Raw genomic sequence first — 56,597 nt, forward strand, 5'->3', positions numbered from 1 at the left:
CCTGGAACTGATCTTCGCCGACCTCGACAGCTGCGAGAAGCAACTGCAAAAGGTCACGCGCAACGCCAAGGGCGGCGACAAGGACGCAGTGGTCCAGAAGGCCCTGCTGGAGCAGTTGATCGCACACTTCACCCTGGGCAAGCCGGCACGCAGCCTGATGAAGAACATGAGCGTCGACGAAAAGGCCGTGATCAAGGGCTTCCACCTGCTGACCACCAAGCCTGTGATGTACATCGCCAACGTGGCTGAAGACGGTTTCGAGAACAACCCGCTGCTCGACGTGGTCCTGGCCATTGCCGAAGAAGAAGGCGCAATGGTTGTACCGGTCTGCAACAAGATCGAAGCGGAAATCGCCGAACTTGAAGACGGCGAAGAGAAAGACATGTTCCTCGAGGCCCTGGGCCTGGAAGAGCCTGGCCTGAACCGCGTGATCCGTGCGGGCTACGAAATGCTGCACCTGCAGACCTACTTCACCGCCGGCGTCGAAGAAGTACGTGCCTGGACCGTCAAGGTCGGCGCCACCGCGCCACAGGCTGCCGGTGTGATCCACACCGACTTCGAAAAAGGCTTTATCCGCGCGGAAGTGATCGCCTACAACGACTTTATCCAGTTCAAGGGTGAAGCCGGGGCCAAGGAAGCCGGTAAATGGCGCCTGGAAGGCAAGGAATATGTCGTCAAGGATGGCGATGTGATGCACTTCCGCTTCAACGTGTAAGCTGGCTGTACGATCCAAGCGGTAGAACAAAAAGCCGATGCTCTGCATCGGCTTTTTTGTGGGCGATGATTTCTGTTACCCATCACAACGAAACAATCACTTACCTTATAAATCAAAAGATTCAAATACAAATATTCCACTCCGCAGACAAAAAATCTTCTCAACAGAAAACTCACAGCTACTTGTAGACTATTCCTGCCGAGAATAAGCATATCCACACAACCAGACACTTGACTTATATAAAACCCCAGGCCGCCAAGCCTTTCGCACAACAAAGCCGCCATTTACCATTTTTAACCACGATGACAATCCAGAAATTTTACTATCTACTTACCAACATATAACAAACTTTTAATCCCACAATAGTGAAGCGACACATTATTGGAGCAACAGCAATATGTCGACCTCCTATCAGTACGAGTTCGAGACTGACACATCGCTAACCGAGTGCCCGGATATCGAAAGCACAATCCACAATACCGCCACGCAGAACATCGATATATTGCTGTTGGGCGAAACAGGCACTGGTAAAGATACACTGGCGCAACGTGTGCACCGTTTATCTCATCGAAAAGGTAACTTTGTTGCCATCAATTGCGCAGCGATACCGGAAAGCCTTGCAGAAAGCCAACTGTTCGGAGTCAACAGTGGCGCCTATACCGGGGCCATACAATCACGTGCAGGATTTATTGAAGCCGCCCATCTGGGCACTTTATACCTGGATGAAATCGATAGCATGCCACTCACTTTGCAAGCGAAATTGCTGCGTGTGCTGGAGGCTCGGGGTGTCGAGCGGCTGGGCTCTACGCGGTTTATCCCGCTGGACATACGCATCATAGCCTCAGCCCAACATTCGCTGCACGACATGGTGGAACAAGGTGCGTTCAGACGAGACCTGTACTTTCGCCTGAATGTCGTCAACATCACCCTCCCCCCCTTACGTGAACGCCCCGAGCGGATTATCCCGTTATTTTTTAACATGATCCGGCAAGAGGCAGAGTACTTTAAGTGCCCAGTTCCACAACCGCCCAGCACCCTCATTCAACAATTGCTGTGTCACCCATGGAGCGGTAACGTCCGAGAGTTGCGCTCAACCGCCAAGCGTTTCGTGCTGGGACTGCCTCCAACTTCAGTGCCTTTAATGAGCACCGAAGACAATAATTTGAACTTAAAAGAACGCTTGCAGCAAATAGAGAAACTTCTGATTGAAGAATCCCTGCGCCGCCATGTTTATAACGTGGACAGTGTGGCGACCGAACTGAATATCGCCAAACGCACGCTATACCATCGAATGAAGCAACTGGGAATATCGCTGGAGTGAATGAAGACTGCTCAACAAGGACATATTTCGATACAGCTCCTCCCACAGGCTTTGGAACGACATGCTATTTGCAACCACATAGATAATGGCTACAGGCTTTGACTGCCCAACGTCAAGGGGCATTTGAAACACTGTCAGCAAACACCTTTTACGTTAATGATCATGGAGTAAACAAATATGGGTGTCAGTGGCGTTGGTAATAGTAATAGTGGCGGCTCTTCAAATTTGGGTTTTGGCGGCGGAGATAACGAAGACCTGAAAGCAGAACGTAGAGCCATCCAGCGTGAATCCCTGAAGGAAGGTAACGAATCCTTCAAGCTGAGTGAAAAGAAAAAAAATATTGAAGCAATTCGATAACCCACTGCGTCCCCTGCCTCCTGGCAGGGGACGCAGCCTCACTGCCTAGCTTCGGGATTTTATATGCGTACAGAAGCGCTACAGGCGTTTTCATCAACCGATGAAAAGCGCCTGAAAACCTCCACAATGGCTACATCTCCTGTGTTCCAAAGCGAGGATGTGAACTTTTTCATCTCAAGCCTGGAGCACTCAGGCCAAGCTGCAATAGCCGTAGCCCCAACGGTTACGCCGAACGCCCTCACGGACATGTCCAACCAGTTGCTCAAATCGTCAAACTATATGGGCAGAGCCCTGAAAGCGATGGGGAACGGCACGAGAGAAAACTTCTCGCTCGGCTACTCCACCCAACTGTCCACTACGGTGCTGGGAACACAGATGCTGGTCAAGGGCCTCTCAAAGGGTGCCCAGCTCATCGAAAAAATCAGCAACCTGCAGTAGGTAAACATGATTCGTCTCCTGGTCACCGGGTTGGTTTTATCTCTGACATTAGTGCTCACGGGGTGTAATGACAGTGTCGAACTCCGTCGCCAGCTTTCCGAGCAGGAAGCCAATGAGGTGATTGCGGAACTGGCAGACAAACACATACGCGCCCAGAAAATCCCCGCCAAAGATGGTGTGGTTGTACGAGTGAACAGCGCCGATATCAGTCGTGCAGTGCGTACACTTGATGCCGTCGGTTTGCCCAAGATGGCCCGCGCCACAATGGGCGATACCTTTCGCAAGGAAGGCGTCATCTCCACCCCACTGGAGGAACGTGCCCGCTACATCTACGCCTTGTCCCAGGAGTTGGAGGCGACCTTGTCAAATATCGATGGGGTGATTGTCGCCCGGGTCCACGTAGTGTTGCCAGAACGCGTTGCACCTGGAGAACCCGTGCAACCTGCATCCGCTTCGGTCTTTATCAAACACGATCCGCGACTGGAGCCTGACAGTATCCACGGACGCGTCCGGCGGATGGTCGCCAGTAGCATTCCCGGCATGGCCACGGCCGTCGATAACTCACAAAAACTGACCGTGGTATTCGTACCCGCAACGGCTTACCAGGAGCAGCAACGCCTGAGCTATTTCGGCCCGTTTCTGATACCGGGCGATGACCTTGTTTTTTGGCGCAGCACCCTCGCGTTGATAGCCGCCGTCATAGTACTTGTACCGGCTGGCGCCCTGTTCTGGCATAGGCGTGGTCAACGCCTGCGGCGTGAGACACTCACCACGGCCACCCCGGCCCATGAGTGAGCAGTTGGAGTGGGCCCGATGGTGGGCTTTCCCGTGGAAGTTTTCACACAGCGACTGGGGCAACTTCGACGAATATCATGCACAGAGCGCCCTGTGCCACCCACGGCACGTTTTCGTGAATACCCGGCTGGGTATCGAACCCTGCCTGCCGCCCACGCCCCACCCCACAATCCTTCGCTTGGCGCTGGCCCCCCAGGAGCAACTCGAGAGCATGCTGGCGCTGCTGGACAACGTTTGTCGCCCCGCCACCGATAGCCAGTTGAGCCAAGACCAATACGAGTGGTGTCAGCGCCTGTCCAAGGCACTACGCCCAGACACGCTGTTGTCCGGTAAAGAAGACCCACTGCAATTGCTACGTGCCTGGGTAACCCCAGCCATCTGGCAACGCCTTCGATTGCGGTTTGAGCGCCGTCGGACCCACCCCCCTGAAGAGCACACACCCGCACTCAATGATGCTCGAAACCGCCTGGACACGCTGTGGCAGGCCATAGTCTGGCGAGCAACCACCATGCCAAGCGAGCAATCCTTCACTTATCAAACTGAGCAGAGAACGGATGATGTTGAACATACGTAAAATCGAGTTGTGCACCGGTGCTCCAGGATTACCGCAAACCCTGATTTCCCAGGAAATGCTGGCGGATTGCCGCAGGGCCAGTCAATTGTTGAGCCGTGCCAAGGTCCAAGCCAAGGAACTGCTGCGCCAGGCAACCGAACACCGGGAAAAAGCCCTTGAAAAGCTCACACTGGAGTTCTGGCGGCGGGCCAATGCGCAACTCAAGGAATGGGAAAAACAACAGCACGTTATGTGCGACAACCTGGAGCAATATGCCACCTCTATTGCCAACCAGACCATCCTCTGCCTGCTTGAAGAAGCACCTGTGGCACAGCGCCTTAGCGCCTTGGTCAAGCAATTACTGGCGACTCAAGTTCCATCAGGCAAGGCAACACTCCTCTGTCACCCACTTGAGTGTGCCGAGGTAGAACGCTGTCTTTCCAGGCAGCACGCCACGTTTTGGACACTACGTCCTGATGACCGGGTCCGTCCTCAATCCCTGGTCTTGGAAACGGAGGAAGGGGACTTCTGTATCAACTGGGCCAGCCTGTGCGAAACAGTACTGGTCCGTGACGTGCAAACACCAGGTGCCTGACGGGTCAGGGAGCGTTGCCGAACAGATGTATCAATAAACACCGAAACAAATGGAACTGAAATTTGAGGGGAACCACATAGCTCAGACACATCAGGAGAAAAATATATGGATTTCCACCACGACGTGAAAAAGAACCTGCTCAGACAACTGCAGAGCAGCATAAACAAGGCAGCCGATATAAACGAAGATTTTGCCAACACAGATTTCGATGAGTATTTGTTCGCTGAGTTGATGAAACAGGAGCGTTACTCGTTGATCGCCTACAACGAGGCCGTTCGCGCCAGCCATACCATTCTCAAAATAGTTGCTGACGGCGTGCAGTAAGGTGGATGCGCTGATTGCCCGCTGGATGAACGACCAAACTGAACACATCAGCCTGATGGAGGGCAACGATGAGATTGTCTTACGGCGCTCTGGCCCAGTGCTGCTGTTAAGTGTGCAACTGACTCAGGAACGGCCCGACAAATCCACCCTGCAAAACTGGATGCGATTGGGACGCGCCAGCCTGAACCACTTCCAAGGAGCGCTGGCCCAATCACCGGAAAGTGGTGCGCTCTGGCTGCGTCAACAATTGATCAGTGGGTGCAGTCCAGAACTGTTGTGCAACACACTCGAAACGCTGCTCAACCAGCGCGACACCTGGCGCGCAATGATCAAGCGTCTCGCAAAGCCAAACCTGAAACACAAGCCCCTGTCACTACGCTCGCTGCCGTACTAATCAGAGAGTTCCCCCATGTATAACAAGATCGACAAGCGCAATCGCTTGCGCGCCGTCTCGCCTGCAGGCCCGCGAAAAATAGCCGATTGGCGCTGCCTGCTAGCGTTACCCTGGTTGCTTATGCCCCTGCAAAGTACGCTCGCGGCTATCCCCAGTGAATGGAAAAACACCGCGTATGCCTATGAAGCCGAACATAAGCCGGTGCAAGAAGTCCTGGAGGATTTCGCCCAGACCTTTGGCACGCAATTGCAGATCGACGGCCTGCTGGAGGGCAACGTCAATGGCAAGATCCGCGCTGATACCCCCCAGTCACTGCTCGACAGGCTGGGAGTAGAACATCGTTTCCAGTGGTACATGTACAACAACACGCTGTACATCAGCACCCTGGACCAACAGGAGTCCGCGCGCCTGGAAGTCTCCTCCGAAACCGTGGCGGACTTGAAGCAGGCCTTGACCGACATTGGCCTGCTCGATAGCCGTTTCGGCTGGGGAGAATTACCTGACGATGGTGTGGTGCTAGTGTCGGGCCCCAAGCGTTATATCGACCAGATCAAGCATTTCAGCAGCCAGCGTAAATCTCCCGATGAAAAACAGAGTGTGCTGACGTTCCCGCTGAAGTTCGCCAACGCAGCAGACCGCCCGATTGATTATCGTGGCGAAAAGTTGGCCATCCCCGGGGTTGCCAGCATGTTGCGAGGCTTATTGGAACCTCGGGACACCTCAGTGCTTTCGTCGAGGACCTCACGTCCCGCCTCGTCATCGCAGCCCTCGCCTGTCACCCCGATCCTGCCCCGCCTGAGCAACCCGATGCTGGACCAGATGCTCGGCGCGCCAGCTCCCCTCGGGCAGATGAATCCAGGCATGCCGCTCACCACCAGAGCCCCGGTTGCAAGAGGCCGGATCCGCGTTGAAGCGGATGTGCGTAACAACGCCGTATTGATCTATGACCTGCCAGAGCGCCAGGCAATGTACCGCGAGCTGATCGCCCAGCTCGATGTGGCACGCAAGCTGGTGGAGATCGACGCGATCATTCTCGATATCGAGCGCACGCAGCTGCGTGAGTTCGGGGTCAACTGGGGTTTCCAGAACAGCCGCTTTCGTGGCGGGGTGAACATGGCGCCGGGTACCTCCGCGCAGATGTCGATTGAAAACCGCGACCGCTTCTACGCCGATATCCGCGCCCTGGAGGCCAAGGGCCTGGCGACCATGGTGTCCAACCCTTCGGTGCTGACCCTGGAAAACCAGCCGGCGGTGATTGACTTCAATCGCACCCAGTACCTGACCGCTGGCGTCGAAAACGCGACCATCTTGCCCATCACCGTGGGCACCAGTTTCCAGGTGGTGCCACGGGTCATCACCTCGCGCGGCAGCCATCAGGTCCATCTGGCGGTGGATATTGAAGACGGCAACTTCGACGAAACCAACCCCGAACGCATCGGCCCCGATGTACGCCGCGGCAAGGTCAGCACCCAGGCGGTGATGGCGGAAAAACGCTCGCTGGTGGTCGGCGGCTTCCATGTCACTGAAAGCGCCGACAGACGCAATAAAGTGCCGGTGCTGGGCGATATCCCCTTGCTGGGCAAGACGCTGTTCTCCTCCACCGAGCGCAAGAACAACCGCCGTGAACGCCTGTTTATCCTGACCCCGCGGGTGATCGGCGACCAGGCGGACCCGTCGCGCTATTTGCCCCAGGACGACCAGGCGGAACTGCAGGCCGCCCTCAAGCCCTTGGCCAGGCGCTATGCCGAGCATCAGCCCGTGATCAAGCGCAGCGATATCACCAGCGCCCTTGCACACCTGGTCACCGGTCAAGTGCCCCACACGTTCAAGGCTGAGCCTATGCCGCTAGGCCTGAACACCTTGTGCAGCACCCGTGATCTGCTGGCGCTCAACACCGAACGCAGCCAGTGGTACACCGGCCCGCAGTTCAACGTGGCGGTGGTCGTGCTGCGTAACCAGTTCAAGCGCAACGTGCGCATCGATGAGAAGGAATGCAGCAACTCCCAGACCCTGGCCGTCGGTGTCTGGCCGCGGGCCTGGCTCAAGCCCGGTGAAGAGGCCGAGGTATTCATCGCCATGCGCCCGGTGGTGAAGGATGAACATATCGGTGTGACCCGCCCCTCCCTGCTCACCCCAACACGGAAAACTGCGCCATGAAACAGCGAATCGCCTGCATCACCCTCCTCGGCCTGACGCTGCTGATGGAGGGGTGTACACCGACATGTCGAGGCGACTCCTGCTCCCGCCCCCAATCGAGCGCCGACAAACTGGTGGTGTGGTGGCCGCCGCAAATGCGTGTCGAACACGGCCCCTCGGGGGAGCGCTCGGTTTACCAGACAATCTCCCTGGAGCGATGACGGTCATGCCATTACCCGACGCTGGTTCGCATGACCAGGAGTTTCTGCAGAACCTGGTGAGCGGCCGTGTCGCTTACCACTCGCTGCACCCGGGCATTGGCCTGTGCCGTTTGAATCCCGGCTCGCAACCCGGCCTGGCCTTGCAGATTGCGCCTGAGGCGTTGCAGGTCGGCCAGTTGGAACGGGTGCTGGAGCGGCGCTTTGAACACGCAACGGCGTTCGATGGGTGCTTTGTGTTCCTCGATGCCAAGGGCAGCCTGGTGATCTGGCATGCACTGCCCTCCTGTGGCCACTCGCCCGCTGACACCCTCAGCCGCATGCTTTCCCTGGCCCGGCTCGAAGCGCTGGATGTACACCGCGCGCCCTAGCGGCGCGCAAGCTCCGGCAACTCCAGGGTCTGGCGCTTGGCTTCATCATCCAGTTCACGCAAGGTGCGATAGATCAGCGCCACTGCCTGCAGGGTCTCCCGGGGAATCGGCGCGCCCAGCTTGCGCTCATACAGCATGCGCGCCAACCACACACACTGGATCACCGGCACGTCGGCGGACTTGGCCCGTTCAATCAACTTACGGGCCAGGGCATCCGTGCCTTTGTCCACCAGCATCGGCAGCGGGGTTTTGCCGGGGCGGTAGTACAACGCCACGGCATAGTGCGTGGGGTTGACCACCAGCATGTCGGACTCTTCCAGCTTGGGTAGCTTGATCTTGGGTTCTTCCTGGGCGAGCTGGTAAGCCAGGGAACGCCGCTGCCCCTTGACGTGGGGGTCGCCCTCCATGTCCTTGTACTCCTTGACCACCTCCACCTGGGTCATGCGCATGCGCTTGGCAAAGAAGTGCTTCTGCATGGCCAGGTCGATCAGCGCGAGCACCAGCAGCAGCCCCAGGCAGGCATGCAGCAAGTGACGAAACAACGCGATCAGCGCCACGATATAGCTTTGCAGATCGCTGGTGGCCAGGTTGATCAACACCTGCAAAGAGGGGGTGATAACCACATACAGAATCAGCGAGAGCAGCAATGCCTTGCCCAGCCCCATCAACAGGTTGATCACCGACTGGGCGGAAAACATCTGCTTGAGCTGGTTCAGCGGATTGAGGCGATTGAAATCCGGCTTCAGGCTTTCCGGGGCAAACAGGAAGCCGAACTGCATCCAACTGCTGATCAGTTTCGTCGCGATCGCCACCGCGCACATCAACAGGCCAAACGAGAAAAAAACGACCAGGCCATCGAGCAACACTTCTTCCAGGGCGCGAACAAACGGTTGGTCCAAGCGCGAAAACGGCAACACCATCAACTGCTGGAAGCGCTGCATGCTGGTTTCGGCGGTGAGCAACGCGATCTCGCTGATCGCGGTGAGCACCAGCAACTTGGGCACGTCCTGGCTTTGTGCAACCTGGCCTTTCTTGCGTTGGTCCTTGAGCTTCTTGGGCGTTGCCGCGTGTTTTTTCTCGCCGGAATCGCTCATTGGTTCACGCCCCGGAACATCAGGCCAAGGGCATGCTTAAGGTCGCCCAGCAGCCCCATGCGCCCTACGATCAGATCTTGCAGCAATGGAAAATACAGCAGTAAAAAGGCCAGTCCCGCCAGGCTCTTTGCCGGCATTGCCAAGGTACTGACCTGCAACTGTGGGCTGTACAACCCGAGTAAGGCGAAACCGAACTCCAGTAACAGCAGCACCGCGATAAAAGGCGCAGCGTAAAGCATCATGTGTGTGAAGGTTTCGCCAAGCAGCCCAACGAACACGCTGAAACCGTTGACGGCCACCACCGGCAGCCAATCCGTGGCGGGCCAGATCAGGTAGCTATCCCAGATAACCTGGGTCAATACGCCCAGCCCAAGGGTGGCAATCATCAGGAAAATCACCACCTGCTTGAATAAATGCCCCACGGGCGTGGCGTCCGGGCCGAGCGAGGGGTTCAGTTGCCCGCCCGCCAGGGCCCCACGCTGGTTATCCAGCAGCGCGCCTACCGACTCGAACATCCAGAATGGCATGGACAACAAGACACCCAGCAAAACCCCCAGGCCCACCTCCTTGAGCAATAGCCCACCGAGCATCAGCACCGAGTATTCGTTGCCCGCCAGCGCAGCATGGATCATCGGCGCCGGCATAAACGCCATGACCATCACAATGGTATGCCGGGGCATACCGCGTATATGTTGAAAACAGAAGGCCGGCACCAGGAACGCGCAAGGGTAGATGCGTGCCATGGCGATCACCAGGCTGACCAGGAAGTCGAGATAAGGCAGCACCGGTCGTACCTCAGTTCAAGGCCGAACGGGCGATCATGTCGAACATCAGGTTGATCAGTTGGATCAATTCCACGCCAATCCAGCGCCCCGTCAGGATCAGGGTAATGCCAACCGCCACCAGCTTGATGCCAAAGGGCAGCGTCTGGTCCTGTATCTGCATCAGGGCCTGTACCAGAGATGTAATCACGCCGACGATCACTGCCACGATCAACGGAGGTGCCGATAGCACCACCACCAGCAACATGCCCTGTTTGAAGAGTAGGATCGGTTCCATAGGCCACTCAGAGATAAGAAAAGAACAAGCTGTCGAGCAGGCGCGACCACCCGGACACCAGCACGAACAACAACAACTTGAGGGGTAAGGAAATGGTCATGGGTGAGACCATCTGCATGCCCAGCGCCAGTAACAGGTTGGAAACAATCAGATCGATGACGATAAAAGGCACATAGATCAGGAAGCCGATCTCGAACCCTGCCTGCAACTGCGAAAGCACAAAAGCCGGGATCAGCAGCAACAGGTCATCGCGATGGGCGTTTTGCGCCATCTCCGGCGGCCACATGCGCGCGGTGTTTTCCACCAAATGGGTCAGGACGTCCGGGTCGGTGTTGCGGCTCATAAAGGTGCGCAGCGGCTTTATCGCCTCTAGCCCCGTTTCTTGCAGGCGCTGCACGCTGCTCATGTCCACGGGGAATTGCTTGGCATTCTGTGCCATTTCATATCCCACGGGCGCCATGACAAACAGGGTTGCCGCCAGCGCTATGCCGTTCAACGCCATGCTGGGCGGCACCTGCTGCACGCCAATCGCGTTGCGGGTGATCATCAGCACAATGACGATTTTCAGAAAGGCCGTGCAGACAATCAACAACATAGGCATCAACGACAATGCCGCGAGAAACAACGCCAGGACAATGGGGTCGATCCCCTGAAAAGTCATCGCGCGAAAATCACACGGGACAACTGCAAGCCGAGGCGTCCATCCACCTCCACCAACTGGCCCTGACCAATCGGTCGATCGCCGTAGTAAAGCCCTGCCATGCCCGGGGCGTAGCCCGCGATGCTCAACACCGCGCCGGGGGCCAGATTGCGCAGCTCCCCGAGGGTCAGGTTCAGGGTCCCACAGCGCACATTCAAGGCCATGCTCAACTCATCGAAAGGCTCATGGCCAAAAACATCTACCACGGGTTCATCAAGATCATGCTCGTCATACCCTGAGTAATGTTGTGCTGAAAGATCCTCGTCCACAGACGTCTCCTCGATAGATATAAGTGTCAGGCACACAGACCCCGATTCATCATCAAGGCGCCCATGCACGCGATGCCTTCCCATCCGCAACCGACCATTGCCGTGCACATCAAAAAAGGCCTGCTCCAGCATCACCACATCACCGACACGCAGGCTGCGAACCTGGGTCAGGGGTAGCTGCAAGCGCCCCAGCGTCACGGCAATCGCCAGTTGAAACGAGGCCGGTAATGGCTGGGCCGTCGGCTGCCAGTGCCCCGCCTCGCACAGCGCCAACAGACTTTCAGGGGTCAGCAACAGATACCCCACCACCCTGGAGGGCCCCAGCGTCACCGTAAGCCGGCAACCGAAATTCAGTTTTCCAGGAGGCGTGCGAAGGCGCAGGTAACCGAACAGCGCTCGCACCTGAGGGCTCAAGTGGTGCTGGAACAGCTCCCAGAACCAGGAATCCGGATCATTGCCAGCCTCTGCCAGCGTCACCGGGCACTCCCCCAGCAGGCTGAACATCGGCCCCGGCTCGCTGAAGGCCAGCAGGCCGCAAGCACTGTCGAAATACAGGGGGGCAGCGCTTCTGGGCGCGCGCCCGGGTTCCAGCAGCAACTCTCCCTGCTGGTCCTGGACCGTAAACCCCATGCGCAAGCCGCGCCCCAAACGAAGCCTCGCCGCCACCGTGCCGCTTTTGACCGATGGAATGACCAAGGTCGGCAAGATCATGCCGTCCCCACATGCACCAGATGCACATTGACCGGCTGGCCCAACCCTTCGGCCAAACGCTCCTCGCAGCACTGGCGCACGCCCCCCAGCCAACGGGCGGTCAGCTCCTGTTCTGCCGCCAACTCGATGCTCCAGGCCCCCTGTTCACGACGCACACTGGCATTGATCCGGCCCAGGCGCGGCAGATACAGCAACGCCTGCAGGGGCCACTGCACTCCCCCACGGATCTGGGGGAGCAACTGGCCGGTAATGGCTTCAATCATCAAGATATCGGCGGGCGCCGCAGCGCCCGTGCCCGATGGGCCGTAGCCGGCGCCCTCTTCGTTATCGCCAAGCAGATGAGTAAACAACTGCCCCAGCTCCCTGGCCATGCCGCCCACCATCACCGGCTCCCTGTCGTCCCGAGGCTCACACAGACGCGGGCGTTCGGGTTTGCTTGCTGGAACTTGCGTCATATTTCTTCCTGTATTGCTTCCTGAGCCAACAAAACGGACAACTCCTGAAGTTTCTCGACCTCTTTAAGGCATTGGCTCACCTGTTGCTGCGCACTGGCGACCTGCACCACCTGCTCCTCACGCCGGCCATGCAGCTCATGCAACTGCCCTTCTTCGCGCCGGGTTCCGGCGGACAAAGTGCGCTCCTGGGTCCCCCAGGACTTGAGCTGGGACAGCGAGAGCACCTGCCCCTGGTGCTTCTCCAACAGCTCTGCGGTTTTCTGGATTTCCTCCAGGCGGGTCTGCTCAAGGGCGTCCTGGGCCTGCTGGATTTGCGCCAACAAGGCCTGCTGGTGCCGCTTGGCCTCACGCAACGCGCGCTCGGCGCGGTCGGCGCGATGCCTGCGCAGACGCCGCAAGGTGTCGAGTTCAGAAAGGGACATGGGTGGTCAGGCTCATCAATTGATCGAGGGTCATCGGCATCGGTGCCGGCTCGCGCAAGTCCTGACGCAGGAAGCCATCCACCGCCTGGCGGCTGTCCACGGCCAGGTCCGTCAGGGCATCGTTGCCGGGCTGGTATTCCCCCAGCTTGAGCATCAGCTCGATCTGTTGGTACGCCGATAACAAGCGACGCAGTGCCGTCCCGGCCTGGATATGCGCGGGCTCGGCGACGTTGCTCAAAATCCGTGACAGGCTGGCCAGCACATCCACCGCCGGGTAGTGGCCGCGCTCGGCCAATTTGCGCGACAAGACGATATGGCCATCGAGCAGCGAGCGCACTTCATCGGCCACCGGATCGCTCATGGAGTCCTGCTCGATCAGCACCGTATAGATCGCCGTGATCACCCCCTCGCGGGTCAGCCCTGCGCGCTCTACCAGACGCGGCAGCAAGCTGTACACCGACGGCGGCAGGCCGCCACGCCCCAGCGGTTCGCCGGCAGCCAGGCCGATTTCGCGCTGGGCCCGGGCAAAACGGGTCAGGGAGTCGATCAGCAACAGAACCCGCTTGCCCTTGCGTCGGTAGCCTTCGGCCAGTGCCGTGGCGGTGAAGGCAGCCCGGGCGCGCTCCATGCTTGAACGGTCGGACGTCGCACACACCAGCACCGCCTTGGCCCGCAGTTGCTCATCCAGTTCATGATCGAGAAACTCGCGCAACTCGCGGCCCCGCTCGCCAATCAGGCCGAACACAATCACATCACAGTCGACGTTACGGGCGATCTCCGCGAGCAAGGTGGTCTTGCCACAGCCGGCCCCCGCGAACAGGCCAACGCGCTGGCCTTCACCCAGGGTCAGCAGGCCGTCGATCGAACGCACCCCGGTGGACAATGCGCGGTGGATCCGCGGCCGCTCGGTGGGCAACGGCGCCTCGCACAACACCAGGCTGGTATCGTGGGCGTGCGCCTCGACAAAGGCGCTGGCCCCCTCCCCCGTAATCGGGCGGCCAAAGCCGTCCAACACCTGGCCCAACAGGTCATCGCCGACCCGCACCCGATGCGCAACCCCCAACTGCTCGACACTGGCCCCCACGCGCACGCCTTCCAGGTTACCCAGGGCACTGAGCACCGCATCCTGCTGATCGAAACCGATAATTTCGGCCAGCATGTAGTCGCCCGTGGACTTTTCCACCTGGCACAAATCGCCAATACGCGCGTCGGGCAAGCGGCATTGCAGCAACATGCCGTTGACCCGCTGAATACGCCCACGTACCGAGACCGGCGCAAAATTGGCCAGGGCCTGTGATCGGTCCTGCTGCCAGGCCTCCAGGCGTGCCTGCAGCTCGCCACTCACCAGCGCACCTCATAGCGCTGCACGCCGTCGAACACCACCTTGCTGTTATCAATCAGGACCAGCCGCAAGCCATCCACTTCATCCCCGACAAACAGCCGGCTGCCTTCATCCAGGACCACATGCCCGTTGGGCCCGCCGACGATCTGCAGGATCTTGAAAGGGAACACGGCGCTGCGCTCTTTGACCCGGCTGATCACCGGCACGGAGGTCTCGAACTGCTCGCCAAAACGACTGAGCATGCGCGACACCACTCCCACCTCGTCCAGGGAAACGTCACCGTCCAGAGCCACCTGGCCATTGATCACCTGCAGGCGGATCCGATTACCCAGCTCACGCTCGTTGAGCATTTTCAGCAGTTGCTGGCGGACTTCGTAGGGTGAGTCCAGCTCGTTTTTTTGACTTTTCACCGGCATCAACGATGCCTGTGCCTCGTGGTCGCCCGTGGTGGCCAGGCCCACCGCCGTAATGATGACGGCAATCACCAGCACCAGGCTGAGCATGCGCTTCTGTTGCGGCCCGGAAATCGAGGACAACGTTAATGCCGGCACCGCCTGGCCGGCCGGCCTGGACGCAGGCGCATCGGCAGCAGGCATCGCTGCTTGCGGCCAAGGCTGGTCGGCCAGGGTGACACACAGGCGAACATTGCCAATCGTAAAAGGACTACCCAGTGCCAGGTCGGCAATCTGCGCCAGAAGCCGACCGTCGCCGGCCCGCACCAGCCCTTCTTCGGCCTGCACCGACCAGCGCTGCTCGATACAACGCAACAGCACATGCCGCTCGGCAATACCTTCGTCATACAGCGAAAGATCAGCATCCGGGTGGGCCCCAATCAGCCATTGCCCGCCAAACAGCGGCAGCGCAGCCCCCTGGTGCAGACCATCAAGCACGCGCAATTCAAACATCATCGAGCCTCATCACCGCTGGAACGACATTGGCCCGCGCAAGACTCACCAACGCCCTCATGCCACCTCCTCGCGCATCAGATCGTCCCGGGCCAGATCAAAACGCCCCAGCACCTTGACCTTGGATGAAGCACTCAGCTCGGCGAACGACAGGACCGGCACATGGTTGAACTCTTCCAACAGCAGGGTGCGCAAGGGGCTGCGCAAGTCCTGCGCCACCAGCAGCACGCTCTTGCTCTTGGGGCGCACGGCAAAGGCTTGCTTGAGCAGGCTGACCAGCGCCGCACTGCTTTCGTGATCCAGGGAAAAGAACACCCCCGTCTGGGTCTGGCGCAGGGCATCGCGCAATACGTTTTCGGTGTGGGGCGACAGCAGCCAGGCATGCAGGCCGTCGACTTCGCTGTATTGGTGGAGAATCTGCGACTTGAGGGCTATGCGTGCATAGTCAGCCAGGGCATCCGGCTCACGCTCATGCTGACCGTGTTCGATCAGCGCCTCGACAATCAGCCGCACCGCCCGTAGGGGTACGCCCTCACCGGCCAGGCGCTGCAACACCGATGAAAACCGCGACAGCGGCATGATCCGCTGCAGCTCCTGCACCAGCTCCGGCTGGTTGAACTCCAGCCAACTGAGAATCGCCTTGCTCTCCTGAATCCCGAGAAACTGCGGGCCGCTGAGCAACATCGCCCGGGTCATCCGCTCCTGGAGCAAGCTGTACGCCGTCGAGCGCGCCAGGTGTTCGTCCGCCAGCACCGGGTCATCGGGGGTGAACCAGACCCAGTCCTGTTCATCACGCTCCACCAGGCCCCTGCTGCCGCTTTCAGGCTCGGCCGACAGTGCCGCCAGCTCCACGCCGACCCAGTGACCTAGGGTGGCCTTCAATATGGGCACTTCATGCACGCAGAAGCGAAACTCATCGTCGGCCAGCGTAGGCGCAAACTCGACTTCAAACGGCGGCAGCGTCAAGCCGATCTGGGTCACCAGGCTATTGCGGCTCTGGCGCACCCCGTGGATCACTTCAGTGACCAGCGGGCTATCCTGCAGGGCCGGCGGAAACTGCAACAGGTAAGGCCGCGACGGATCGAAACCACGCAAGTCCTCCAGCCCGTTCTGCTCCGGCGGGAGGGTATCGGCGACCGGTTCCTGCGCCTGCTGCTCACGCTGACGCTGGCGCGTAAGGTAATAACCCAGGCTGCCGGTCATCAGCGAAATAAGGATAAACACCACCGTGGGCATCCCCGGCAGCGTCGCGAACGCGAGCATGCCCACCGAGGCGATCATCCAGCTCTTGGGCTCACTGGTCATTTGCCGGGCAATCTCGGCGCCCATGTTGTTGCTGCCTTTGTTGCGACCGGACGGCGCCACACGGGTGATGATCATGCCGGCCGTCAGCGAGATCAGCAGGGCCGGGATCTGCGCGATCAAGCCGTCACCAATGGTCAGTACCGAGTACAACGCCATGGAGTCGCCGGCGCTCATGCCATGCTGGAACATGCCGGTGGCAAAACCGCCCAGCAAGTTGATCACCACAATGATCAGCCCGGCGATAGCGTCCCCCTTGACGAACTTCATCGCCCCGTCCATGGCCCCGAACAACTGGCTTTCACGGGACAGTTGCTCACGCTTGTCCCGGGCCTGGTTGCCATCAATCAGGCCGGCACGCAGGTCACTGTCAATGGACATTTGCTTGCCGGGCATGGCATCGAGGCTGAAACGCGCGGCCACTTCCGCAACCCGTTCCGAGCCCTTGGTGATCACCAGGAAGTTCACCAGGGTCAGGATCATAAAGATCACCAACCCCACCGCCAGGTTGCCGCCCACCACAAAGTTGCCGAACGCCTCGACAATGTCACCGGCGTCCTGCTCCAGCAGGATCAGACGCGTGGTGGCAATCGACAACGCCAGGCGAAACATCGTGGTCAGCAGCAGGATCGACGGAAACGAGGAAAAGGCCAGCGGCCCCGGCAGGTACAACGCCAACACGATCAGCAGGCACGAAATACAGATATTGACCGCAATCAGGATATCCACCAGCCAGGTGGGCAACGGCACGATAAAGATAAACACAATGGCCATGACGACCACCGCGCCCAGCACCTCGGCACGCTGTGCAACCTTCAACAGCACCCCGTTGATTGCCCGCAACGCACTCATGCCTTGAGCCCTGGCCACGTGTGGGTATGTCGCGCGCCTCGCTCCTGCATGGCGTATTCAAGCAGCACCTGCTTGTAGCTGTTCACGGCCTCTTCGCGCCGTCTTGCATCGCACCACCAGGCCAGGGGCAAGGCTTTGAGCTCGGGAAAAAAGGCGCCGAGGGAACTCAACTGGTGAGACAGCTCACTCCCCCCCAGGTCCCTGGCCAGGTGCTTGATTTCGTGGGGCGTAAGACCATTGGCCGCATACCCCAGCAAGCGCTGCAACAGACCCAGCGGATCCAGATGCAGTTCGGGGTACAACAGCAGGGAGCGCCCGATCAGCTCCTTGCAGCGCGCGAGCACACCGCTCAGCCGGCTGCAGTCGTTCAGGCCCAACAGCAAAGTGCGCAACTGGCCCCGATCGACCGACGAGGTCTGCGCGGCAATATCATCGGCCAGGGCCCGGCGGATCAGCTTCAGCCCCGTCTCGAAGTCACCTTCACCATACAGCCCCAGCAGCGACTGCATCAGGGTCGCCAGCGATTGGGTCGTGACCACGCTGGTGTAATACAGGCTGCGCACCGCCTGGCGCATCTGTGGGTCATCGCTGCCGGCCTGCAGCGCCATCGCCGTGTTCAGGCCCGCCTGGATCTGCGGCTGGTAGTGGTTCTCCAGATCAGTCAGGGAACTGCGTGCCAGGCTAGCCTCCGCAGTACGCCCCTCAGCATCCGCCTGGAGCGCCACGTGCTTGAGCACCACATAGGCCCGCGCCGGGTCGTTGCCGGTGATCTGCATGATTTTGCCGACGCCGGCGCGGAACAGCAATTGCCCCCTGACATTACGGGCAATGGTCGCCATTTTCGCCTGGGCCGGATGACCCAGTTGCTCATAGAGCTGGACCAACTGCTCGGCCGGAGGCGTACGCAAGCCCAGTTGACGCTCGCTCAGGGACGTGGCGTTGCGTGCGACCTCCTGGCTGAACATCTCACTGAAATCGTCAGCGATGGGGGCGTTTATCTGCGACGACGGCCCACTCTCGAACCGTGTAGATGCCGGCTGATTCAACTGCGGGTGATTTTGCACATCAAGGTTGGGATCGACTTTCATGGGAGTGCCAGGACAAGAGATTCGTATCCTTGTGTGGCTACAGCACCCGATACAGTTCCATCTTCGCCGTCATTTCCCAGGGCAATGAAAATACCTGCACAAACTCATGATGCTTTGTGCAAGGCCTTGCATGAAAAACACCTAAAACAAGATATTTCCTTATATTTATCAACCAGATAGAGACTTTCCGCGCTTGGCACAAGCGGTGCTAACAGGGTTCTCGTCGAAACCATTTCGACTGCTTCTACCCTGAGGAAAAATCATGGATATCCCTATCAGTGTTTTAGTTAATTTACCCCGTGACCCTAGCCAATCCATCCAAGATCTGTCCGACGACCACCACAAGCGCCTGCGCCGGTTCATTCATAAACGCGTACTGAACCCAGAGGATGCGGACGACATCCTGCAACTGACGTATCTGGAGGCCTGGCGCAACCGCCATCACTTCAGCGCGCAGGCGTCACTGAGCACCTGGATGTGCGGGATCGCGCTGAACTTGATCCGCAATCACTTCCGCCGCCTCTATGCCAAGCCGGTGCATTGCGAGTTCGACGAAGCGCTCTCCCATGGGCAGAACGAAGAACAGGATCTGGCGCGCCAATTTGAGATCAGCCGCCGCCTGGAAAATACTCTGAGTGCCATCCAGCACCTGCCCCTGGAAATGCGCAATACCTTGTATGCCTCATTGGAAACCGACGGCAGCTACCAGGACACCGCCGACGCCCTGGCGATCCCGATTGGTACCGTCCGCTCCCGACTGTCCCGGGCGCGGGAACAGCTCAAACGCGCGACAAAGTCTCACCCCTACCAGTAGGAAAGGTGTTGCCCAGGGATAGGGCAAACCTTACGGCTTTACGCTTTTTTCGTGCGAGGCAACAGAATCGCCAGCACCCCGAGCAATGGCAGGAACGAGCACAACGTGTACACGTACTCGATGCCATGAATATCCGCCAGATGCCCCAGCAACGCCGCGCCTATCCCGCCAAACCCAAACATCAGGCCAAAGAACACCCCGGCGATCATCCCTACGTTGCCCGGTACCAATTCCTGCGCGTACACCACAATCGCCGAGAACGCCGAGGCCAGGATAAAACCGATCACCACACTGAGCACGCTGGTCCAGAACAGGTCGACATGGGGCAACAGCAAGGTGAACGGCGCCACACCGAGGATCGAGAACCAGATCACCGCCTTACGGCCGATCTTGTCGCCAATCGGCCCGCCAAAGAACGTACCCGCCGCCACCGCGCCGAGGAACAGGAACAGATGCAACTGGGAACTGGCCACCGACAGGTCGAACTTCTCGATCAGGTAAAAGGTGAAGTAGCTGGTGAAACTGGCCATGTAGAAGTACTTGGAGAACACCAACAGCCCCAGCACCACCAGCGCGCCGAGCACACGGTTTTTCGACAGGCCATGGGTGGCGGCCTGGCCTTGCTTGAGCTTGAACAGGTTCAAATGGTTGCGGTACCAGCGGCTGATCGCATACAGCACGCCCAGGGCAAACACCGCGAACAAGCCGAACCAGGCGACATTGCCCTGGCCGAACGGAATGATGATCGCCGCCGCCAGCAACGGGCCAAACGCCGAACCCACGTTACCGCCCACCTGGAAGGTCGACTGCGCCAGGCCATAACGCCCACCCGAGGCCAGGCGCGCCACGCGGGACGCCTCCGGGTGGAAGGTCGAGGAGCCAATACCGATCAACGCCGCCGCCAGCAGAATCAGCGGGAAACTGCCGACCTGGGACATCATCAAAATCCCCACCAGCGTACAGATCATCCCGCAGGGCAACAGGAACGGCTTGGGATGACGGTCGGTGTAATACCCCACCCACGGCTGCAGCAGCGAGGCCGTGAGCTGGAACGTCAGGGTAATCAGGCCGACCTGGGTAAAGGTCAGGCCATAGCTTTGCTTGAGCATCGGGTAGATCGACGGCAACACCGCCTGAATCAAGTCATTGATCAAGTGCGCCAGCGCCACGGCGCCGATGATACGCATGACCAACGGGCTGGATTGCGCCGCGGCCGGCGCCGTAGCCACTGAAGGCTGGGAATTGGTAAGGGCCATGAGGAACGTTTCCGTACAGCAGATGGATGCACAGGTGCAGGTGTGACAATGTGCCACTTAATGGGGCAGGAAGGCTATCCCGTTAGCAGGCTAACGAGTAGGTGAATCGTTGCAGCGAACACCAGCCAGGCGCCGAACGCGCCACAAATCAAATGTGTGCGGGCTTGTGTGGGAGCCGGGCTTGCCCGCGATGCAGGCAACTCGGTGTATCAGATGCCATCGCAGGCAAGCCCCACACTCAGATGTTCGCGGCCTGGTGAAGTGCACAAATCCCCAGCCACTGGTCGCCTCACCCGGTGTTTTTCCTTAAACAGTTGATAGCGTAGATAAATTTTCAAAAAAAGCGCTTGACGCATTCCCGTTCTACGCGAATAATGCGCGCCACTTGGCTACATAGCTCAGTTGGTTAGAGCATAGCATTCATAATGCTGGGGTCCGGGGTTCAAGTCCCTGTGTAGCCACCAAGTACCGGTTTACAGATGTCTACATGAGTCTCTAAACCACCTCAAGAAGCCCGCCTCGTGCGGGCTTTCTTGTTTCTGGCTATCTCTCCTTGTATCCCCCTATACCTTCCCCCGTGTATCCCCCTGTGTATCCTCGACAAATAATTGAACCGAGGGGATACAAGCCCAAATGAAGCGATCCGAGATAAAACGCCGCCCCCTTTCCGATACCGCATTGGCCGGCCTGGAGCCAGATGCCAACGAGTATCGCGAACTAGACGGGAGCGGCCTTTATTTCCGCGTGAAGCCTGATGGCCAAAAGTCCTGGCAGCTTCGCTACAAGAAGCCCGACGGCAAATGGTCATGGCTTGGGCTTGGCGGTTAGGGGATGAGGATCACGCGTCTTACCTCGTTGACATGAACCGCTACAGCGAGGGTGGCGACGAGGGGCGCCGCTGGATTGAGTCGCATGTCACCCCACCAACTCAGTTCCTCCAGTTCGCGCAAGGGCAGGTGAACGTCCGGACTTCGCACAGTGGCGGAACCATTACTCGTACCGAGTATATTTCGCCTAGCTCGTTAGAGCAGATGTTAGGACTGGCGCGCTGTGCAGAGTGGGTGGAACGGCTCGATTCAATCGAACTGAACGAAACCGAATCCCAAACTTTGGCAATGGTCAGGGATGCACTCGCTCGACATGCGCAAGGTGGTACTACAGATGGAGAGGATTGATTAGCTCGGCCAGGCGCTTGGTGGCCGCCCCTCCCCGCGCCGCCCCAATATCAAGTTTTGCCAAGTGGCCGGCGTGAACCTGATGGGGCGGTATCCAATCTGGTATCCACCGTTTGATGATGCCGTAACCACTCTGGTAACCACCAAGAGTAACCACCTCCCCTGGTTACAACCTCTCAAACGCACATGCGTCGAGCAATCCTGATGCATCCCAACATGCAACCGACGGGAAAACCCAGTTCTTGAAAATTAACAGCCAGCGGTTATAAGCATCGATATCGGCAAAAAACGTTCACCAGGCCGCGTATAAAAAATAAGGCAGTCGCGTTTTAGTTTTTATCAGGGTCAATAGTCTTCCAGAATTTTGTCCAACGAGTCAGCAAATATTTTATAAACTGCCTTGCTCGGTAACCAGTGAGAATTTACACCAATTTCAGACTGTAGCTTTTTTGTACGCTCGCTGCTTTCATTCGAGATGAAGTACTCAAACGAACAGCGTGCAATCTCTAATGCAAGATCTGAGTAATGCTCGACATTGACTTCGCAGTTTGTGCCTAGCAAATATTGGCCCGAGGATAAAGGCAAGATTACAGCTATTAACTCATCAGATTTATCAAGAAAGGGTTTGAATTTTCGTTGTCCCGCAACATGAAACAGTACGATGGAATCTCCGAGCGGCAGATTTGCGTCAAGGTAGTTCTGAACGGAGTAACCTAAGATTGAGTATCTGCTGACTCTTTTCTTAGGTGCAATAGATTCGTTGAGCATCTGAATATGGCCGCTCTTTATGGCGCCAGCGATCATTGCAGGCATCGTATGCCGCTGTTCATATATTGCATTTGACACACTACGGGCGATATTTTTCTGGCACTCCCGTAGGCCCTCAGGATTGGTCTTTATAATTTGCTTAAATGTTTTCCTTGAAATTCCAGCTTTCATCAATGATTTCTGAAATGTCGCAGAATTAGGCGACATAATCTTAGGTAGTAGCTCCTGCAAAAACTCCACGTTAGTAAATGTATTTACTAACGTGTCCATCAACTCTGAAAACAATATGTTTGCGTTAGATCTCAGATGCTGATTTCGAACTTCAAAGTGAGCAAGCATTTCAGCAATACTCGTTGTTTCTTCTTCGCTTATCAATCCGACGCGTAGCTTGTCAACGAGAGGTGAAAAACTATCCTGCTCCTCTTTAGATATTTTGTCATCCAGCTCAGTTTCCGCTGACATGGAGTAGAACAAGGTCTCAATACCAACATTTTTTATATTCGGCTGAAATGGCTGTAAGCCCTTTGTAAAAGTCCAGCAATAAACATCTTTGCTAGTGCTCCGACTTGCAAAGCCTTTCTGTAAAAACCTAGGAATGAAATGGTGTCTTGACCCTGACATTTTAGCCTCCTCCACTGAGATAAGAGAGTTTAGCGCGCTATTGATTTTTTGCTTTGCAGCCGACGCATTGAAATTGAACCAGTCCTGAATTTTTCCACTAATCTGAAGGGCTACCTCATGCCCAAAAAAACGGCCTGGTACCATTTCCAGCAAGGCGGCCCAGACATCATCAGGGCTCTGCACCTATGCTTCACGGGTAAGAACTCACTACCGGCCTTCGCTAACATCCGCCAACCTTGACAATTGTTAACAGGGTGACGGGTTGGCCAACCTCCCCTGGGGCTAACTTTTGCTAACAGGCCGCGATCACTATCAAGGGCTCCAGGCCGATCCAATGTCAACATTTGTCAACATGGAGCCAGGCCCCGCATTCGATCCAATGTCAGATTTTGACAGGTTTTAGAGTCATAGAAGGCTTTAAGTAAAGAACAGCTACAGCATGAACCTCACAAAGCACCGCCGTTACTCTGCAGTTGAATATTCATAATTTGATATGTGCCGAAGCTTCAGTTTCCTGCCGTCGGTTGGATATGTCAGTGCATTGAGAATTGACTCATGCGGTACCGCGACCCCATATCCCAGAGCATCAATCTTCCGCGAATCATCAATTGCCATCGGTATCTGTACCAACATCCCCATCACAAGTCCACGTGCATTCAAGATAGGACCGCCACTATTACCGCCTTTCACTCGAGCATTAAAAAGAATAAAATCTTGCTTATCCAGATATGAAGTTGCCTCAGAAACAATTCGCCCTTTGGAGTACCTCACATACGAATTTATCTCAGATTTGTCATAAACCCTAACAGCATCAAAACCTGGAATTGGTGGAAACCCTATAGATAAAACCTCATTTAGTATTTCAGATCTTCCAGTACGAAGAGCAGTGAGATTATTCGATTCAGCAAAAGTAACTTCCAATACTGCAATATCGATGTTTTCATCGAGCGACACATATATATTATGGATTTCGACACCACTGCCATTAGGCCCTAACACCCTCAGACGGGTCATATTCTCCACGACATGTCTAGCGGTCAATATTGTATGGTGATTACCCAACAAAAACGCGCTACCAAGGTCCTCATCACCCGAAGTCTTCTCTACTATGATGGGCAGAACAGAATGGCCAAGTTTTTTAGCAATTTCTCCGAAACCCTCAGCGAGAAAATCATATTCGCCATATGCGGCCTGAATTTCATTGTAATTTACTGCGGCATAAACCCTTTCATACGTATTGCTTCCGGAACTTAGTTCCAAAAGAACTCCAGCGCGCACAAGATTCTCACATGACAAGACTAGGTGAGCGACGTCCAAATGATTTTCCCACTCATCATTTAACTGACAAAGCATTCCTAGGTTCTTCGCAGAACCCAGGTTATCAACATCAACTGCAAAAAACTTAACAATCTCCGTTCCAGTTGCATAAATTGCATTTTCGATTTTTGTATACATACCCACTCCAAAATTATCAAAATAGCACTTCTCAAAAAACTCTATATAGCGATATTGCCTTAAGCAGAGATTGCTCTCCCCTAGTCAGTTGCATATCAAAATACTGTTTGCAGAAACGCCCATATGAAATACAGGTCATCATGACCTATCAGCGTGCTTTCACGCACGCCCATCGCGCACTAGGCTAATCCAGGAAGCGCCTCTCCCACTAGCAAAGTTCACGCAGGATATTCGTGCGCCGAGGGTCGCACGAGGCCCCGGTCAATTAGTAGGCGCTCCGGCACCAGCGAAGTCCCTTCATTTGAAATGCACGGCAACTGCGCAATTGCGCACAGGAAGTACGCAGCTCGGTACGCACGGTTGGTACGCATTCTGGGTACGTACTGGCAGTAAATTCGCACTGAGGTTCGCACCTCTGGTTCGCACCCTCTTACGCGAACCTGGTGCGAACCAGGCAGCTGGCCTGTTATCAAAAGTTATGGTTGCCACGCGCTGGCTTCCACTGTGGTTTCCAGGGTTTTGCAGTGGTTTCCACTGGCAACCTGAGCTGAAAACTAGATTACTCGTGAGGGTTCTGTGCAGAACTAGCATTCGTATGGGAATCAAACAGCTAATGTCACTGGCAAAAATCTGGGTAATGCGTTTTGGTTCCTTTGCACCGAGGGAAACGCTTGCAGCCCCAAAACTTCCCGCCTGCATTCTTGCCTACCCTGGCGGTTCTTACTGACATACCTCCACCACAAATTGGGCATTTAACTTTGGGCGAACTCTTGGGGTGAACTGCCTTCGGGCGCGGAACTGGGCTATTCGCTGGCGGCGGGATAACCTTCACATTGATATTCGGGATTCCGGTGGCGGTGGCGGTGGCGGTGGCGGTGGTTGGAATTTCGCTGTTAGCTCGAAGCCTGGCTAACCATTTTTCCCTACCAGCGCTGTATGCGACCACTGCCCAGACAGTCGCACCAATGCTAAGCACGAATTTTATAGCACCGACTGTTCGATCAACCCCGCCATGGGAGGAGCATGCTCCTCGCCGACCTATCGACGCAGAAGCCCAGCCGTCACTACATACGGCTCCTCCAAGAAGAATCGACAACAAAATCATCGACCCTAAAAAGACGATAATTCCCACAAGCCAGGTCCGGTCCTTGGAATACAAAATCAGGTCCCTCATCACACATAATCGGGATCGGGCGTATTGACCCGAACAAGTTTGGCGTTTTGATATCACATCGAATTTGATTGGTCACCAATAGCTGTCTCGACCATGCTCGCCGTGAGTGTTGAATTCAACACACCTTGTAGATTCCGACTCGCTGGTACCGGCTATTACTTTGACCACGCTTTGACGGAATGTAAGACAGACGTGAGACGGAATCCAAGCAGGGAGGGCGTCTGAGGCTTGCTCCATGCGGGGGCCGTCAAAGAACCGGGCTTTGCCATCTCATACTCCTGACAGCCCCCAGACAGTTTTCCAGGCACCCGTGCTACGCTTCCTCGAAACACGGAGAGCCACCATGACGGATACCAAACTGATCGCCAGCCTGTTCGACCGCCTCAATCAGAACCAGCTCGCCTTGGGTGCCGTGGTGGAGGAGCTTTCCAACTAGGTCGAGCAGCAAGGATCGGCGGATATCGCCAACAACGTGCGCGGCGCACTGGAAACCCTCGACGAGAACCTAGTGTTTATTCGCCCGGGCATTGCTGAGCTAACTGTCGCCGGCAGTCTTGGCCAGTCGTGACGCTGGATAGGATTCAGGCCTTAAATATGGAATGCCTTCACTGCTCAGATACAACATTTCGGTACGGGGAAACCGGATAGACCCATCCCGTTTGTATACCCATACTTCAGGGCTTCCTGATTCAATCATCATGTCCACCCGCCCACAACGCACCATGGGAGCAAGACGGTCTTCAGGCGAACAGCCAACTCAGCGGGCGTCCATGAACGCCATAGCTCTTGATCCGGCGCCAAGGCCCTATCCGTCATCATCTGATCTCCGATCGTTCTGAGCATTACGCTGCCCAAGGACAGGTTTCGACCTGAAAAAACGTTAAGTTTTGTTAGGTCGCTGGCGCTGACCAAATCGGGTGGTATCCACGGATTGAAGATCGCGGCACCCAATACCTAATGGCAGTCAGACCAGTAAACAACTTGGGTCGGTAGGCAATCCTCCTCAACCCAGATGACGTCATTTCAGCGCTCGAGACGCTTACGGTATTCCGAGGGTGTTGCCAGCATTTCATGGCGAAAGTGTCGGTTGAAATTGGACAAGTTGCCGTAACCGACGCTAAAGCAGATCTCGGCTATCGATAAGCGTGTTTGCAGCAACAGGCGGCAGGCACGCTGAATCCGCAGTTTGCGAGTCAGGTCGACAAACGTGTGGCCCGTTGTTCGCTTGAAGAAGCGGGAAAATGACGGCTCGCTCATGTTCAGTTGCTGGGCAATCACTGACACACGCAACTCTTCATCCAGATATCGCTGGATGTAGTCCAGAACGTGTCTCATGCGCTCAGTGGCCTGGCTATCAAGCATCGGCGCGTATTGCAGGCTGGCCAGTAAACGGCTCTCCTGTGGAGGGGCGTCATTGAGGGTTTGCAACAGCGAAAAAAACAGCCAGAGACGTTTCAGCCCATGGTTGCGCCCTATTGCTTCCAACAAATCGATCCCTTTGCGCCGGGTCGCACCACAGAACTCAATGCCTTGCCTGGACTGGGTGAACAATCGCTGCAGGTCACCCACCTCAGGCAATGTTTCGCGCATCTTGAGCAGGCTGTCGCCTTCAAACTGCAAGACGACATCACGCCCGACAATACGCTCGCCCGGTGCCAGGTCGATACTCCAGTCATGAGGCAAGTCCGGACCGATCAAGGCAAGGTGGCCGGCGTCAAAATGGCCAATGTAGTCTCCAGCAAAAAAACGGCCACTTCCCTGACGAATCAGGTGAATCTCGAACTGTGGGTGATGATTCCAACGGGCAAGCTCGAAAGGGTAATCATGCTCATGCCAGCGAAAACTGTGCTGCGGCTCGGTGAAAATCACTTCGAGTTCGGAAGGTTTTTCGCTTTTCTTATGGGTCATCACCGTAGTAATCCATTGAGGTGGTTCAACTCAGCGGCGAGTCGAACCTGATCTGCAGCTTGACGTCGCCCGGCAAAGCACTGGCCGCACGCTCGAAGGCCTCGACGCCCTTGGCGAACGGAAACGTAGCGCTGATCAGCGGCTTTAAATTGACCTTGCCGCTGGCAATCAGATTAACCGCACGTTGATACACATTAGCGTAACGGAATACGGTCTCAATTCGGATTTCCTTGGCTTGAGCGGCCACAACATCGAATGCCACCGGCTCCACCGGCATGCCGACCAATACCAGCGCACCGCCAGGGCATAGGCAGGACATCGCATCCGGGTAGGCCCTGGGACTGCCGCTGGCTTCAAACACCACGTCAGCACCCCATTGGTCAGTCAGTTGTGCGACCTTGGCCACCAGCGACTCCTGCTGTACGTTGACCGCGACAATGCCGTCGTAACCCTGGGCAATGGCCAGTTTCTGCTCCACCAGATCCGACACCAACACTTGGCTCGCCCCTGCGGCCAGGGCTGCCAGCGCTGTCATCAAGCCAATGGTACCTGCACCAATGACCACCGCCACATCACCCGGCTTGATTCGCGCCTTGACTGCTGCCTGCATACCTATGGCAAAGGGCTCCACCAGCGCACCTTCAGCAAAGCTGACATGGTCCGCCAGCTTGTAGGCGAACGATGCCGGATGAATCACCTCCGGAGTCAGGCAGCCGTGCACCGGCGGCGTCGCCCAGAATTGCACCGCCGGGTCGATGTTGTACAGACCCAGGCGCGAGGCTTTTGAAGTGGGATCGGGAATGCCGGGCTCCATGCAGACCCTGTCCCCCACGACCAAATGGCTCACATTACGGCCCACTTCGACGACCGTACCGGCCGCTTCATGACCAAGCACCATGGGTTGGTCGACCACGAAAGGCCCAATCTTGCCATGCGTGAAGTAATGCACATCACTGCCGCATATACCCACGGTATGCACGCGGATGCGCACATCATCCGGGCCGAGGTGTAGAGGCAGATCTATGTCACGAATGGCCAGGGTGTGCTGTTTTTCCAAAACCAGAGCTAGCATGGGTATCTCCCGATGACTAAAGGGGTTGGGTCGGCTCGGCAGCGCTGGTATAGCGCGAAACCTGCTGACTGAGTCGAGGTTGATGGACAGGAATGAAGAAGGTCAAAACCGCACCGGCCACGTAGAGCCCTGCGTAGATCCACACCACGCCCTTGATGCCCAGAGTGGCGATAAACAGGGTGGCAATCCCCGGCCCCATGAAATTCGACAGGCCAGCCGCCAGGTTATGTGCAGAAATCGCCGCACCTTTCTGCTCCGGCGCCAGGGCCAGGAATACCGCGCCCATGGGCACGAAAGCGGTCACGCTGATGCCAAAGCCGATGGCGGCAATCAAAGCGATTTCAAAATGGGCACCGTAGAACTGCGGCAGGTAATAGAACGCCAGTGACGACAGCGCACAGCCTATGCAGCCGAACCAGCGCATTTGTATCAGCCACCCCAGGCGATCACCAATTTGCCCCCAGATCACGTTGGTGAAGATGCTCACCACAAACATCACACCCCACAAATGCAACCATTGCTCCATGCTGAAACCGACCTCGACCGAGGTTAGGTACAGCGGCAGGATCACCGGCAGACCGAACAGGCTCAGGTTGCAGATAATTCGCACCAATACAATCAGGAACATGCCCCGTCGCTCAGCAATGATGGTGACGCCCGAACTCAAGGTTTTCAGACGCTCAACCAATGTCACTGCATCGTCGGGTTTGCCGGCCCCACGCTCCTTGACTAAATACATGATCATCAGCCCGGCAACGGCAACCCAAAATACACCGACCCACAACGTGTTGATAAACCCGATACGTGAAATGCTCAGGCTTGGAATCCAGTTGCCTAAAAGGCCAATACCGATGCAATACATCGACCAAAACCAGCCCATGGCCGAGGCCATACGTGCGCCTGGCGTCACCTGTGCGATCCAAACCATGAAGGCATAAATGAACAATGGGTAGGCCAACCCACGGATACCGTAGAAAACCACCATTAATGTGTAGTTCTGCTGCTCCAGGCCGAAGATCAGGAACAACACATGAAAGACAATCCAGGCCGCGACGCCAATCAGCATGATCCGCCGAGGACCGAAGGTTTCCGCCAGCACACCGGAACCCCAACTTGAAATGGCTGCCAGAAGACCATAGACCGTAAATAAGAGAGTTGCCTGAGTAGGGGAGAAACCCAGATCAACTACATATCGGGAGAGAAACGCTAGTTCAATTCCATCCCCGGTCATGAACACGGCAATGGCCACAAACCCCCAAATCAGAGATATGGGTAAACCGAATAGCAGCCCCTGGGGGGGTTGACGATTAACCATAATGCTTTCCTTTCTTGTAATTGTATGGAGCCCCCCAGCCAAACCTAAACTGGGCAACTCAGATCCAGCTTCTCTCGTCCCCCACAGGTCTACTAGCGTAAGGCTTGCAGCAATCTGGTACTTTTTTCACACCTACATCTGCATGCCCATGCAGAAAGCAGGCGAAGCTGACACATGGAGGCTGCGCGCTGAGGCATTCAACTGAGGAAATGATCAAAAACCTGTATCGACGGGCGGTGAGATTCAAGCAGTGGTTGATCAATAGCGGTCATGACGGGGTTATCCAGTGATGCCCCGGATGAAGCTTCAGCAAATGCCGCCTCAGCCACTCCACCTCCTCATCGGGCAGCGTCGGCAAGGTCTTGTGAAAATCCTCCTCATCCTTTGGCCGCACGTGCAGGGCTTTGAACAAGAGGATCGCCGCAGGCCTTAAATATGGAATGCCTTCACTGCTCAGATACAACATTTCGGTACGGGGAAACCGGATAGACCCATCCCGTTTGTATACCCATACTTCAGGGCTTCCTGATTCAATCATCATGTCCACCCGCCAGGCTTGCGCAACAGGGTCGAAACACCACACCTGCTGAATGTCTAATCCTGGGCTTTGACCCACGGGGAGAAAAGTGAGCACTCCGGCCTTCGCGGTGTACATATCAAGATCGCCAAGCGCGCGCCGGAACTCCGAAAAATCGTCTCGCAACAGGGTGAACTCTATATCGTCATGCTCCCTCGTCTTTTCGCCGTGCCATAGGTCAAGCGCCCACCCGCCGACAACGCACCAGGGGAGCGAGACGGTCTTCAGGCGAACAGCCAACTCAGCGGGCGTCCATGAGCGCCACAGCTCTTGATCCGGCGCCAGAGCCTTGTCCGTCATAACCTGATCTCCGATCGTTCTGAAAATTACTAACAGGCTCAGCGATTGGGCCACTCACGCATCACATCAATGAAAACCGCTTTCGATAATCACTTGGCCCAACGCCGAGACGCCGCATAAATGCCCTTCTGAACCCGTCCGCATTGGCATAACCGACTGTATCGGCCAAGCGTTTAAGTGAAACATCAGCATCTTCAATCAGCCGTCTGGCCGCATCAATGCGGGCCAATTCGACAAATTCGGCCGGGGTCGAACCGGCTTCAGCCTTGAAGGTACGGGCGAAGTTTCGCTCACTCATACCGGCGCGGGCGGCCAAGGCAGGGACGCTCAAGTCGGCCTTCAGGTGCTCTACCACATATTCCTGCACGTCCCGGATCACGCTGCGTTCGGCGGTTTGCGCTGCCAGTTGCGCGCTGAACTGCGATTGCCCGCCAGGCCGCTTGAAGAACATCACCATTTCACGGGCCACGCTGAGCGCCAATTCTCTGCCGTAATCTTCTTCGACCAGCGCCAACGCCAGGTCCATGCCCGCCGTAACACCCGCCGACGTGTAGATGTTGCCGTCCTTGATAAAGATGCTATCCGGATCGACGTGGGTGTGCGGATACTCCTTGGCAAGTCTTGCGCTGGAATTCCAATGGGTGGTGACACGGCGCCCGTCGAGCAGACCTGCTGCGGCCAGCAAAAAAGCACCGCTACAGACTGAGCCGATACGACGGACGGATTTGGCTTGCCGGCGTAGCCAATCTTGCAACGCAGGGTCATGCGCGATTTCGTTGATATGTGGGCTGCCGGCCACGAGCAAGGTGTCGACCTTGCCCTTATATGTTTCGAAGGTTTCATCAATGCCAAGCTTCAAACCACTTGAGGTTTTGATCAGGCCCTTGCTGGTACCGATGACTTCGACCCGATAGGCACGCGGGTTACCCAGTTGCTTGGCGGCTTCAGCAAAGATATCGGCGGGCCCGGCGACGTCCAGCAGTTGCACACGAGGGAATGCCAGAAGGGTGATACGCATGATGTCTGTCCTTGTCGAATAATTGGCTGAATACATCGCTTTATGACTATTTCAGCCAATGTCTATTTGGCTGAAAATAGCCACAACAGCAAATTCAGTCAATCAAGAGACTAGCATGAACACTGCATACACCCCCGCCGTCGATACCGCTCGAGCGGTAATCGTCAGCAAAACTTCGATCAAAAACCTGCCTATCAATTTATTCGGCTCAGTGATGGGTTTGGCCGGCCTGGCCCTGGCTTGGCGCTTGAGTGGTCAGTATTACGGCGTCGGCGGCAGCTTGGGTGAGGCCATTGGCGCACTGGCCGGCCTGGTATTCGTGCTGTTGACCCTGGGTTACCTGACCAAATGGGTGAAACATCCAGCAGCGGTCAAGGCCGAGTTCAACCACCCGATTGCCAGCAACTTTTTTGGCACCGTCACCATTGCACTGTTGTTGCTTTCGGCAGTCGCGGGGGCCCACAACGAATGGCTCGGACAGGCTCTCTGGATACTGGGCAGCGCACTGACGGTGCTGCTCGCAGGCTTCGTGGTTTACCGTCTGTTGTCGGGCAATCAGGACCCGTTGAATGCCGTACCTGCCTGGCTGATTCCAGGCGTTGCCACCCTTGATATCGCGGTAACCGGTGCGCATATGCCGATGGCCTGGGCGACTGAGTTCAACCTGTTTGCCCTCGCCGTGGGTGCGGTGCTGGCGCTGGTATTCTTCACCCGGATCTTTTCGCGGCTGGTGCATGAGGCCGCTCCGGCCAAAGGCATGCTGCCTTCGCTGATGATCCTGATTGCCCCCTTTGAAGTAGGTTTTCTGGCCTACACCAACGTGTTCGGCGAAATCGACCGGTTTGCCAGCGTGTTGTTCTACTTCGGCCTGTTCCTGTTCGTGGTGTTGAGCTTCAAAGTGTTCCGTCGGGATGTGCCTTTTGCCCCTTCGTGGTGGGCAATCAGCTTCCCCATCGCAGCGCTGAGCAACGCAGCGTTGAAATATGCACATGCCCAGGACAGCACCGTGTTGGTGGTCATCGCCGCTGTGATCCTGCTGTTCCTCACTGTGGCACTGAGCGTGCTGCTGGTGAAAACCCTGACCAGCCTGCTCAGCGGAAAACTGTTGGCCAACTGACCGTTTACCTCCCTTTGGCGAGCCTTAACCGGCTCGCTTTTTTGCCTTTGCGCATCGTCATGCCGGCTCTGAGTGCTAACTCACCTAGCGTACACCGCCAAAGACAATGGCTCCCATCAACCATGCTACTCCCCAAGCGCCAAACCGCGCCGTTGCCAGCCTTGATCGCGAGCAAACCGAACAATGGCCAGGCAAGGGTTATGTGAACCGCAGATTTGCGCCATCAGGCGGGCTCGCCCGCAACGGCTCTATCGCTACCTTTATCACCAAATGATCCGAGGTGAACGTTGAAAGGTAACAAGGCAGCTCCCCTTGTTGATCCCCTGACGACCCATCGGTTGGTACTGCGCACGGCCCATGCATCTCATGCGGCAACAATGCACACTTATTTGCTGGAAAATCGTACCTATCTCCAACCGTGGGAACCGCTGCGAGATGATGGATTTTTCAACCTTGATGCCGTGACTGAACGGCTGCGGTTGATGGAGCACAAAGCCGCCAGCGGCGAGGCCTTGCACGTGCTGATGCGCGATAGCGATGAGCATCGAGGGTAGGAAGCTGTACCGGACCATGGCCAATGACCGACCGGAGAACCTGCGCAGCGCGCGTCTGTTAACGCACTTAGGATTCAAAACCGAAGGCAAGGCACGTGCCTACCTTCAGATCAATGGTGCCTGGGCGGATCACCCCCTTGATCAATCCTAAAATGGACTGAGCCATCAGCAAGCCCGCGAGCACCTGTTGCTCGCGGGGCATGGCTACACCTCAAAAGTAAGTCGTAGCCCCGGCAAAAAACGCCCGGCCCGGCACATAGAACGTCGTCGAACCATCCCGCGCATCTTCATCCAGCAAGTTCTGCACGCCGCCATTGAGCGTCAACCACTTGGTCACGGCCAGGTTCGCCGTCAGGTCATAGGTGGTGTAGGACTTGACGAAGTCGTTACCCACACCCCGCTGCTTGCCGACATGCTGCGCCGACAGTTCGGTGTTGAGTGTGTCGGTGGCTTGCCAGTTGATTGCACTGAAAGCCGACAACTTGGGCGCGCTGATCAGGTCTTCGCCGGTGGACAGGTTTTTGCTCTCCAGCATGTAGGTGGCGTTGGTGCGCCAGTCCAGGGAATCGGTCAATGGTACGCGAACCGAGCCTTCCCAGCCGCGGGTGCGCGCTTCTTCGACGTTTTCCAGCATGGTCCACCAGCGACCCTGGAACTGGCCCAGTGGCGCGTATTCGATCTTGTCTTCGAAGTCGGTGTGGAAGTAGGTCAGGCTGGCCTCCCAACCGTCACGGTCGAAGGACACGCCTATTTCCTTGTTGACGCTGGTCTCTGGCGACAGGTTCGGGTTACCGGCCATCCAGCAACTGCCGCTCACATAACCCAGGGGTTTCAAGGAGCCGCAACCGCGACCGCCGGATTCAGTGGCGGCGCCGGCGCTGCCCTCTTTCAGGCTTGGCGCACGGAAGCCCTTGGACACACCGCCGCGCACGGTCCAGTCCGGGTGCGGATGGTAGACCAGGTACGCCCGCGGGCTGTTGTGGTTGCCATAGTCTTGACTGTGGTCGAAACGGTTGCCCAGGGTCAGGGCCAGGTTGTCGAGCAGGTACAACTCATCTTCGATAAACGCGGCCGAGTAGTCACCTTTAAGCGACGAACCGGAAACCGCAGCGCCTTGGTAGTCCACAGGCACCGTGCCCAGGGTGTCGCTGTTGGTCAGTTCTTCACGCTTCCACTGCCCGCCCACGGTCATGCGCTGGCTGAGCAACAACTCAAACGGAATGTTCAGGCTGCCTTCGGCGATTTTCTCTTCGGCGCTGGATTTGCCCCAGTCGATGTCGTTCTTGAATTTGTTCAGGTACAGGTCGACCTTCGAGGTGCCGAAACTCCAGTCCCCGCTGTGGGAAACCGAGTAGCTGTCGCGAATCAACCGCCCAGGACCGAAGCCAGCGCCGAGGGTTTCGCCCCAATCGCCAAAGGTCTTTTTGCTCGACCAGGAGCGCTCGACGCCATGCACGGCCTCGAACGACAGACTTTGCTCGTCATTGATTTTCCAGTCGAGCAAGGCGTTGACGCTATGGTCCTTGGCGCCGCCAGCGCCGTCGCCGTACATGAACTCGCCATCCTTATCCAGGCGCGCCGTGACCTCATCGGCGGCCCGCCGGGTCAGGTTGGCGCCCAGGCGCAGGCCCACGGACTCGGTCAACGGCCCGGACAGGTTGAGGCTGGTCTGGGTGGTCTGGCCCCGGTCGGAATCTTCGGGAATCGTGGTGTTGACGTTGGCCGAACCGCTCCAGGTGCTCGAGACCTTGCGCGTGATGATGTTGATCACCCCGCCCATGGCATCCGAGCCGTACAGCGACGACATGGGGCCGCGCACGATCTCGATGCGCTCAATCATGTTCGGGGTGATCCAGTTCAGGTCCTGGCGCGCCAGGTCGCGGCGATAGCTCAAGTCTCCCGAACCGCCGAGGCGTTTGCCGTCCACCAGGATCAAGGTGTACTTGTCGTCCAGGCCACGCAGTTTGATTTTCGATTGCTCGCCCACCGGGCCGAAGCCACCGGTGACCCCGGGTACACGCCGCAGCAGGGTATTGAGGTCGTACACCGGCTGGCGCTCGATTTCTTCGCGGGTAATCACGCTGACGCTGGCCGGTGCGTCGCGCAGGTCCGTGGCGCCGCCGGTGGCGGTGACGAATGAGGTATCGAGTTCGGTGACGGCGTGTTTATCGACCTCGCCAATCTCTTCTGCCTGCAACACGGGGGCGGCGATCAGCACGCCGGCGGTGAGGAAAAGAGAGCTGAAAAGGCAGGGAGGTGTTTTCATTGCAAACAGTCCTTGTTGGGCCAATATGCACCATGGTGGAGCATTAAAGGCCAAGGATCGTAATGCAAATCCTTATCATTTAGAAAGACGTTTTTGAAAAATCTCGCAACAACCCCATGCGCTTGAAACAAATTTGTTGTCTGCGCCACGCCTGGTCATAGGCCAAGATGGCCGAGAACGCCGAAGCCGGAGGGGGGATTTTGACGCTCCTGTCTCCCGCTGTTAGTGTCCGCCCTCCTCCCCGCAGATATCTGCCAGGTGCGTTTTACCCGCCAAGCATCACCCCAGGGACAACAGATCATTCTCAAAATGAACGGAGTTCAGCGCGTGCTTTTCAACCTACGCTTGCAGCGCCTTACCAGCCTCTCGGTGATCATCGCCGCCCTCAGCCTCGGTGCCTGCAACAGCACCAGCACCCCCGACCTGCCGCCCGCCCCGGAGCTGGGTTCGGGTTATCGCACGGACATGACGGTACGCCACGCCGAACGCCATATGGCGGCGGCAGCCAACCCGCTGGCGGCCGAAGCCGGGCGCAAGATCCTGCGCCAGGGTGGCTCGGCGATTGACGCGGCCATCGCCATGCAAGCGGTGCTGACACTGGTGGAGCCGCAGTCCTCGGGGATCGGTGGTGGCGCCTTTATCATGCTGTGGGATGGCAAGCAGGTACGGGCCTATGACGGCCGTGAAACGGCCCCGGCCGGCGCCACGGCCGATATGTTGTTGAAGGCCGACGGCACACCGATGGCGTTTGCCCAGGCGCAGATCGGTGGTCGTTCGGTCGCCACCCCCGGTGTGCTGCGCGCGCTGAAGATGGCCCACGAACACAGCGGCCGTCTGCCCTGGGCGCAGTTGTTTGTGCCGGCGATCCAGCTGTCCGAGCAAGGCTTTGCGATTTCCCCGCGCCTGCACAGCCTGATCGCCGCCGACCGCTACATCAGCCAGTCACCGGACATGGCGGCGTACTTCCTCAACGCCGACGGCAGCCCGAAAGCCACCGGTACCCTGTTGAAAAACCCGGCGCTGGCCAATGTGTTCAAGCGCATCGCCAAGGAAGGACCCGACGCGCTGTACCACGGCCCGATCGCCGAGGAGATTGCACGCAAGGTCCAGGGTCATCAGAACACGGGGCGCCTTGCACTGAGCGATCTCAAGGGCTACCGCGCCAAGGAGCGCGCGCCGCTGTGTACCGACTACAAGCGCTGGCAAGTGTGCGGCATGCCACCGCCCTCTTCAGGCGGGGTGGCCATTGCGCAGATCCTCGGCACCTTGCAGGCCCTCGAAGCCCGCGACCCACGCTGGGCCCTGGCGCCGCTCAAGCCGGTGAAGAGCGCGACAGCCGCCGGCCTGGAACCGGTGCCCGAAGCGGTGCATCTGATTGCCGAAGCTGATCGCCTGGCTTACGCCGACCGTGGGCAATACGTCGCCGATACGGACTTCGTACCGGTGCCGGTCGCGGGCCTGGTCGCCCCCGGCTACCTGGCCAGCCGCGCAGGATTGATCGGCGAACGCAGCATGGGCGTGGCCAAGCCCGGCCAACCGATGGGCGTTCAAGTGGCCTACGCGCCGGATCGCTCGCCGCTGCGCATTTCCACCTCGCAAGTGGTGGCCGTGGATGACCTGGGTGGCGCAGTGTCGATGACCACCACCATCGAAGCCGCGTTCGGTTCCCACGTCATGGTTCAGGGCTTCCTGCTGAACAATCAGATGACTGATTTTTCCTTTATCCCCGAGGAAAACGGCCAGCCGGTGGCCAACCGCATCGAGCCGGGCAAACGCCCCCGGTCGTCCATGGCGCCAACCCTGGTCTTCGACCGCCAAAGTGGCGAGCTGCTGGCCACGGTCGGCTCCCCCGGCGGATCGCAGATCATCGAATACGTGAGTAAATCCCTGGTGGGCATGCTCGACTGGAACCTCGACCCGCAAGCCGCCATCGGCCTGCCCAACTTCGGCAGCCGCAACGGCGCGACCGAGCTGGAGCAAGGGCTGTTCAGCGAGCCGTTGAAGGCGGCGCTCAAGGAGCGAGGGCATACCTTGAGCGAGATCGAGATGACCAGCGGCACCCAGGCCATCGTGCGAGTACGCGATGCCCAGGGTAAGGCGACCTGGAGTGGGGGCGCGGATCCGCGTCGTGAAGGGGAAGCGTTGGGGGATTGACCCAGGGTTGTATCGCCTTTACGGGCCTCATCGCTGGCAAGCCGGCTCCTACAGAGTTAACGGCAGAATACGCCATACCCTGTAGAAGCCGGCTTGCCGGCGATGGCGGTTGACGCTTAGCGACTGATCTTCAGCCCCTTGCGCATCCCATGCCGCTCCAGCGCCAGTTCGATCAGGCGGCTGACCAGTTCGCTGTAGCTCATCCCCGCCGCCTGCCACAGCTTGGGATACATGCTGATGCGCGTGAACCCTGGCAGTGAGTTGACCTCATTGATCAGTACTTCACCGTCCTCGCAAAGAAACACATCGACCCGCGCCAGCCCGGCGCAGCCCAGCACTTCAAAGGCCTCGACGGCCAGGGCACGAATGCGTTCGCTGGCTTCGACGCTGATGTCCGCCGGCACCAGCACTTGGGCGGCCTGGTCGTCGATGTACTTGCTGTCGTAGGAATAGAAGCCGTCACGCACCACGATCTCACCACAACCGCTGGCGATGGGACGCTCGTTGCCCAGCACCGCGCATTCGATTTCGCGGCCTTTGACGGCAGATTCCACCAACACTTTTTCATCGAAACCCAGGGCCAGTTCAATCGCCGCCAGGTACTCGGCTTCGTCAGCCACCTTGCTCACGCCCACCGAGGAGCCTTGGTTGGCCGGTTTGACGAACAGGGGCAACCCCAGCTTTTGCCGAGCCTGGTCGAAGGTTGTGCGTGCCGCGTTGCCACGGTTAAGGGTGATAAAGGGCGCCACGGCGATACCGGCATCACGCAACAGGCGCTTGCTGATGTCCTTGTCCATGCACACCGCCGACCCCAGCACGTCGGAACCCACAAACGGCAGGTCCGCCATGCGCAGCAAGCCTTGCAGGCAACCGTCTTCGCCGAGGGTGCCGTGGACGATGGGGAAGATCACATCGACGTGTTCCAGTAAACCCTGGCCCGAGGTTTCCACCAGTTGCTGGCTGGCCTTGCCCGGCACCACCGCCAGTTCGCGGTTGGACTGGTTGAGAGCGATCAGCGCCGGGTTTTCCTGGTTGAGCAGGAAGTTCGAGGTGTCGTTGAGGTGCCAGTGGCCGGCCTTGTCGATGCCGATCAGTACCGGCTCGAAGCGCGTGCGGTCGAGGGCGTCGACGATGTTGCGTGCCGACTGCAAAGACACTTCATGCTCGGCCGAACGCCCACCAAAAATAATACCTACCCGCAACTTGCTCATAACCTGCCTCACATTTGAAATGTAGGGTTTATTACCACGAGCGGTCAGCAGCCTGCCACCGTTGAAGCCGCGCACAATCGTTCAAGACCCTGGCAGACAGCCGCCCCAGACTCAGTTAACGTAACTCCATCCGACATATTTCGAAAACATCCCATGGGCAAACCCACTGCAAATATCGACTGGCTGCACCGGGCGCCTCATGCCAGCGGCCTGGAGCGGATCGAGGCATATTTCTCCGGGTTCGGCTTCGACCCTCATCGCCACGATACCTACGCCATCGGCCATACCCTGTTCGGTGTGCAGAGCTTTCATTATCGCGGCGGCCAGACCCACAGCCTGCCGGGCACGACCATGGTGATCCACCCCGACGAAGTCCACGATGGCTGGGCCGGCAGCGACGAGGGCTTCAAGTACCGGATGATTTATGTGGAGCCGGCGCAGATCCAGCAGGTTCTCGGCGGCAAGCCGTTGCCGTTTATCCACAACGGGCTGTCCAACGACCCATGGCTGCACCGGGCCTGCCAGGCCTTTGTGCAGCAGCTCGACTGCCCGCTGGACCCGCTGCAGGAGCAGGACGCGTTGTTCGACCTGGCCCATGCCCTGAACAACGCGTCGGGCATCAGCGTCAGCCGCAAGACGTTTGATTACCAGGCCGCCGAGCGGGCCCGGGAATTTATCCACAGCGCCCTGGGGCGCAGCATCACCCTGGATGAAATGGCCGCGCACTGCGGGCGGGATCGCTGGGCCTTGTCGCGGGACTTTCGCCTGTTGTTCGGCACCAGCCCCTATCGTTACCTGACCATGCGCCGCCTGGATCTGGTGCGCAACCTGCTGGGCCAGGGCCAGTCACTGGTGGATGCGGCGCTGATCGCCGGGTTCACCGACCAGAGCCACATGACCCGGCAGTTTCGCAGCACCTTTGGCATACCGCCTTCGCGATGGGTGAAGATGCTCGGCCGCTAAAAAGCGATCAACTGTGGGCGGCCTATGTGGCTTCGGCTATCGCATCCTGCCGTGGAGCTCGCAGCCGCATCGCCACCCCCGCCCCGGCCAGCGCAATCCCCGCGCTCCACCACAATGCCAACTCGATGCCCTGGGCTTGACCCGCCCCCGTCGCCCCGCTGGCATTGGCCAGCGACACCAGCACCGCCAACCCCAGCGCTCCGCCGATCTGTTGCGTGGTCGAGGCCATGCCCGCCGCCACACCCAGTTCCCCCGGCTTGACACCCAGGCCTGCGGCCACCCACATCGCGGTCCAGGTCATGCCCTGACCAAGGCTCAGGATAAAGATCCCAGGCAACAACCACCAGAATCCCGCGCCGGTGGGTAGCGCCAGGCACACCAGGGCAATCCCCAGCGCCCCCGCCAACTGGCCGCTGACCAGGGTGTTGCGCAAGCCGATTTTTACCAGCGCGCGCTCCGCCAGCCAGATCCCCAAAGTACACACCAGCGTCGCCGGCAAGAACGCCAGCCCGGCCTGCAACACGCTGTAGCGGTAGATCTGCTGGTAGTACAGCGCGAGAAAGTAGTACTGCACGCCAAAGCTGCTCATAAACACCGCTGTCAGCACCATGGCCATGCGCAACTCGCGGTAGCCCAACAGGCGCAGCGGCATCAATGGGTCGCGGCCACGGTGTTCAATCCAGGCGAACAGCCCAAGCAAGACCAGCGCCAGCAGCATGCAGCCCAGGGTCGCGGGCGCCGTCCAGCCCCACTCCGGCCCCTGCACCAGGGCGAACACTAGCAGCGTAGCGCCGACCGTGACGGTCAACGCACCGCCCAGATCAAAACTGCGACCACGGCTGCGCTCACCGTCGGCGGGGATCCAGTAGCGCGCCGCCAGGGCACAACCACCTGCCAACGGCACGTTGACCAGAAACACCGCCTCCCAGCCCCACCACTGAGTCAGCACGCCGCCCAGCAACGCCCCCAACGCCAGCCCGGCAGCGGATGCCGCGCTCCAGACCGCAAATGCCCGGTTGCGCTGCGGCCCTTCGGCGTAGTGGGTGTTGATCAAGGCCAGGGTCGCCGGAAACAACAGCGCGCCGCCCACCCCCTGCACCGCACGCGCCAGCACCAGCAGCAACGCGCTACCGCCCAGTACTGCCGCCAACGACGACAGTGCATACAACGACTGGCCCACCCGGTACAAACGGCGCTTGCCCAGCAAGTCCGTGGCCCGGCCACCGAGTAATAGAAAACCGCCAAAGGCCACGGTGTAGGCACTGACCACCCACTGCAATTGTTGGGCAGAAAAGCCCAGGTGGCTGCCGATCTGCGGCAAGGCAACAAACACGATAGTCGCGTCCAGGGCGATGATCAGTTGCGCAGTAGCCAGCAACATCAGCATCCAGCCCGAGGGGCGACTTGAGGGAGTGGCGGGCATCACAACATCCTGTGCAAAAAAGAGTGCGGCCAGTGTCTTTCATGCTCAACAGATGATAAATAGCCCTACTACTCTTTCAGTTATGACTTTAATCATGGACTTGAACGCCCTTCGCCTGCTGGTACGCGTCGCCGAAACCCGCAGTTTCACCCGCGCTGCTGCTGACCTGGGGCTCACGCAATCTGGCTTGTCCCGCGCTATCTCGCGCCTGGAAGCCGAGCTGGGAGTACGCCTGCTGCAACGCAACACCCGCAGCGTCAGCCTGACCCCGGATGGCCAAATGCTGTATGAACGCAGCGCACCGTTGCTGGCCGAGCTGGCCGAAGCCGAAAAGCTCATGCTCGATCGCCGCGGCACACCTTCCGGTTTGCTGAAAATCAGCACCCCGTCGTTGTTCGGGCGCAAGGTGGTGATGCCCGTGATTGGTGAGCTGACCTTGCGCTACCCCGATTTGCGCATCGAAGCAGTGATGACCGACCGCCTGGTGGATATTGTCGACGAGGGTTTCGATGCGTTGCTGCGCACCGGCGAGATCCAGGACCAGCGCCTGATTGCCCGGGCCTTGACGCCCTTGCGCTGGGTAACCGTCGCCTCCCCCAACTACCTGGCCCGCTTTGGCACGCCGCAAACCGTCGAAGAACTGCGCGACCACAACTGCCTCACGGTGCGCAACCTGCGCAGCGGGCGGATGGTGGACTGGCAGTTTATGCTCGACGGCAAGGTGCGCGATGTAAATGTCGAGGGGCGGTTGATTTTCGATCTTGGCGATGCCCTGGTGGACGGCGCGGTGGGCGGCTTCGGGATTGCTCAGGTAATGGATTTTGCCGTGCGCGACGACCTCGCCGCCGGGCGCCTGGTGCCATTGCTGCAGGACTTCGCGGGGCGCAGCCGCGCAATTTCCCTGGTGTATCCACCGTCACGCCAGTATTCGCCGAAGCTGATCGCCTTTGCCGATGCCTTGGCACAGGCGCAATGGTAAGCAGAGCTTGAACCCGGCGCCCCGAGTGTGAGAAGAAAGGATGCGCTACCACCACCGCGAGGTTTTCCACGGATGAACCTGACATTGACGCCCCCCCAGTGGGATGACGTGAACGAGCTGCTGGCGTTCGAGCTGGCCAATCGGGCCTTTTTCGAAAGTTGGATCAATGCCCGGCCCGAGGCTTACTACAACGTGGAAGGGGTACAGCGCGCCATCGAGAGTGCGCTGCTGGAGGCCAGTGAAGACCGCGCCTATCAGTACCTGATCCGCGAAAACGGCGTGCTGGTGGGGCGGATCAACTTTACCCAGGTGCGCCGCCGCTACTATCACTCAGCGTCCCTGGGCTATCGCATGGGGGCCGAGTTCACGGGGCGCGGCCTGGCCCGGCAAGCTGTGGCACTGGGCCTGCAAAAAGCCTTTGGCGAGCACGCCCTCAAGCGCATCGAGGCCACTGTGCGCCCGGAGAACCCGGGCTCGTTGCGGGTGTTGCAGCGCAGCGGTTTTACCCAGTATGGGCATTCACGCAAGGCGTTCCTGCTCGATGGGCAGTGGTTCGACCTATTGCTGTTCGAGGTCCATGCCCCCTGACAAACACAACTCCTGCCTTTGAGCCGGCCTGCGGCCTAGCTGGATAACTGATTGGCAAACTGGCCAACCGCACTCACTACTTTCTGCGCGCCGTCCTGGATCTCGACGATCACCGTACCGGCCTCGGCCGCCAGGGACAGTCCCTGCTCGGCCTGCAGCCGGCCATCGGTCATCAGCGCCACGGCATCGCGGGCCATGTCCTGGTTCTGGCGCACCACGCCGACGATTTCTTCAGTGGCTTTGCTGGTACGCGAGGCCAACTGCCGCACTTCATCGGCCACCACCGCAAACCCGCGCCCCTGCTCGCCGGCACGGGCCGCTTCGATGGCGGCGTTGAGCGCCAGCAGGTTGGTTTGCTCGGCAATCCCGCTGATGGTCTTGACGATACTGCCAATCACCTGGGACTGAGCATTCAGGGCCTCGATCCCCTCACCCGCCTGTTCCATGTGTTTGGCCAGGTCGCGCATCACCTCCACCGCCTGGGTGACCACGGCGGTACCACGCTGGGCGCTGCTGTCGGTTTGCAGCGAGGTGCTGTAGGCAATGTTGGCGGCCTCGGCCACCGCGCGTTCCTGATTGATCTGGTCGGTGATCACCGTGGCGAACTTGACCACTTTGTACAGCTGGTTGTTGGCATCCAGTACCGGGTTATAGGACGCTTCCAGCCAGACCTCGCGACCATGGGCGTCGACACGCTTGAAGCGCCCGGCCACAAACTCACCGCTGTTCAAACGCTTCCAGAACGCCTGGTACTCGGCGCTGTTGTAATCCTGCGGTTCACAGAACATACGGTGCGGCTTGCCCAGGATCTGCGCCAGGCTGTAACCCATGCCCTGCAGGAAACGCTCGTTGGCAGCCAGCACGTTGCCATTGAGGTCAAACTCGATCACCGCCGTGGAGCGCACCAGGGCGGTGATCAGGTTTTCGTGCTCGCGGGAGGCTTCGATGGTGCGGGTCAGGTCGCTGGAGTACACCGAAAACCGCTTGATGCGCCCATCCGAGCTCCGCACCGGCTGCACGATGGAACGCAACCACGCCTCCTTGCCGTTGCCGCGCAACAGGCGCACGGTGCCGGCATAGTGTTCGCCACGGCTCAGGGCGTTGTTGAAGCGCTGCTGGAATTCATCGCGTTTCACATGCTCGGGCACAAACCCGTGAATGGCATGGCCCAGCAGGTCGCTGGATTTGTAGAGCATTTCGTCGAGGAAGTTCTGGTTGACCGACTCGATCCGGCCCTCGGGGTCCAGGCTCAGTGCCAGCATCTCGCTCTCCAGGCTTTCCTGGACCTGCTGCAGGCTGGACAGTTCTTCGCGAAGAGCGGACAGCTCCTGCTTCAAGCGGGTATTGAACATAGGAACACCAGAGGGCAGAGATGAGTGGATTATCTAACCATCGGCGCTTCTGGCGTTTTCTGAAGAGGGCTTGAGTGTTCGACTCAACTATTTTTTCAGTCCCTCAACGGCCGTTGTGACGGGGCCGCCTCAGGACCTGGGACTCCAAGGTAACCAACGCCGCGTTTCAGGAGGCTCGCGTGCGGATTGCCAATCCGTCATCCCGCGTCGAGCTGGCAAAATTGTAATGCGCATGCCACCTCGGCGTTATCCGCTGTTTGCAACTATGAGCCGGGCTCCCCGTATCAGGGACAGCTCTCCAATAAGAACGCCCCAGGCGACCAAAAAAGCTCATAGCTGCCAACACCGAGGAGCGATACATGCGTACTAACCGCACACTTTCCCTTTCCATCATTGCGGCACTGGCCAGCGCTGCACCGCTGGCGGGCATGGCCGCAGAAGATAAACCCGAGGGTTTTATCGAAGGCAGTACGTTGAACGTGCTGGCACGCAACTTTTACTTCAACCGCGATGACCGCAAAGGCCAGTCCAGCCCGACCGGCAACGGCTACTCAGAGGCGTGGGCCCAGGGCCTGATCGGCAAGTTCGAGTCCGGGTTCACCCAAGGCACTGTAGGGTTTGGCCTGGATGCCTTTGCGATGTATGGCTTGAAGCTCGACTCCGGCACCGGGCGCAGCGGCGGCCGGGGTTCCTTCGACATGTTGCCGGTGGACAGCGACAATCGCCCTGAAGACGACTACAGCAAACTCGGCGGTGCCGTAAAAATGCGCCTGTTGGATACGGTGGTCAAAGTCGGCGATGTCTTTCCACAAACCCCGGTGGTGCATTACGGCGACTCACGCCTGCTGCCGGAAAGCTTTCGCGGCGTGACCCTGGAAAACACCAGCCTGGAAGGCTTGACCCTGCAGGGCGGACGCTTGCACGCCATGAGCCAGCCGAACAGCAGCAGTATGCGTGACGGCTTCGCGACGTTTTATGCCGGCAACCTCAATTCGCCCTGGGTCGGTTACTTCGGTGGCGACTATCAGTTGAACCCGCACCTGAGCCTCAGCCTCTACAGCAGCCGCTTGAAAGACGCCTGGGACCAGTACTACTTCGGCACCGCCGCCAGCTATCCGCTGACGGAAGAAGTCTCGCTGTTTGGCGGTTTCAACTACTACAACACCCAGGACGAGGGTAAAAAACTGCTGGGCGAACTCAACAACAACATCTGGAGTGCCAAGCTCGGGGTCAAGGTCGGCGCCCATCGCCTGGCCCTCTCGCACCAGCGCAACAACGGCAACAATGACTTCGACTACCTGCGCCAATCGGACTCGATCTTCCTCGACAACTCGATCCAGTACAGCGATTTCAACTCGCCAAAAGAGCGCTCGTGGGCGCTGCGCTATGACCTCGATATGCAGCCCTTCGGCATTCCCGGCCTGTCGTTCATGACCCGTTATGGCAAAGGCACCGGCGCCGATTACAGCAACGCCAACGCGGTATATATGCGCCGTGATGCCGCGGGCGACCCGCTGACTGACCAGCGCCGCTGGGAGCGCGACATCGAGGCCAAATATGTATTTCAGGGCGGCAGTTTGAAAGACCTGTCCCTGCGCATTCGCCAGGCCACGGTGCGCTCCAGTGCCTTTGAATCAGACCTGGAAGAGTTCCGGCTGATCATGGAGTACCCGCTGGCCATCCTCTGATAGGCCCCAACGGCAAGTGCTTACATTCACTTGCCGTTGACTAGCACTTCTTCACAATTGGCAGTCTGTCAGAACTGTAATATGCGCCTCACGTTCTCGTTAAGTTGCACTTCATATACTGCCCGCATCGACCGGCCGAGTAGCTTTGGGCAACTAACGGCACGGGTCTTTTGCGGAGAAGGTTGATGAAGGTACTGCATAGTTTATTCACCGGTTTGCTCATTGCGGCCTCCACCGCAGCGCTGGCCGACGATGGCGGCGAGCGCTCCCGTCAGTTGCTGGCTGAATTTCGCCAGCAACAGCAACAGATCCATGGCACCCAAGTGCTAACCCAGCAAACACCCGCGCCCTCGACCTGAGCGGCGCACTCCGAGCACATTCATCTCTTGAAGCTTTTTTTGTGGAGCTCCTTTGGAAGGAGATGAATTTTTAGCGCCCTCACGGGCGCTTTTTTTTGCCTGCCCAGTGGAGTCAAAGCCCCGCCCACAGCGACCAATCGTCGCACCTGTGCCCAAACAGCAGGATTGCGCGGGATGCGCCTTGACCCTGAAGTAGCTTCAAGGCTCAGAATTTTCCTACTTTTGGGACTACAGCCCTTATCTCGCGTAGCTCCCGTCGCCTTTCCGCTTACCAGTATGAGGTCAATCTGCATGCGTATCCTTGTGGTTGAGGACGAGCCAAAAACTGCCGACTACTTGCATCAAGGCTTGAGTGAAAGTGGTTATGTCGTCGATTGTGCCGCCAGCGGCATCGACGGCCTGCACCTGGCCGAGCAACACCGCTACGAACTGGTGATCCTTGACGTCAACCTGCCCGGCAAGGACGGCTGGCAGGTGCTGGAACAACTGCGCCGCAACAACACCTTGCGGGTGATGATGCTCACCGCCCGTGGCCGGCTGGCCGACAAGATCAAGGGCCTGGACATGGGCGCCGATGATTACCTGGTCAAACCCTTCGAGTTTCCCGAGTTGCTGGCCAGGGTGCGTTCATTGCTGCGACGCAGCGAGCCGATTGCGCTGCCGGAAGTATTCCGCGTCTCGGACCTGGAGCTGGACCCACGTCGTCACCGAGCGTACCGGGGCACGCGGCGCATCGACCTGACCACCAAGGAGTTCACGCTGCTGCAGGTTTTGATGCGCCAGAGCGGCGAAGTCCTGACGCGCACGCAGATCATTTCCCTGGTCTGGGACATGAACTTCGACTGCGACACCAACGTGGTGGAGGTGTCGATCAGCCGGCTACGGGCCAAGATCGACGACCAGAGCGAGGTCAAGTTGATCCATACCATTCGTGGCGTGGGCTATGTGTTGGAAGCACGCCAATGAGACCTGGCAGTTTATCCATGCGCCTGGGGCTCACCGTCAGCCTGATGGGCGCCGGCCTGGTGCTGTTGCTGGCGACCCTGGCGTACCTGGCCCTCACCCACGAGCTGGAAAACCTCGCGCGCAAGGGCCTGGAAAGCAAGATGGAGCAGATCCAGCACAGCCTGCTGCAGGATCTCAACACCCGCGACATCAGCGCCCGGCCCCATTCGCTGCTGGACCTGGTGATGGGCCACGACAATTTCTACCTGACCATCATCGGCCCGTCGCCCGCCAGTACGGTGCTGCTGAGCGTCGGCGCCAAACCCCAGGAACCCTTGCTGCTCGACTTTGCCGCCAGGCCGACCCTGGGCTTTTTCAACTGGACCGATGGGCGCGGCAACCAGATCCTCAGCGCATCGAGCCTGATGCCCCTGCACACCGGGGAGAAGGTGCGGGTGTTGCTGTCCCTGGACCGTTCCGACGACCAGGCGCTGCTCAGTGCCTATCTGCAATCCACGGTTATCGCCCTGCCGCTGTTGCTGATCCTGATCGGCATGGGCGCCTGGTGGCTGGTGCAGCGCGGGCTGGCACCGTTGCAGCAATTCAGCCGCGTCGCCGGCAAAGTCACCACCCAGGACCTGAGCCATCGCCTGGCCGTCGAGAATCTGCCCCGGGAACTCAGCGAACTGGCGCGGGGCATCAATGTGATGCTCGACCGGCTGGATGCCGGTGTGCAGCAGTTGTCGCAATTCTCCGACGACCTGGCCCACGAACTGCGTGCGCCCCTGACCAACCTGATGGGCAAGGCCCAGGTGACACTGTCCCGCGCCCGGGCGCCCGACGAGTACAAATCGGCGCTGGAGTCCAGCACCGAAGAGCTGGACCGCTTGGCGCGGATCGTCGCCGACATGCTGTTTCTCGCCCAGGTCAGCCATCCGGCGGCGCGGGTGTCGTTTACCACGGTGAACCTGCGGGATGAAGCGCTGCGGGTCATGGACCTGTTTGCCTTGAGCGCCGAAGACAAAGGGTTGCGCCTGAACCTGGCCGGCGACGCCTGGGTCCTGGGGGATCGGCTGATGATCCAGCGGGCCATTTCCAACCTGCTGTCCAATGCGATCCGCCACAGCCCGCACGGCTCTGGCATTGCATTGCAGATCGACAGCCACGACCAGCGCGTCTCACTCACCGTGAGCAACCCAGGCGCAGGCATTGAAGCGCAACACCTGCCCCACCTGTTCGAACGTTTCTACCGCGCCGACAACAGCCGCGCACGCAGCGAGGGCGGCACCGGGCTGGGCCTGGCGATTGTGCGTTCGATCATCAGCCTGCACCAGGGCCAGGCCGAGGCCACCAGCGTGCTGGGTGGCGTGACCTCGTTCCGACTGATATTCCCCGCCCTGTCTGCCGCCCCAAAAGCCCCGTAGCAACCCTCTTAGTGGTCCGGCCCCCTGCTGAACATGCTTGCCATGGCCAGCTGGGGGTTTGTTGTGGTGAGGGAGCTTGCCCCACTCCCCCAAGGTCACTGGGGCTCCTGCTCCTCATCGCGACGATGGGCCCAGTGGTAGAGCGCAGGCAGTACCAGCAACGTCAGCAGCGTCGAAGAAATAATCCCGCCAATCACCACCGTCGCCAGTGGCCGTTGCACTTCAGCGCCGGTGCCAGTGGCCAGGGCCATGGGGATAAACCCGAGGGACGCGACCAGCGCGGTCATCAACACCGGGCGCAAACGGGTCAGTGCCCCCTCGTTGATCGCCACCGTCAGCGAACGCCCTTCCTCGCGCAGGTTGCGGATAAACGCGATCATCACCAGGCCATTGAGCACTGCCACCCCCGACAGCGCGATAAATCCCACCCCGGCGGAAATCGACAACGGAATATCGCGCAACCACAGCGCCATGATCCCACCGGTCAGGGCGAAGGGAATCCCGGTGAACACCAGCAACCCATCCTTGAGGTTGTTGAACATCATGAACAACAAGCCGAACACCAGCAGCAATGCCACCGGCACCACCACCTGCAGGCGCTCGGACGCTTCCTTGAGTTGCTCGAACTGGCCGCCCCAGGTGGTCCAGTAGCCGGCGGGGATTTTCACCTGTGTCGCCAACGCGTTTTCCGCCTCGGCAACAAAGGAACCGATATCCCGCCCCCGCACGTTGGCGCTGACGATCACCAGGCGCTTGCCGTTTTCGCGGCTGATCTGGTTCGGGCCCAGCACCAGGTCCAGGCTGGCCACTTGCGACAAGGCGATAAAGCCCAGTTGCCCCGTGGTATTGCCGGCCAGCGCCGGGATCGGGATCAACAGCCGCGACAAGCCCTCGATATCGGTACGCAGGGTTTCTGACAAGCGCACCACCATGTCAAAGCGTCGGTCGCCTTCGTACATCGTGCCGGCCTGGCGCCCACCCACGGCCACCGCGATGGTGTCTTGCACATCGCCCACGTTCAGGCCAAAGCGCGCGGCCTTGTCGCGGTCGATGTTGATGGTCAGCACCGGCAGGCCGGAGGTCTGTTCCACTTTCACTTCCGAGGCGCCGTCGAGCTTCTGCAAGGTTTCGGCAATCTCCCCGGCAGTCTTGTTCAGCACCGCCATATCATCGCCAAACACCTTCACCGCCACATCGCTGCGCACCCCGGAAATCAACTCGTTGAACCGCAGCTGGATCGGTTGCGACAACTCGTACTGGCTGCCCGGCACAATCGCACTGGCGCGCTGGATATCGGCGATCAGGGCTTCGCGGGACTTTTTCGGATCCGGCCACTGGTCCTTGGGTTTGAGCATCAGATAGGCGTCGGAAATATTCGGCGGCATCGGGTCGGAGGCAATTTCTGCGGTGCCGGTACGGGCAAATACCCGCTGGATTTCCGGCACCTGTTCCATCAAGGTTTTTTCCAGTTGCTGCTGCATCTGCACCGACTGCGTGAGGCTGGTGCCCGGCACGCGCAAGGCTTGCTGGGCGAAGTCACCTTCGCTGAGGCTGGGGATAAACTCGCTGCCCATGCGGCTGGCCACGGCGCCGGAGAGCACGATGGTCAACAGTGCCAGGCCAAACGCCCACGTACGGTGCGCCATCACCCAATCCAGCACCGGCGCATAACCCCGGCGCGCGTTGCGCATCACCCAGTTTTCGTCTTCCTTGACCTTGCCGGTGACGAACAGCGCAATCGCCGCGGGGACAAACGTCACCGACAGAATCATCGCGCCCAGCAAGGCCATGACCACGGTGAACGCCATGGGGTGGAACATTTTCCCGGCCACGCCCGTCAAGGCGAAGATCGGCAGGTACACCACCATGATGATCAGTTGTCCAAAGATCAGCGCACGGCGCGCTTCCTTGGCGGCGGCGAACACTTCGTGCAGGCGCTCGCTACGGGTCAGCAGGCGGCCATGGCGTTGCTGCGCATGGGCCAGGCGGCGGATCGCATTCTCGACGATCACCACCGCACCATCGACGATAATCCCGAAGTCCAGCGCGCCCAGGCTCATCAGGTTGGCGCTGACCTTGTTGGTGAACATCCCGGTAAACGTGAACAGCATGGCCAGCGGAATCACCATCGCGGTGATCAACGCCGCGCGGATATTGCCGAGGAACAAGAACAGAACCACGATCACCAGCAGCGCACCTTCGAAGAGGTTTTTCTTCACGGTGGCGATGGCTTTTTCCACCAGGTTGGTGCGGTCGTAAACCGTGACCGCGACCACGCCTTCGGGCAGTGAACGGTTGATCTCTTCGAGCTTTTTCGCCACGGCCTGGGACACGGTGCGGCTGTTTTCACCGATCAACATAAAGACCGTGCCGAGCACCACTTCACGACCATTTTCGGTGGCCGCACCAGTACGCAGCTCACGGCCGATATCGACCTGGGCCACATTGCGCACGCGGATCGGCGTGCCGTCCACGGTGTTGATCACGATATTGGCGATGTCGTCGATGGACGCCACCTGCCCCGGCGCGCGAATCAGCAACTGCTCGCCGCTGCGCTCGATATACCCGGCGCCAACGTTGGCGTTGTTGCGCTCCAGCGCCGTCACCAGATCACTCAAGGTCAGGTTGTAGGCCGCCAGACGCTTGGGGTCCGGGGCGATCTGGTATTCCTTGGCAAAGCCGCCGATGGTATTGATCTCGGCCACGCCGGGCACGTTGCGCAACTGTGGCTTGATGATCCAGTCCTGGATCACCCGCAGGTCCGTCGGGGTGTAGGCCGAGCCGTCTTCCTTGCGCGCGCCGTCTTCAGCCTCCACGGTCCACAGGAATATTTCCCCGAGCCCCGTGGAAATCGGCCCCATCGCCGTTTCAATGCCGTCCGGCAGTTGCTCGCGGGCCACTTGCAGCCGCTCATTCACCAGTTGCCGGGCGAAGAACAGATCAGTGCCGTCCTTGAAGATCACCGTGACCTGGGACAGCCCCGAGCGCGACAGTGAACGAGTCTGCTGCAAGCCCGGCAGGCCGGCCATGGCGGTTTCGATGGGAAAGGTGATGCGCTGCTCGGTTTCCAGCGGCGAAAAACCGGCCGCCGCCGAGTTGATCTGCACCTGGACGTTGGTGATGTCCGGCACCGCGTCGATCGGCAGTTTCTGGTAACTGGCGATGCCGACACCGGCCATCAGCAACACGGCCAGCAGCACGATGATGCGCTGCTCGATGGCAAATTGAATCAGACGTTCAAACATGGGCAATCACTCGCAGGATCAATGGGCGTGCTCGGCCGAAGCCTTGCCCAGCTCGGACTTGAGGACGAAGCTGCCAACGGCCGCCACCTGGGCGCCGGCCTCCAGGCCCTGGCGCACTTCGACGAAGCCGTTTTCACTGACCCCCAGCTCGACGTGGCGGGTGGCGAAGCCTTCGGCAGTGCGCACAAACAGCGACGGTTTGTCTTCCACGGTCTGGATCGCCTCCACCGGCACGGTGACCGCCGCCGAGTAGGTATCCGTGGCCACCTGCACCGCCACGAACAACCCGGGGCGCCACGAGTCGTCGGGGTTGGGTACGTTGACCCGGACCATTGCGGTGCGGGTCTGCTCGCCCAGCAAGTTGCCGACATAGGCCACGGTGCCCATCACATCGGTGCCCATTTCCGTGGAACTGACCTTCACCGGCCGGCCCACCTGGACCTTGTTCAAGTCCTTGGGAAACACCCCAAACGTGACCCACACCTGGGACAGGTCCGACAGGGTGAAGGCAGCGCTGGTCTCACTCACCACTTCGCCGACACCCAGGTGTTTTTCCACCACCACCCCGGCAAACGGCGCACGCAACTCATAGCGATTGCCGCCGACCAGAACCGCGCTGCCGCTCAAGGCATTCATCTTTTGCCGCGCATTGTTCAGGGCGATCTCGGCCTCTTGCAGGGTCTGGCGGGCCAGCAGGTAATCCTGTTCGGCAGAGATTTTGTCCTGCCATAACTGGCGCTCGCGCTGGAAGGTGGTGCGGGCCAGCTCGACCCGGCGTTCGCTGGCGGCCAACTCACTGCGCTGATCGGAAATCTGCTGGCTGGCGATCACCGCCAATAGCTCGCCCTGCTTGACCTTCTGACCAAGGTTGACCCTGACCGACTCCACCACACCCGCTGCACGGGGCACGATATGCGAGGTGCGGTCTTCATCGAATCGCACCTCGCCCGGCAACGACAGCACGCTGCTGATTTGCCGGGGTTGGGCCTTGGCCAGTTGAATGCCGGCGGCCTGGATCTGCTGTTCATTGAGCACCAGCACACCCTCTTCCTCTTCTTCCTGCGGTGCTTCGACGTGCGCTACCGGTGCCTGAGGCGCCACGCTGGTGGCTGGCCAAAACACTATCGCCCCGAGGGCGACGGCCACTGCAACGGCCAAAGCCAGGCCTTGTAGTTTGTTCATGGGGAACTCCTGAAAGATCAAATGCGGGCGAGGTCGCCGTAAATCCGTTCGATGCGCACCCAGGCATCGGTGGCCTGGGCGAGTGCGGCGAGGTATTGGGTGCGGGCGGCGATCAAGGTGCGCTGGGCGTCGAGTACCTCGAGGAAGTTGAACTTGCCCATCTCAAAACCACGGGTGGCGCTGTCCACCGCGCTTTGGGCGGCGGGCAGGATCACTTGGTTGAACGCGCGCACTTCACTGTTGGCCGTCGCCCACAGGTCCAGGGCCTGGCGGGTTTCGGTGCGCAGGCGCAGCTCGGTGGCGTTGCGCAAATCCCGGGCCTGGTCGGCACGGCGGCTGGCGGCCAGTACATTGCCCTGGTTGCGATTGAACAGCGGGATCGGCATCGATACGCCCACCAGGTTCACCCGCTCACGCACGCTGGCGTCGTACTGGCTGCCGATGGACACGTCGAGGTCGGGAATCCGCTGGGCCTTTTCCAGGCCCAGGCCGGCTTCCCGTTGCTGGATTTGCAGCTCCGCCAGGCGCAGCTCGGCGGTGCTCTCCAGGCGCGCCAGCAGTTGGGTGGCCGAAGGCAACGCCGGGGTGTTCAGGGCCCCTGACTCGACACGCTCAAAGCCGATGTTGGCGCTGCCAGTGATGGCGGCCAGGCGGCGATAGGCATCACTCACACCAATCTCGGCGCGGCTGCGCTCCAGGCGGATTTCCGAGAGCTGTACCTGGGCGCGGGTGGCTTCGACCGGCGACGCCTTGCCCGCCGTGACCCGGCCATTGGCAATCACCAGGCCGCGCTCGGCCAGCGCCATCGAGCGTTGGGCCAGCTCCAGGCGTTCCTGGGCCCGCAGCGCGCCATAAAAGCCCTCGATGACCTCGGCCCGCAGCAGGTTACGCCGCTGTTCCAGTTCCTGGGCGGCCGCATCTTGTGCCCGCGAGGCCACGTCGATGCGTGCCCCGCGCTTGCCACCCAACTCCAGGGTCTGGCTCAGCTTGACGGTGGTGGTGCGCGTGCTCCGGCGGGTGTCTTCGGCGTCCCAGGAGGCCACCGGGTTGGGGATCAGCCCGGCCTGTTGCCGCCCACCCTGGGCAATCTCGATTTCCCACTGGGCTGCGGCCAGGTCCGGGTTGCCGGCAAACGCACTTTGCAGGGCCGATTCAAGGGTCAGGGTCTGGGCGCTTGCCACTTGGGACAGCGCCAAGACCCCCACTACAGAGCACACAATTGTTCTTAAAAACGTTGGCATAACAAGCGTTCCACACCCATGAGTTGGCGAACAAATCCAAGCAGGGGCAATGTAGCTTTCGCTCCTTATCAGAGGGGTGGCCGGAACATTACAAATCCGTTAGCAAAGGCTCTGGTCCGGGCTTTTGCTTTAATCTGCGCGCAACTATGCAGATCCTTTCTCCTGCCCCGAGGCACGCTCTACATGCGAATCCTGGTTATCGAAGATGAACTGAAAACGGCGGAGTACTTGCTTCAGGGACTGAGCGAAAGTGGCTATGTGGTCGACTGCGCGGCCAGCGGCGCCGACGGTGTGCACCTGGCGCGGCAATACGCCTATGACCTAGTGATCCTGGATGTGAACCTACCGCTGATGGACGGCTGGGAGGTGTTGCAACGCATCCGCCAGAGCAGCAACACACGCATCATGATGCTCACCGCCCAAGGGCGCCTGGCCGACAAAATCAAAGGCCTGGAGCTGGGTGCCGACGACTATCTGGTCAAGCCTTTCGAGTTTCCCGAACTGCTGGCCCGGGTCCGCAGCCTGATGCGCCGCAGCATCGAGAGCGCAGTGCCGGACGTGCTGCGGGTGGCCGACCTGGAACTGGACCAGGGTCGCCACCGGGCCTTTCGCGGCAGCCAGCGGATCGACCTGACCACCAAAGAGTTTGCCTTGCTGCACCTGCTGATGCGCCAGAGCGGCGTGGTGCTGTCACGCACGCAAATCATCTCGTTTGTGTGGGACATGAACTTCGATTGCGACACCAATGTGGTCGAGGTCTCGATCCGCCGCCTGCGCGCAAAGATCGACGACCCGTTCGAGCGCAAGTTGATCCATACCTTGCGCGGGGTGGGCTACGTGCTGGAAGACCGCGAATAGCGGTCAGTGCGTGAGGGGTTCCTGATGAAAGCCCGCGCCTTCGATCTGAATGGTGACGTGGGAAATATCGAATTGCTCATGCAGCAATTCCGTCACCTGGGCGAGGACCTGTTGCTCGCTGCCCTGCGCCGGGTCCACCACCAGATGGGTGCTCAGCACGTTCTTGCCGCTGGTCAGGGCCCAGATGTGCAAGTCATGCACCTCCCTGACCCCTGGCACCGCGTGAATGGCCTGCTCTACCGCGTCGATATCAATGCCGTCCGGCACACCTTGCAGCAGCACGTTCATGCTGGCCTTGAGCAGTGTCCAGGTTCGCGGCACCACCCAAAAACCAATCGCGGCGGCCACCACCGAGTCGACCCAGCCCCAACCGGTGAACATGATCAGCACAGCGGCAATGATCACCCCGATGGAGCCGAGCATATCGCTCCAGACCTCCAGGTAGGCGCCCTTGACGTTCAGGCTCTCGCCACTGGCCGCGCTGAGCAGGCGCATGGAAATCAGGTTGACGATCAGGCCGAGCACGGCAATCACCAGCATGCCGGTGGACTGGATTTCGGCCGGTGCCTGCAGGCGCAGGTAAGCCTCATAGAGGATGTAGAACGCCACCCCGAACAGCAGCAATGCGTTGAACGCGGCGGCGAGGATTTCGAAGCGCGCATAGCCAAAGGTGCGCTTGCGGTCCGCAGCGCGCTTGGCCACCTGGATGGCCACCAGGGAAATGGCCAGGGCCAGGGTGTCAGTCATCATATGGGCGGCGTCGGACAACAGCGCCAGGCTGCCGGTGACAAAGGCGCCGATCACTTCGGCAATCATGAAACTGCCGGTCAGGCCCAGGGCCATCCATAACTTGCGTTCATGACCGGCGCGTACGGTGGCGTGGCTGTGTCCTGCACTCATGGCATGTCCTCGTGGGGGGATGTGCGCTGATCATAGAGCGATAAATGGAAACCTTTGGTATGGATTTCACAATTGTCATAACGCTGCCAGCGGGGTGTTAACCACATGGGGGATCTGGCTTGCCTGCGATAGCAATACACCCTGACCCCCCGCCATCGCGGGCAAGCCCTAATGCCAGTCAGTTAAGCGCAGATCCCCTGTGGGAGCGGGCTTGCTCGCGAAAGCAGTGGGTCAGTCAACATCAATGTTGGCTGGGCCGACGCCTTCGCGGCGATGCGG

Annotated in this window: 52 protein-coding genes, 1 tRNA gene and 2 pseudogenes (1 of these 55 only partly in view); 27 read left to right on the forward strand and 28 right to left on the reverse strand. The window is 59.0% G+C overall.

All coding sequences use genetic code 11. The features are described 5' to 3' along the window. The 12 genes from ychF to HBR93_RS15095 form a co-directional block, all read left to right on the forward strand. A protein-coding gene (gene ychF / locus HBR93_RS15040; RefSeq protein WP_057437736.1) for a redox-regulated ATPase YchF crosses the window boundary here: on the forward strand, nucleotides 1-715 show its 3' portion. 386 nt of this gene lie to the left of the window's left edge; 715 of the gene's 1,101 nt are visible here — the last part of the coding sequence; its start codon lies off the left edge, out of view; the stop codon is at nucleotides 713-715. Nucleotides 716-1,112: 397 nt separating this feature from the next. Further along, on the forward strand, nucleotides 1,113-2,036 hold the full coding sequence (locus tag HBR93_RS15045; protein ID WP_169960584.1) for a sigma 54-interacting transcriptional regulator: 924 nt from the start codon (nucleotides 1,113-1,115) through the stop codon (nucleotides 2,034-2,036). Between the two features lie 177 nt (nucleotides 2,037-2,213). Beyond that, on the forward strand, nucleotides 2,214-2,393 hold the full coding sequence (locus HBR93_RS15050) for a hypothetical protein (protein WP_057437734.1): 180 nt from the start codon (nucleotides 2,214-2,216) through the stop codon (nucleotides 2,391-2,393). Between the two features lie 63 nt (nucleotides 2,394-2,456). Beyond that, nucleotides 2,457-2,831: a hypothetical protein gene (locus HBR93_RS15055; RefSeq protein ID WP_057958294.1), complete on the forward strand. Its 375-nt coding sequence runs from the start codon at nucleotides 2,457-2,459 to the stop codon at nucleotides 2,829-2,831. Nucleotides 2,832-2,837: 6 nt separating this feature from the next. After that, entirely contained in the window at nucleotides 2,838-3,626 is a 789-nt protein-coding gene (gene sctJ, locus HBR93_RS15060) for a type III secretion inner membrane ring lipoprotein SctJ (protein WP_169960585.1), read from the forward strand. Beyond that, nucleotides 3,619-4,200 carry a type III secretion protein gene (locus HBR93_RS26995; protein ID WP_120731652.1) on the forward strand — a complete coding sequence of 194 codons (582 nt, stop codon included), beginning with the start codon at nucleotides 3,619-3,621 and terminating at the stop codon, nucleotides 4,198-4,200. The genes sctJ and HBR93_RS26995 overlap by 8 nt, the downstream gene beginning before the upstream one ends. Then, nucleotides 4,184-4,774 (forward strand): type III secretion system stator protein SctL, encoded by a 591-nt coding sequence (gene sctL / locus HBR93_RS15070; protein WP_169960586.1) that lies wholly within the window; start codon nucleotides 4,184-4,186, stop codon nucleotides 4,772-4,774. The genes HBR93_RS26995 and sctL overlap by 17 nt, the downstream gene beginning before the upstream one ends. Nucleotides 4,775-4,879: 105 nt before the next feature. Continuing rightward, nucleotides 4,880-5,098, forward strand: a complete 219-nt coding sequence (locus HBR93_RS15075) for a hypothetical protein (RefSeq protein ID WP_057958291.1) — start codon at nucleotides 4,880-4,882, stop codon at nucleotides 5,096-5,098. A 1-nt stretch (nucleotide 5,099) separates the two neighbouring features. Next, complete coding sequence (locus HBR93_RS15080) at nucleotides 5,100-5,492, forward strand: type III secretion protein (RefSeq protein WP_115127427.1); 393 nt, start codon at nucleotides 5,100-5,102, stop codon at nucleotides 5,490-5,492. A 15-nt stretch (nucleotides 5,493-5,507) separates the two neighbouring features. Then, a complete protein-coding gene (gene sctC, locus HBR93_RS15085; RefSeq protein WP_169960587.1) occupies nucleotides 5,508-7,649 on the forward strand; it encodes a type III secretion system outer membrane ring subunit SctC in 2,142 nt (713 codons plus the stop codon). Beyond that, nucleotides 7,646-7,849: an HrpT family type III secretion system protein gene (hrpT, locus tag HBR93_RS15090; protein WP_169960588.1), complete on the forward strand. Its 204-nt coding sequence runs from the start codon at nucleotides 7,646-7,648 to the stop codon at nucleotides 7,847-7,849. Before sctC ends, hrpT begins: the two co-directional genes overlap by 4 nt. Further along, entirely contained in the window at nucleotides 7,846-8,217 is a 372-nt protein-coding gene (locus HBR93_RS15095; protein WP_057958288.1) for a hypothetical protein, read from the forward strand. The genes hrpT and HBR93_RS15095 overlap by 4 nt, the downstream gene beginning before the upstream one ends. Here the strand turns inward: HBR93_RS15095 and sctU are convergent. The 11 genes from sctU to sctW are packed head-to-tail and all read right to left on the reverse strand — an operon-like array spanning nucleotide 8,214 to nucleotide 18,416. Beyond that, nucleotides 8,214-9,311 carry a type III secretion system export apparatus subunit SctU gene (sctU, locus tag HBR93_RS15100; protein ID WP_128593271.1) on the reverse strand — a complete coding sequence of 366 codons (1,098 nt, stop codon included), beginning with the start codon at nucleotides 9,309-9,311 and terminating at the stop codon, nucleotides 8,214-8,216. The genes HBR93_RS15095 and sctU overlap by 4 nt on opposite strands. Further along, a complete protein-coding gene (gene sctT, locus HBR93_RS15105) occupies nucleotides 9,308-10,096 on the reverse strand; it encodes a type III secretion system export apparatus subunit SctT (RefSeq protein ID WP_169960589.1) in 789 nt (262 codons plus the stop codon). Before sctT ends, sctU begins: the two co-directional genes overlap by 4 nt. A 10-nt stretch (nucleotides 10,097-10,106) precedes the next feature. Further along, nucleotides 10,107-10,370 carry a type III secretion system export apparatus subunit SctS gene (gene sctS / locus HBR93_RS15110; RefSeq protein WP_115127423.1) on the reverse strand — a complete coding sequence of 88 codons (264 nt, stop codon included), beginning with the start codon at nucleotides 10,368-10,370 and terminating at the stop codon, nucleotides 10,107-10,109. 7 nt (nucleotides 10,371-10,377) lie between these two features. Continuing rightward, nucleotides 10,378-11,031, reverse strand: a complete 654-nt coding sequence (sctR, locus tag HBR93_RS15115) for a type III secretion system export apparatus subunit SctR (protein ID WP_057958284.1) — start codon at nucleotides 11,029-11,031, stop codon at nucleotides 10,378-10,380. After that, nucleotides 11,028-12,050 carry a FliM/FliN family flagellar motor switch protein gene (locus tag HBR93_RS15120; protein WP_115127422.1) on the reverse strand — a complete coding sequence of 341 codons (1,023 nt, stop codon included), beginning with the start codon at nucleotides 12,048-12,050 and terminating at the stop codon, nucleotides 11,028-11,030. The genes sctR and HBR93_RS15120 overlap by 4 nt, the downstream gene beginning before the upstream one ends. Further along, the gene (locus tag HBR93_RS15125; protein ID WP_169960590.1) at nucleotides 12,047-12,505 is read right to left on the reverse strand and encodes a type III secretion system HrpP C-terminal domain-containing protein; all 459 of its coding nucleotides are present in this window, start codon (nucleotides 12,503-12,505) and stop codon (nucleotides 12,047-12,049) included. Before HBR93_RS15125 ends, HBR93_RS15120 begins: the two co-directional genes overlap by 4 nt. Then, nucleotides 12,502-12,927: a YscO family type III secretion system apparatus protein gene (locus HBR93_RS15130; RefSeq protein WP_115127420.1), complete on the reverse strand. Its 426-nt coding sequence runs from the start codon at nucleotides 12,925-12,927 to the stop codon at nucleotides 12,502-12,504. Before HBR93_RS15130 ends, HBR93_RS15125 begins: the two co-directional genes overlap by 4 nt. After that, nucleotides 12,914-14,272 (reverse strand): FliI/YscN family ATPase, encoded by a 1,359-nt coding sequence (locus tag HBR93_RS15135; protein ID WP_057958280.1) that lies wholly within the window; start codon nucleotides 14,270-14,272, stop codon nucleotides 12,914-12,916. Before HBR93_RS15135 ends, HBR93_RS15130 begins: the two co-directional genes overlap by 14 nt. Beyond that, nucleotides 14,269-15,174, reverse strand: coding sequence for an FHA domain-containing protein (locus HBR93_RS15140; protein ID WP_169960619.1), 906 nt, complete (start codon nucleotides 15,172-15,174; stop codon nucleotides 14,269-14,271). The genes HBR93_RS15135 and HBR93_RS15140 overlap by 4 nt, the downstream gene beginning before the upstream one ends. A gap of 57 nt (nucleotides 15,175-15,231) precedes the next feature. Then, nucleotides 15,232-17,328, reverse strand: a complete 2,097-nt coding sequence (gene sctV / locus HBR93_RS15145) for a type III secretion system export apparatus subunit SctV (RefSeq protein ID WP_169960593.1) — start codon at nucleotides 17,326-17,328, stop codon at nucleotides 15,232-15,234. After that, nucleotides 17,325-18,416, reverse strand: a complete 1,092-nt coding sequence (gene sctW, locus HBR93_RS15150) for a type III secretion system gatekeeper subunit SctW (RefSeq protein WP_169960599.1) — start codon at nucleotides 18,414-18,416, stop codon at nucleotides 17,325-17,327. Before sctW ends, sctV begins: the two co-directional genes overlap by 4 nt. Before the next feature lie 262 nt (nucleotides 18,417-18,678). Here sctW and HBR93_RS15155 point away from each other — a divergent pair, with 262 nt between their 5' ends. Beyond that, complete coding sequence (locus HBR93_RS15155; RefSeq protein ID WP_057437724.1) at nucleotides 18,679-19,230, forward strand: RNA polymerase sigma factor; 552 nt, start codon at nucleotides 18,679-18,681, stop codon at nucleotides 19,228-19,230. A 38-nt stretch (nucleotides 19,231-19,268) separates the two neighbouring features. On the opposite strand, the gene HBR93_RS15160 is transcribed toward HBR93_RS15155, so the two are convergent. After that, on the reverse strand, nucleotides 19,269-20,486 hold the full coding sequence (locus HBR93_RS15160) for an MFS transporter (protein ID WP_169960600.1): 1,218 nt from the start codon (nucleotides 20,484-20,486) through the stop codon (nucleotides 19,269-19,271). Between the two features lie 387 nt (nucleotides 20,487-20,873). Here HBR93_RS15160 and HBR93_RS15165 point away from each other — a divergent pair. Then, nucleotides 20,874-20,950 (forward strand) — tRNA-Met (locus HBR93_RS15165). A 169-nt stretch (nucleotides 20,951-21,119) separates the two neighbouring features. Next, nucleotides 21,120-21,311: pseudogene (locus tag HBR93_RS15170) on the forward strand (Arm DNA-binding domain-containing protein); the annotation flags it as partial. Nucleotides 21,312-22,006: 695 nt separating this feature from the next. On the opposite strand, the gene HBR93_RS15175 reads toward HBR93_RS15170, so the two are convergent. Together HBR93_RS15175 and HBR93_RS15180 are read right to left on the reverse strand one after the other, a co-directional pair. Continuing rightward, nucleotides 22,007-23,233, reverse strand: coding sequence for a DUF4238 domain-containing protein (locus HBR93_RS15175; protein ID WP_169960601.1), 1,227 nt, complete (start codon nucleotides 23,231-23,233; stop codon nucleotides 22,007-22,009). A gap of 279 nt (nucleotides 23,234-23,512) precedes the next feature. Next, a complete protein-coding gene (locus tag HBR93_RS15180; protein ID WP_169960603.1) occupies nucleotides 23,513-24,505 on the reverse strand; it encodes a serine protease in 993 nt (330 codons plus the stop codon). 1,517 nt (nucleotides 24,506-26,022) lie between these two features. Here HBR93_RS15180 and HBR93_RS15190 point away from each other — a divergent pair. After that, nucleotides 26,023-26,247 (forward strand): annotated as a pseudogene (locus HBR93_RS15190) (hypothetical protein). Between the two features lie 455 nt (nucleotides 26,248-26,702). Here HBR93_RS15190 and HBR93_RS15195 read toward each other — a convergent pair. The 5 genes from HBR93_RS15195 to HBR93_RS15215 form a co-directional block, all read right to left on the reverse strand. Then, nucleotides 26,703-27,587 (reverse strand): AraC family transcriptional regulator, encoded by an 885-nt coding sequence (locus HBR93_RS15195; RefSeq protein ID WP_169960606.1) that lies wholly within the window; start codon nucleotides 27,585-27,587, stop codon nucleotides 26,703-26,705. Between the two features lie 25 nt (nucleotides 27,588-27,612). Beyond that, a complete protein-coding gene (locus tag HBR93_RS15200) occupies nucleotides 27,613-28,659 on the reverse strand; it encodes an NAD(P)-dependent alcohol dehydrogenase (protein WP_169960607.1) in 1,047 nt (348 codons plus the stop codon). Nucleotides 28,660-28,675: 16 nt separating this feature from the next. Next, nucleotides 28,676-29,974: an MFS transporter gene (locus HBR93_RS15205; RefSeq protein WP_120731610.1), complete on the reverse strand. Its 1,299-nt coding sequence runs from the start codon at nucleotides 29,972-29,974 to the stop codon at nucleotides 28,676-28,678. Nucleotides 29,975-30,242: 268 nt separating this feature from the next. Further along, nucleotides 30,243-30,851: an amino acid transporter gene (locus HBR93_RS15210; RefSeq protein ID WP_169960609.1), complete on the reverse strand. Its 609-nt coding sequence runs from the start codon at nucleotides 30,849-30,851 to the stop codon at nucleotides 30,243-30,245. Nucleotides 30,852-30,912: 61 nt separating this feature from the next. Beyond that, the gene (locus HBR93_RS15215; protein WP_057958274.1) at nucleotides 30,913-31,869 is read right to left on the reverse strand and encodes a DJ-1/PfpI family protein; all 957 of its coding nucleotides are present in this window, start codon (nucleotides 31,867-31,869) and stop codon (nucleotides 30,913-30,915) included. Nucleotides 31,870-31,984: 115 nt separating this feature from the next. Here HBR93_RS15215 and HBR93_RS15220 point away from each other — a divergent pair, with 115 nt between their 5' ends. Beyond that, nucleotides 31,985-32,986 (forward strand): SLAC1 anion channel family protein, encoded by a 1,002-nt coding sequence (locus HBR93_RS15220; protein WP_169960611.1) that lies wholly within the window; start codon nucleotides 31,985-31,987, stop codon nucleotides 32,984-32,986. A 287-nt stretch (nucleotides 32,987-33,273) separates the two neighbouring features. Beyond that, nucleotides 33,274-33,540: a hypothetical protein gene (locus HBR93_RS27000; RefSeq protein ID WP_233093299.1), complete on the forward strand. Its 267-nt coding sequence runs from the start codon at nucleotides 33,274-33,276 to the stop codon at nucleotides 33,538-33,540. A 67-nt stretch (nucleotides 33,541-33,607) separates the two neighbouring features. Here the strand turns inward: HBR93_RS27000 and HBR93_RS27005 are convergent, their stop codons facing one another. Further along, nucleotides 33,608-33,742 carry a hypothetical protein gene (locus HBR93_RS27005; protein ID WP_262377305.1) on the reverse strand — a complete coding sequence of 45 codons (135 nt, stop codon included), beginning with the start codon at nucleotides 33,740-33,742 and terminating at the stop codon, nucleotides 33,608-33,610. Between the two features lie 9 nt (nucleotides 33,743-33,751). After that, nucleotides 33,752-35,806 carry a TonB-dependent receptor gene (locus HBR93_RS15230; RefSeq protein WP_057442027.1) on the reverse strand — a complete coding sequence of 685 codons (2,055 nt, stop codon included), beginning with the start codon at nucleotides 35,804-35,806 and terminating at the stop codon, nucleotides 33,752-33,754. Between the two features lie 309 nt (nucleotides 35,807-36,115). Between HBR93_RS15230 and ggt the strand changes: the two genes are divergently transcribed. Further along, nucleotides 36,116-37,960 carry a gamma-glutamyltransferase gene (gene ggt / locus HBR93_RS15235; protein ID WP_169960612.1) on the forward strand — a complete coding sequence of 615 codons (1,845 nt, stop codon included), beginning with the start codon at nucleotides 36,116-36,118 and terminating at the stop codon, nucleotides 37,958-37,960. 116 nt (nucleotides 37,961-38,076) lie between these two features. On the opposite strand, the gene ddlA is transcribed toward ggt, so the two are convergent. Then, nucleotides 38,077-39,171 carry a D-alanine--D-alanine ligase gene (gene ddlA / locus HBR93_RS15240; protein WP_057442032.1) on the reverse strand — a complete coding sequence of 365 codons (1,095 nt, stop codon included), beginning with the start codon at nucleotides 39,169-39,171 and terminating at the stop codon, nucleotides 38,077-38,079. Between the two features lie 153 nt (nucleotides 39,172-39,324). Between ddlA and HBR93_RS15245 the strand changes: the two genes are divergently transcribed. Further along, nucleotides 39,325-40,134, forward strand: a complete 810-nt coding sequence (locus HBR93_RS15245) for an AraC family transcriptional regulator (protein WP_057442033.1) — start codon at nucleotides 39,325-39,327, stop codon at nucleotides 40,132-40,134. Between the two features lie 22 nt (nucleotides 40,135-40,156). Here HBR93_RS15245 and HBR93_RS15250 read toward each other — a convergent pair whose 3' ends face one another. After that, nucleotides 40,157-41,557: an MFS transporter gene (locus tag HBR93_RS15250; RefSeq protein WP_169960613.1), complete on the reverse strand. Its 1,401-nt coding sequence runs from the start codon at nucleotides 41,555-41,557 to the stop codon at nucleotides 40,157-40,159. Between the two features lie 94 nt (nucleotides 41,558-41,651). On the opposite strand from HBR93_RS15250, the gene HBR93_RS15255 reads away from it, so the two are divergent. Together HBR93_RS15255 and HBR93_RS15260 are read left to right on the forward strand one after the other, a co-directional pair. Then, nucleotides 41,652-42,536, forward strand: coding sequence for a LysR family transcriptional regulator (locus HBR93_RS15255; protein ID WP_057442035.1), 885 nt, complete (start codon nucleotides 41,652-41,654; stop codon nucleotides 42,534-42,536). A gap of 72 nt (nucleotides 42,537-42,608) precedes the next feature. Further along, nucleotides 42,609-43,124 (forward strand): GNAT family N-acetyltransferase, encoded by a 516-nt coding sequence (locus tag HBR93_RS15260; RefSeq protein ID WP_057442037.1) that lies wholly within the window; start codon nucleotides 42,609-42,611, stop codon nucleotides 43,122-43,124. Nucleotides 43,125-43,159: 35 nt separating this feature from the next. Here the strand turns inward: HBR93_RS15260 and HBR93_RS15265 are convergent, their stop codons facing one another. Further along, complete coding sequence (locus tag HBR93_RS15265) at nucleotides 43,160-44,476, reverse strand: PAS domain-containing methyl-accepting chemotaxis protein (protein WP_120731600.1); 1,317 nt, start codon at nucleotides 44,474-44,476, stop codon at nucleotides 43,160-43,162. A 359-nt stretch (nucleotides 44,477-44,835) separates the two neighbouring features. On the opposite strand from HBR93_RS15265, the gene HBR93_RS15270 reads away from it, so the two are divergent. From HBR93_RS15270 to HBR93_RS15285, 4 genes are all read left to right on the forward strand, one after another. Beyond that, nucleotides 44,836-46,164: an OprD family porin gene (locus tag HBR93_RS15270; RefSeq protein ID WP_115127407.1), complete on the forward strand. Its 1,329-nt coding sequence runs from the start codon at nucleotides 44,836-44,838 to the stop codon at nucleotides 46,162-46,164. A gap of 185 nt (nucleotides 46,165-46,349) precedes the next feature. Then, on the forward strand, nucleotides 46,350-46,523 hold the full coding sequence (locus tag HBR93_RS15275) for a hypothetical protein (protein ID WP_162947689.1): 174 nt from the start codon (nucleotides 46,350-46,352) through the stop codon (nucleotides 46,521-46,523). A 291-nt stretch (nucleotides 46,524-46,814) separates the two neighbouring features. Beyond that, entirely contained in the window at nucleotides 46,815-47,489 is a 675-nt protein-coding gene (locus HBR93_RS15280; RefSeq protein ID WP_057958269.1) for a heavy metal response regulator transcription factor, read from the forward strand. Continuing rightward, complete coding sequence (locus tag HBR93_RS15285) at nucleotides 47,486-48,892, forward strand: heavy metal sensor histidine kinase (RefSeq protein WP_115127405.1); 1,407 nt, start codon at nucleotides 47,486-47,488, stop codon at nucleotides 48,890-48,892. Before HBR93_RS15280 ends, HBR93_RS15285 begins: the two co-directional genes overlap by 4 nt. Nucleotides 48,893-48,987: 95 nt before the next feature. Here the strand turns inward: HBR93_RS15285 and HBR93_RS15290 are convergent, their stop codons facing one another. From HBR93_RS15290 to HBR93_RS15300, 3 genes are read right to left on the reverse strand one after another with little or no spacing between them, the layout of a single operon-like run. Continuing rightward, nucleotides 48,988-52,137 (reverse strand): CusA/CzcA family heavy metal efflux RND transporter, encoded by a 3,150-nt coding sequence (locus HBR93_RS15290; RefSeq protein ID WP_057958267.1) that lies wholly within the window; start codon nucleotides 52,135-52,137, stop codon nucleotides 48,988-48,990. An 18-nt stretch (nucleotides 52,138-52,155) separates the two neighbouring features. After that, complete coding sequence (locus tag HBR93_RS15295) at nucleotides 52,156-53,319, reverse strand: efflux RND transporter periplasmic adaptor subunit (protein ID WP_169960614.1); 1,164 nt, start codon at nucleotides 53,317-53,319, stop codon at nucleotides 52,156-52,158. A gap of 17 nt (nucleotides 53,320-53,336) precedes the next feature. Continuing rightward, complete coding sequence (locus HBR93_RS15300; RefSeq protein ID WP_057442054.1) at nucleotides 53,337-54,560, reverse strand: TolC family protein; 1,224 nt, start codon at nucleotides 54,558-54,560, stop codon at nucleotides 53,337-53,339. 183 nt (nucleotides 54,561-54,743) lie between these two features. On the opposite strand from HBR93_RS15300, the gene HBR93_RS15305 reads away from it, so the two are divergent. Next, nucleotides 54,744-55,418 (forward strand): heavy metal response regulator transcription factor, encoded by a 675-nt coding sequence (locus HBR93_RS15305; RefSeq protein WP_120731594.1) that lies wholly within the window; start codon nucleotides 54,744-54,746, stop codon nucleotides 55,416-55,418. 3 nt (nucleotides 55,419-55,421) lie between these two features. Here HBR93_RS15305 and HBR93_RS15310 read toward each other — a convergent pair whose 3' ends face one another. After that, nucleotides 55,422-56,318, reverse strand: a complete 897-nt coding sequence (locus tag HBR93_RS15310; RefSeq protein ID WP_169960615.1) for a cation diffusion facilitator family transporter — start codon at nucleotides 56,316-56,318, stop codon at nucleotides 55,422-55,424. Between the last annotated feature and the right edge of the window lie 279 nt (nucleotides 56,319-56,597).

This window comes from Pseudomonas sp. WS 5411 (assembly GCF_012985595.1).
Lineage (GTDB): Bacteria > Pseudomonadota > Gammaproteobacteria > Pseudomonadales > Pseudomonadaceae > Aquipseudomonas > Aquipseudomonas shahriarae.

What these genes read in the sequence shown, in the direction of transcription:
- HBR93_RS15045 (WP_169960584.1), top strand. Translation starts at nt 1,113, where the DNA reads ATGTCGACCTCCTATCAGTACGAGTTCGAGACTGACACATCGCTAACC.
- HBR93_RS15120 (WP_115127422.1), bottom strand. Translation starts at nt 12,050, where the DNA reads ATGATCTTGCCGACCTTGGTCATTCCATCGGTCAAAAGCGGCACGGTG.
- HBR93_RS15255 (WP_057442035.1), top strand. Translation starts at nt 41,652, where the DNA reads ATGGACTTGAACGCCCTTCGCCTGCTGGTACGCGTCGCCGAAACCCGC.
- HBR93_RS15215 (WP_057958274.1), bottom strand. Translation starts at nt 31,869, where the DNA reads ATGCGTATCACCCTTCTGGCATTCCCTCGTGTGCAACTGCTGGACGTC.
- sctU (WP_128593271.1), bottom strand. Translation starts at nt 9,311, where the DNA reads ATGAGCGATTCCGGCGAGAAAAAACACGCGGCAACGCCCAAGAAGCTC.
- HBR93_RS15300 (WP_057442054.1), bottom strand. Translation starts at nt 54,560, where the DNA reads ATGCCAACGTTTTTAAGAACAATTGTGTGCTCTGTAGTGGGGGTCTTG.
- HBR93_RS15180 (WP_169960603.1), bottom strand. Translation starts at nt 24,505, where the DNA reads ATGTATACAAAAATCGAAAATGCAATTTATGCAACTGGAACGGAGATT.
- HBR93_RS15250 (WP_169960613.1), bottom strand. Translation starts at nt 41,557, where the DNA reads ATGCCCGCCACTCCCTCAAGTCGCCCCTCGGGCTGGATGCTGATGTTG.
- HBR93_RS15245 (WP_057442033.1), top strand. Translation starts at nt 39,325, where the DNA reads ATGGGCAAACCCACTGCAAATATCGACTGGCTGCACCGGGCGCCTCAT.
- HBR93_RS26995 (WP_120731652.1), top strand. Translation starts at nt 3,619, where the DNA reads ATGAGTGAGCAGTTGGAGTGGGCCCGATGGTGGGCTTTCCCGTGGAAG.
- sctR (WP_057958284.1), bottom strand. Translation starts at nt 11,031, where the DNA reads ATGACTTTTCAGGGGATCGACCCCATTGTCCTGGCGTTGTTTCTCGCG.
- HBR93_RS15050 (WP_057437734.1), top strand. Translation starts at nt 2,214, where the DNA reads ATGGGTGTCAGTGGCGTTGGTAATAGTAATAGTGGCGGCTCTTCAAAT.
- sctC (WP_169960587.1), top strand. Translation starts at nt 5,508, where the DNA reads ATGTATAACAAGATCGACAAGCGCAATCGCTTGCGCGCCGTCTCGCCT.
- HBR93_RS15055 (WP_057958294.1), top strand. Translation starts at nt 2,457, where the DNA reads ATGCGTACAGAAGCGCTACAGGCGTTTTCATCAACCGATGAAAAGCGC.
- sctS (WP_115127423.1), bottom strand. Translation starts at nt 10,370, where the DNA reads ATGGAACCGATCCTACTCTTCAAACAGGGCATGTTGCTGGTGGTGGTG.
- sctJ (WP_169960585.1), top strand. Translation starts at nt 2,838, where the DNA reads ATGATTCGTCTCCTGGTCACCGGGTTGGTTTTATCTCTGACATTAGTG.
- sctL (WP_169960586.1), top strand. Translation starts at nt 4,184, where the DNA reads ATGTTGAACATACGTAAAATCGAGTTGTGCACCGGTGCTCCAGGATTA.
- HBR93_RS15290 (WP_057958267.1), bottom strand. Translation starts at nt 52,137, where the DNA reads ATGTTTGAACGTCTGATTCAATTTGCCATCGAGCAGCGCATCATCGTG.
- HBR93_RS15310 (WP_169960615.1), bottom strand. Translation starts at nt 56,318, where the DNA reads ATGAGTGCAGGACACAGCCACGCCACCGTACGCGCCGGTCATGAACGC.
- HBR93_RS27005 (WP_262377305.1), bottom strand. Translation starts at nt 33,742, where the DNA reads ATGCCCCGCGAGCAACAGGTGCTCGCGGGCTTGCTGATGGCTCAGTCC.
- HBR93_RS15095 (WP_057958288.1), top strand. Translation starts at nt 7,846, where the DNA reads ATGACGGTCATGCCATTACCCGACGCTGGTTCGCATGACCAGGAGTTT.
- HBR93_RS15125 (WP_169960590.1), bottom strand. Translation starts at nt 12,505, where the DNA reads ATGACGCAAGTTCCAGCAAGCAAACCCGAACGCCCGCGTCTGTGTGAG.
- ggt (WP_169960612.1), top strand. Translation starts at nt 36,116, where the DNA reads ATGAACGGAGTTCAGCGCGTGCTTTTCAACCTACGCTTGCAGCGCCTT.
- HBR93_RS15230 (WP_057442027.1), bottom strand. Translation starts at nt 35,806, where the DNA reads ATGAAAACACCTCCCTGCCTTTTCAGCTCTCTTTTCCTCACCGCCGGC.
- HBR93_RS15130 (WP_115127420.1), bottom strand. Translation starts at nt 12,927, where the DNA reads ATGTCCCTTTCTGAACTCGACACCTTGCGGCGTCTGCGCAGGCATCGC.
- HBR93_RS15275 (WP_162947689.1), top strand. Translation starts at nt 46,350, where the DNA reads ATGAAGGTACTGCATAGTTTATTCACCGGTTTGCTCATTGCGGCCTCC.
- HBR93_RS15295 (WP_169960614.1), bottom strand. Translation starts at nt 53,319, where the DNA reads ATGAACAAACTACAAGGCCTGGCTTTGGCCGTTGCAGTGGCCGTCGCC.
- HBR93_RS15140 (WP_169960619.1), bottom strand. Translation starts at nt 15,174, where the DNA reads ATGTTTGAATTGCGCGTGCTTGATGGTCTGCACCAGGGGGCTGCGCTG.
- HBR93_RS15285 (WP_115127405.1), top strand. Translation starts at nt 47,486, where the DNA reads ATGAGACCTGGCAGTTTATCCATGCGCCTGGGGCTCACCGTCAGCCTG.
- HBR93_RS15155 (WP_057437724.1), top strand. Translation starts at nt 18,679, where the DNA reads ATGGATATCCCTATCAGTGTTTTAGTTAATTTACCCCGTGACCCTAGC.
- HBR93_RS15220 (WP_169960611.1), top strand. Translation starts at nt 31,985, where the DNA reads ATGAACACTGCATACACCCCCGCCGTCGATACCGCTCGAGCGGTAATC.
- hrpT (WP_169960588.1), top strand. Translation starts at nt 7,646, where the DNA reads ATGAAACAGCGAATCGCCTGCATCACCCTCCTCGGCCTGACGCTGCTG.
- HBR93_RS15280 (WP_057958269.1), top strand. Translation starts at nt 46,815, where the DNA reads ATGCGTATCCTTGTGGTTGAGGACGAGCCAAAAACTGCCGACTACTTG.
- HBR93_RS15270 (WP_115127407.1), top strand. Translation starts at nt 44,836, where the DNA reads ATGCGTACTAACCGCACACTTTCCCTTTCCATCATTGCGGCACTGGCC.
- HBR93_RS15205 (WP_120731610.1), bottom strand. Translation starts at nt 29,974, where the DNA reads ATGGTTAATCGTCAACCCCCCCAGGGGCTGCTATTCGGTTTACCCATA.
- HBR93_RS15260 (WP_057442037.1), top strand. Translation starts at nt 42,609, where the DNA reads ATGAACCTGACATTGACGCCCCCCCAGTGGGATGACGTGAACGAGCTG.
- HBR93_RS15265 (WP_120731600.1), bottom strand. Translation starts at nt 44,476, where the DNA reads ATGTTCAATACCCGCTTGAAGCAGGAGCTGTCCGCTCTTCGCGAAGAA.
- HBR93_RS15305 (WP_120731594.1), top strand. Translation starts at nt 54,744, where the DNA reads ATGCGAATCCTGGTTATCGAAGATGAACTGAAAACGGCGGAGTACTTG.
- HBR93_RS15160 (WP_169960600.1), bottom strand. Translation starts at nt 20,486, where the DNA reads ATGGCCCTTACCAATTCCCAGCCTTCAGTGGCTACGGCGCCGGCCGCG.
- HBR93_RS15075 (WP_057958291.1), top strand. Translation starts at nt 4,880, where the DNA reads ATGGATTTCCACCACGACGTGAAAAAGAACCTGCTCAGACAACTGCAG.
- HBR93_RS15195 (WP_169960606.1), bottom strand. Translation starts at nt 27,587, where the DNA reads ATGACCCATAAGAAAAGCGAAAAACCTTCCGAACTCGAAGTGATTTTC.
- sctW (WP_169960599.1), bottom strand. Translation starts at nt 18,416, where the DNA reads ATGAAAGTCGATCCCAACCTTGATGTGCAAAATCACCCGCAGTTGAAT.
- HBR93_RS15210 (WP_169960609.1), bottom strand. Translation starts at nt 30,851, where the DNA reads ATGACGGACAAGGCTCTGGCGCCGGATCAAGAGCTGTGGCGCTCATGG.
- sctV (WP_169960593.1), bottom strand. Translation starts at nt 17,328, where the DNA reads ATGAGTGCGTTGCGGGCAATCAACGGGGTGCTGTTGAAGGTTGCACAG.
- ddlA (WP_057442032.1), bottom strand. Translation starts at nt 39,171, where the DNA reads ATGAGCAAGTTGCGGGTAGGTATTATTTTTGGTGGGCGTTCGGCCGAG.
- HBR93_RS15200 (WP_169960607.1), bottom strand. Translation starts at nt 28,659, where the DNA reads ATGCTAGCTCTGGTTTTGGAAAAACAGCACACCCTGGCCATTCGTGAC.